This is a genomic window from Halostagnicola kamekurae, assembly GCF_900116205.1.
In the GTDB taxonomy this organism is placed as follows: Archaea; Halobacteriota; Halobacteria; order Halobacteriales; family Natrialbaceae; genus Halostagnicola; species Halostagnicola kamekurae.
The window spans coordinates 777,845-833,091 of the sequence record NZ_FOZS01000002.1 but is presented as its reverse complement, the minus strand read 5'-3'; the positions used below and the strand labels follow the sequence as shown (position 1 = coordinate 833,091).

General features: G+C 63.5%; 56 protein-coding genes, 3 tRNA genes and 1 other RNA gene (2 of these 60 running past the window's edge). 25 read left to right on the top strand and 35 right to left on the bottom strand.

All coding sequences use genetic code 11. The features are described from left to right. From BM348_RS12020 to BM348_RS12000, 5 genes are all read right to left on the bottom strand, one after another. A protein-coding gene (locus tag BM348_RS12020; RefSeq protein WP_092905045.1) for a succinate dehydrogenase/fumarate reductase iron-sulfur subunit crosses the window boundary here: on the bottom strand, positions 1-467 show its 5' portion. It extends 412 nt beyond the left edge of the window; the window shows 467 of its 879 coding nt (coding positions 1-467); its start codon is at positions 465-467; its stop codon lies off the left edge, out of view. Continuing rightward, entirely contained in the window at positions 464-835 is a 372-nt protein-coding gene (locus BM348_RS12015; RefSeq protein ID WP_050049961.1) for a succinate dehydrogenase, read from the bottom strand. The genes BM348_RS12020 and BM348_RS12015 overlap by 4 nt, the downstream gene beginning before the upstream one ends. Beyond that, positions 835-1,266 (bottom strand): succinate dehydrogenase, cytochrome b556 subunit, encoded by a 432-nt coding sequence (gene sdhC / locus BM348_RS12010; protein ID WP_092905044.1) that lies wholly within the window; start codon positions 1,264-1,266, stop codon positions 835-837. Before sdhC ends, BM348_RS12015 begins: the two co-directional genes overlap by 1 nt. A gap of 686 nt (positions 1,267-1,952) precedes the next feature. After that, positions 1,953-2,165, bottom strand: a complete 213-nt coding sequence (locus tag BM348_RS12005) for a hypothetical protein (protein WP_092905043.1) — start codon at positions 2,163-2,165, stop codon at positions 1,953-1,955. A 144-nt stretch (positions 2,166-2,309) separates the two neighbouring features. Then, positions 2,310-3,398: a succinylglutamate desuccinylase/aspartoacylase family protein gene (locus tag BM348_RS12000; RefSeq protein ID WP_092905042.1), complete on the bottom strand. Its 1,089-nt coding sequence runs from the start codon at positions 3,396-3,398 to the stop codon at positions 2,310-2,312. Positions 3,399-3,505: 107 nt separating this feature from the next. On the opposite strand from BM348_RS12000, the gene BM348_RS11995 reads away from it, so the two are divergent. The 4 genes from BM348_RS11995 (at position 3,506) to BM348_RS11980 (ending at position 10,196) form a co-directional block, all read left to right on the top strand. Beyond that, complete coding sequence (locus BM348_RS11995) at positions 3,506-4,258, top strand: GNAT family N-acetyltransferase (RefSeq protein ID WP_092905041.1); 753 nt, start codon at positions 3,506-3,508, stop codon at positions 4,256-4,258. A 279-nt stretch (positions 4,259-4,537) separates the two neighbouring features. After that, positions 4,538-6,007: an oligosaccharide flippase family protein gene (locus BM348_RS11990; RefSeq protein WP_092905040.1), complete on the top strand. Its 1,470-nt coding sequence runs from the start codon at positions 4,538-4,540 to the stop codon at positions 6,005-6,007. A gap of 169 nt (positions 6,008-6,176) precedes the next feature. Next, a complete protein-coding gene (locus BM348_RS11985) occupies positions 6,177-7,520 on the top strand; it encodes an ATP-grasp domain-containing protein (RefSeq protein ID WP_092905039.1) in 1,344 nt (447 codons plus the stop codon). 60 nt (positions 7,521-7,580) lie between these two features. After that, positions 7,581-10,196 (top strand): heavy metal translocating P-type ATPase, encoded by a 2,616-nt coding sequence (locus BM348_RS11980; protein WP_092905038.1) that lies wholly within the window; start codon positions 7,581-7,583, stop codon positions 10,194-10,196. Positions 10,197-10,255: 59 nt separating this feature from the next. Here the strand turns inward: BM348_RS11980 and BM348_RS11975 are convergent, their stop codons facing one another. Continuing rightward, positions 10,256-10,849: a DNA-3-methyladenine glycosylase family protein gene (locus BM348_RS11975; protein WP_092905037.1), complete on the bottom strand. Its 594-nt coding sequence runs from the start codon at positions 10,847-10,849 to the stop codon at positions 10,256-10,258. A gap of 190 nt (positions 10,850-11,039) precedes the next feature. Here BM348_RS11975 and BM348_RS11970 point away from each other — a divergent pair, with 190 nt between their 5' ends. Next, positions 11,040-12,122, top strand: a complete 1,083-nt coding sequence (locus BM348_RS11970; RefSeq protein ID WP_092905036.1) for an ABC transporter ATP-binding protein — start codon at positions 11,040-11,042, stop codon at positions 12,120-12,122. Then, positions 12,119-12,892, top strand: coding sequence for an ABC transporter permease (locus BM348_RS11965; protein WP_092905035.1), 774 nt, complete (start codon positions 12,119-12,121; stop codon positions 12,890-12,892). Before BM348_RS11970 ends, BM348_RS11965 begins: the two co-directional genes overlap by 4 nt. A 53-nt stretch (positions 12,893-12,945) precedes the next feature. Here BM348_RS11965 and BM348_RS11960 read toward each other — a convergent pair whose 3' ends face one another. The 7 genes from BM348_RS11960 to BM348_RS11930 form a co-directional block, all read right to left on the bottom strand. Further along, positions 12,946-13,554, bottom strand: a complete 609-nt coding sequence (locus BM348_RS11960; RefSeq protein ID WP_092905034.1) for a DUF420 domain-containing protein — start codon at positions 13,552-13,554, stop codon at positions 12,946-12,948. 88 nt (positions 13,555-13,642) lie between these two features. Beyond that, the gene (locus BM348_RS11955; RefSeq protein ID WP_092905033.1) at positions 13,643-13,915 is read right to left on the bottom strand and encodes a HalOD1 output domain-containing protein; all 273 of its coding nucleotides are present in this window, start codon (positions 13,913-13,915) and stop codon (positions 13,643-13,645) included. 208 nt (positions 13,916-14,123) lie between these two features. Beyond that, positions 14,124-16,838 carry a leucine--tRNA ligase gene (leuS, locus tag BM348_RS11950; RefSeq protein WP_092905032.1) on the bottom strand — a complete coding sequence of 905 codons (2,715 nt, stop codon included), beginning with the start codon at positions 16,836-16,838 and terminating at the stop codon, positions 14,124-14,126. An 87-nt stretch (positions 16,839-16,925) separates the two neighbouring features. Beyond that, complete coding sequence (locus tag BM348_RS11945; RefSeq protein WP_092905031.1) at positions 16,926-17,345, bottom strand: universal stress protein; 420 nt, start codon at positions 17,343-17,345, stop codon at positions 16,926-16,928. A gap of 121 nt (positions 17,346-17,466) precedes the next feature. After that, on the bottom strand, positions 17,467-18,618 hold the full coding sequence (locus BM348_RS11940) for an SPFH domain-containing protein (protein WP_092905030.1): 1,152 nt from the start codon (positions 18,616-18,618) through the stop codon (positions 17,467-17,469). Between the two features lie 159 nt (positions 18,619-18,777). After that, positions 18,778-20,277: a glycosyl hydrolase family 28-related protein gene (locus BM348_RS11935; RefSeq protein WP_092905029.1), complete on the bottom strand. Its 1,500-nt coding sequence runs from the start codon at positions 20,275-20,277 to the stop codon at positions 18,778-18,780. A 367-nt stretch (positions 20,278-20,644) separates the two neighbouring features. Then, positions 20,645-20,717: transfer RNA gene (locus BM348_RS11930), tRNA-Gln, on the bottom strand. Positions 20,718-21,142: 425 nt separating this feature from the next. Here BM348_RS11930 and BM348_RS11925 point away from each other — a divergent pair. Then, positions 21,143-22,321, top strand: coding sequence for a trans-sulfuration enzyme family protein (locus BM348_RS11925; protein WP_092905028.1), 1,179 nt, complete (start codon positions 21,143-21,145; stop codon positions 22,319-22,321). Between the two features lie 111 nt (positions 22,322-22,432). Here the strand turns inward: BM348_RS11925 and BM348_RS11920 are convergent, their stop codons facing one another. Beyond that, a complete protein-coding gene (locus BM348_RS11920) occupies positions 22,433-22,924 on the bottom strand; it encodes an MOSC domain-containing protein (protein WP_092905027.1) in 492 nt (163 codons plus the stop codon). Between the two features lie 363 nt (positions 22,925-23,287). Next, a tRNA-Arg gene (locus BM348_RS11915) sits at positions 23,288-23,362 on the bottom strand. A gap of 149 nt (positions 23,363-23,511) precedes the next feature. Between BM348_RS11915 and BM348_RS11910 the strand changes: the two genes are divergently transcribed. The 3 genes from BM348_RS11910 (at position 23,512) to BM348_RS11900 (ending at position 25,078) form a co-directional block, all read left to right on the top strand. Beyond that, complete coding sequence (locus BM348_RS11910; RefSeq protein WP_092905026.1) at positions 23,512-23,691, top strand: hypothetical protein; 180 nt, start codon at positions 23,512-23,514, stop codon at positions 23,689-23,691. A gap of 67 nt (positions 23,692-23,758) precedes the next feature. Beyond that, the gene (locus BM348_RS11905; RefSeq protein ID WP_092905025.1) at positions 23,759-24,610 is read left to right on the top strand and encodes a geranylgeranylglycerol-phosphate geranylgeranyltransferase; all 852 of its coding nucleotides are present in this window, start codon (positions 23,759-23,761) and stop codon (positions 24,608-24,610) included. Between the two features lie 57 nt (positions 24,611-24,667). Further along, on the top strand, positions 24,668-25,078 hold the full coding sequence (locus BM348_RS11900; protein ID WP_092905024.1) for a CoA-binding protein: 411 nt from the start codon (positions 24,668-24,670) through the stop codon (positions 25,076-25,078). A gap of 77 nt (positions 25,079-25,155) precedes the next feature. Here BM348_RS11900 and BM348_RS11895 read toward each other — a convergent pair whose 3' ends face one another. Continuing rightward, a complete protein-coding gene (locus BM348_RS11895) occupies positions 25,156-25,497 on the bottom strand; it encodes a DUF5798 family protein (RefSeq protein ID WP_092905023.1) in 342 nt (113 codons plus the stop codon). A gap of 115 nt (positions 25,498-25,612) precedes the next feature. Between BM348_RS11895 and BM348_RS11890 the strand changes: the two genes are divergently transcribed. The 3 genes from BM348_RS11890 (at position 25,613) to BM348_RS11880 (ending at position 28,500) form a co-directional block, all read left to right on the top strand. Beyond that, entirely contained in the window at positions 25,613-27,361 is a 1,749-nt protein-coding gene (locus tag BM348_RS11890) for a potassium channel family protein (protein ID WP_245779438.1), read from the top strand. A 68-nt stretch (positions 27,362-27,429) separates the two neighbouring features. After that, positions 27,430-27,741: signal recognition particle sRNA (gene ffs, locus BM348_RS11885), an RNA gene on the top strand. Positions 27,742-28,239: 498 nt separating this feature from the next. Beyond that, positions 28,240-28,500 carry a HalOD1 output domain-containing protein gene (locus tag BM348_RS11880; RefSeq protein WP_092905022.1) on the top strand — a complete coding sequence of 87 codons (261 nt, stop codon included), beginning with the start codon at positions 28,240-28,242 and terminating at the stop codon, positions 28,498-28,500. A 125-nt stretch (positions 28,501-28,625) separates the two neighbouring features. Here BM348_RS11880 and BM348_RS11875 read toward each other — a convergent pair whose 3' ends face one another. The 4 genes from BM348_RS11875 to BM348_RS11860 all read right to left on the bottom strand — a co-directional run bounded on the left by BM348_RS11875 (position 28,626) and on the right by BM348_RS11860 (position 31,514). Continuing rightward, positions 28,626-28,886, bottom strand: a complete 261-nt coding sequence (locus tag BM348_RS11875) for an ArsR family transcriptional regulator (RefSeq protein ID WP_139231187.1) — start codon at positions 28,884-28,886, stop codon at positions 28,626-28,628. Positions 28,887-28,915: 29 nt separating this feature from the next. After that, complete coding sequence (locus BM348_RS11870) at positions 28,916-29,170, bottom strand: hypothetical protein (RefSeq protein ID WP_092905020.1); 255 nt, start codon at positions 29,168-29,170, stop codon at positions 28,916-28,918. Positions 29,171-29,730: 560 nt separating this feature from the next. Further along, positions 29,731-30,708, bottom strand: coding sequence for a flap endonuclease-1 (gene fen / locus BM348_RS11865; protein ID WP_092905019.1), 978 nt, complete (start codon positions 30,706-30,708; stop codon positions 29,731-29,733). A 101-nt stretch (positions 30,709-30,809) separates the two neighbouring features. Next, on the bottom strand, positions 30,810-31,514 hold the full coding sequence (locus BM348_RS11860; RefSeq protein ID WP_092905018.1) for a GNAT family N-acetyltransferase: 705 nt from the start codon (positions 31,512-31,514) through the stop codon (positions 30,810-30,812). A 121-nt stretch (positions 31,515-31,635) separates the two neighbouring features. Here BM348_RS11860 and BM348_RS11855 point away from each other — a divergent pair, with 121 nt between their 5' ends. From BM348_RS11855 to BM348_RS11845, 3 genes are all read left to right on the top strand, one after another. Continuing rightward, entirely contained in the window at positions 31,636-32,187 is a 552-nt protein-coding gene (locus BM348_RS11855) for a hypothetical protein (RefSeq protein WP_092905017.1), read from the top strand. A 108-nt stretch (positions 32,188-32,295) separates the two neighbouring features. Beyond that, positions 32,296-32,658 carry a DUF7344 domain-containing protein gene (locus BM348_RS11850; protein ID WP_092905016.1) on the top strand — a complete coding sequence of 121 codons (363 nt, stop codon included), beginning with the start codon at positions 32,296-32,298 and terminating at the stop codon, positions 32,656-32,658. Positions 32,659-32,719: 61 nt separating this feature from the next. Continuing rightward, positions 32,720-33,433 carry a DICT sensory domain-containing protein gene (locus BM348_RS11845; protein ID WP_092905015.1) on the top strand — a complete coding sequence of 238 codons (714 nt, stop codon included), beginning with the start codon at positions 32,720-32,722 and terminating at the stop codon, positions 33,431-33,433. Positions 33,434-33,602: 169 nt separating this feature from the next. On the opposite strand, the gene BM348_RS11840 is transcribed toward BM348_RS11845, so the two are convergent. Together BM348_RS11840 and BM348_RS11835 are read right to left on the bottom strand one after the other, a co-directional pair. Next, positions 33,603-33,676 (bottom strand) — tRNA-Thr (locus tag BM348_RS11840). Positions 33,677-33,775: 99 nt separating this feature from the next. After that, positions 33,776-34,756 (bottom strand): class I SAM-dependent methyltransferase, encoded by a 981-nt coding sequence (locus tag BM348_RS11835; protein WP_092905014.1) that lies wholly within the window; start codon positions 34,754-34,756, stop codon positions 33,776-33,778. 127 nt (positions 34,757-34,883) lie between these two features. Between BM348_RS11835 and BM348_RS11830 the strand changes: the two genes are divergently transcribed. Together BM348_RS11830 and dph5 are read left to right on the top strand one after the other, a co-directional pair. Beyond that, a complete protein-coding gene (locus BM348_RS11830; RefSeq protein WP_092905013.1) occupies positions 34,884-35,333 on the top strand; it encodes a Rieske (2Fe-2S) protein in 450 nt (149 codons plus the stop codon). Between the two features lie 146 nt (positions 35,334-35,479). Beyond that, complete coding sequence (gene dph5, locus BM348_RS11825; RefSeq protein WP_092905012.1) at positions 35,480-36,292, top strand: diphthine synthase; 813 nt, start codon at positions 35,480-35,482, stop codon at positions 36,290-36,292. A 119-nt stretch (positions 36,293-36,411) separates the two neighbouring features. Here the strand turns inward: dph5 and BM348_RS11820 are convergent, their stop codons facing one another. From BM348_RS11820 to BM348_RS11785, 8 genes are all read right to left on the bottom strand, one after another. Beyond that, complete coding sequence (locus BM348_RS11820) at positions 36,412-37,392, bottom strand: isocitrate/isopropylmalate dehydrogenase family protein (RefSeq protein WP_092905011.1); 981 nt, start codon at positions 37,390-37,392, stop codon at positions 36,412-36,414. 158 nt (positions 37,393-37,550) lie between these two features. Further along, complete coding sequence (gene leuD / locus BM348_RS11815; RefSeq protein WP_092905010.1) at positions 37,551-38,180, bottom strand: 3-isopropylmalate dehydratase small subunit; 630 nt, start codon at positions 38,178-38,180, stop codon at positions 37,551-37,553. Then, positions 38,177-39,598: a 3-isopropylmalate dehydratase large subunit gene (leuC, locus tag BM348_RS11810; protein WP_092905009.1), complete on the bottom strand. Its 1,422-nt coding sequence runs from the start codon at positions 39,596-39,598 to the stop codon at positions 38,177-38,179. Before leuC ends, leuD begins: the two co-directional genes overlap by 4 nt. Further along, positions 39,595-39,933 carry a hypothetical protein gene (locus tag BM348_RS11805; protein ID WP_092905008.1) on the bottom strand — a complete coding sequence of 113 codons (339 nt, stop codon included), beginning with the start codon at positions 39,931-39,933 and terminating at the stop codon, positions 39,595-39,597. The genes leuC and BM348_RS11805 overlap by 4 nt, the downstream gene beginning before the upstream one ends. A gap of 38 nt (positions 39,934-39,971) precedes the next feature. Beyond that, a complete protein-coding gene (ilvC, locus tag BM348_RS11800; RefSeq protein ID WP_092905007.1) occupies positions 39,972-41,015 on the bottom strand; it encodes a ketol-acid reductoisomerase in 1,044 nt (347 codons plus the stop codon). Next, positions 41,008-41,664 carry an acetolactate synthase small subunit gene (ilvN, locus tag BM348_RS11795; RefSeq protein WP_092905006.1) on the bottom strand — a complete coding sequence of 219 codons (657 nt, stop codon included), beginning with the start codon at positions 41,662-41,664 and terminating at the stop codon, positions 41,008-41,010. The genes ilvC and ilvN overlap by 8 nt, the downstream gene beginning before the upstream one ends. Further along, positions 41,661-43,475, bottom strand: a complete 1,815-nt coding sequence (gene ilvB / locus BM348_RS11790) for a biosynthetic-type acetolactate synthase large subunit (RefSeq protein WP_092905005.1) — start codon at positions 43,473-43,475, stop codon at positions 41,661-41,663. The genes ilvN and ilvB overlap by 4 nt, the downstream gene beginning before the upstream one ends. Before the next feature lie 303 nt (positions 43,476-43,778). After that, positions 43,779-45,014, bottom strand: a complete 1,236-nt coding sequence (locus tag BM348_RS11785; protein WP_175507192.1) for a homocitrate synthase/isopropylmalate synthase family protein — start codon at positions 45,012-45,014, stop codon at positions 43,779-43,781. A 663-nt stretch (positions 45,015-45,677) separates the two neighbouring features. On the opposite strand from BM348_RS11785, the gene BM348_RS11780 reads away from it, so the two are divergent. The 3 genes from BM348_RS11780 to BM348_RS11770 all read left to right on the top strand — a co-directional run bounded on the left by BM348_RS11780 (position 45,678) and on the right by BM348_RS11770 (position 47,762). Continuing rightward, positions 45,678-46,133: a ferritin-like domain-containing protein gene (locus BM348_RS11780; RefSeq protein ID WP_092905003.1), complete on the top strand. Its 456-nt coding sequence runs from the start codon at positions 45,678-45,680 to the stop codon at positions 46,131-46,133. Positions 46,134-46,325: 192 nt separating this feature from the next. Continuing rightward, on the top strand, positions 46,326-46,619 hold the full coding sequence (locus tag BM348_RS11775; protein ID WP_092905002.1) for a DUF5779 family protein: 294 nt from the start codon (positions 46,326-46,328) through the stop codon (positions 46,617-46,619). A gap of 156 nt (positions 46,620-46,775) precedes the next feature. Next, complete coding sequence (locus tag BM348_RS11770) at positions 46,776-47,762, top strand: methyl-accepting chemotaxis protein (RefSeq protein ID WP_092905001.1); 987 nt, start codon at positions 46,776-46,778, stop codon at positions 47,760-47,762. A gap of 107 nt (positions 47,763-47,869) precedes the next feature. Here BM348_RS11770 and BM348_RS11765 read toward each other — a convergent pair whose 3' ends face one another. Continuing rightward, positions 47,870-48,616 (bottom strand): VOC family protein, encoded by a 747-nt coding sequence (locus BM348_RS11765; RefSeq protein ID WP_092905000.1) that lies wholly within the window; start codon positions 48,614-48,616, stop codon positions 47,870-47,872. 99 nt (positions 48,617-48,715) lie between these two features. Between BM348_RS11765 and BM348_RS11760 the strand changes: the two genes are divergently transcribed. Continuing rightward, entirely contained in the window at positions 48,716-49,399 is a 684-nt protein-coding gene (locus BM348_RS11760) for a hypothetical protein (protein WP_092904999.1), read from the top strand. Positions 49,400-49,469: 70 nt separating this feature from the next. Then, positions 49,470-49,907, top strand: a complete 438-nt coding sequence (locus tag BM348_RS11755) for a hypothetical protein (RefSeq protein ID WP_092904998.1) — start codon at positions 49,470-49,472, stop codon at positions 49,905-49,907. Positions 49,908-49,923: 16 nt separating this feature from the next. Here the strand turns inward: BM348_RS11755 and BM348_RS11750 are convergent, their stop codons facing one another. Beyond that, a complete protein-coding gene (locus tag BM348_RS11750) occupies positions 49,924-50,133 on the bottom strand; it encodes a ribbon-helix-helix domain-containing protein (RefSeq protein ID WP_092904997.1) in 210 nt (69 codons plus the stop codon). A gap of 167 nt (positions 50,134-50,300) precedes the next feature. Between BM348_RS11750 and BM348_RS11745 the strand changes: the two genes are divergently transcribed. Continuing rightward, a complete protein-coding gene (locus BM348_RS11745; protein WP_092904996.1) occupies positions 50,301-50,630 on the top strand; it encodes a DUF5789 family protein in 330 nt (109 codons plus the stop codon). Between the two features lie 23 nt (positions 50,631-50,653). Here the strand turns inward: BM348_RS11745 and aglJ are convergent, their stop codons facing one another. The 3 genes from aglJ to BM348_RS11730 all read right to left on the bottom strand — a co-directional run bounded on the left by aglJ (position 50,654) and on the right by BM348_RS11730 (position 54,379). Continuing rightward, on the bottom strand, positions 50,654-51,658 hold the full coding sequence (gene aglJ / locus BM348_RS11740) for an S-layer glycoprotein N-glycosyltransferase AglJ (protein WP_092905562.1): 1,005 nt from the start codon (positions 51,656-51,658) through the stop codon (positions 50,654-50,656). A gap of 147 nt (positions 51,659-51,805) precedes the next feature. Further along, positions 51,806-53,095 (bottom strand): UDP-glucose 6-dehydrogenase AglM, encoded by a 1,290-nt coding sequence (gene aglM / locus BM348_RS11735; protein ID WP_092904995.1) that lies wholly within the window; start codon positions 53,093-53,095, stop codon positions 51,806-51,808. A gap of 51 nt (positions 53,096-53,146) precedes the next feature. Further along, the gene (locus BM348_RS11730; RefSeq protein ID WP_092904994.1) at positions 53,147-54,379 is read right to left on the bottom strand and encodes an MFS transporter; all 1,233 of its coding nucleotides are present in this window, start codon (positions 54,377-54,379) and stop codon (positions 53,147-53,149) included. Between the two features lie 224 nt (positions 54,380-54,603). On the opposite strand from BM348_RS11730, the gene BM348_RS11725 reads away from it, so the two are divergent. Next, positions 54,604-55,247, top strand: partial view of a M14 family zinc carboxypeptidase gene (locus BM348_RS11725; RefSeq protein ID WP_092904993.1) — the beginning only. It continues 1,087 nt past the right edge of the window; the window shows 644 of its 1,731 coding nt (coding positions 1-644); the start codon lies at positions 54,604-54,606; the stop codon falls past the right edge of the window.

Sequence of the window (55,247 nt, the reverse complement as noted above, 5' to 3'; positions counted from 1 at the left end):
ATGTCGACGACCAGGTCCTTGACGACCTCCTGGTGGGGAAGCGGTTCGACGCGGATCGGCTGCTGGAGCGACGAGATCTGAGTTTTACAGCCCAGTCGCTGCGAGCCGTTGATGAAGAAGGCGTCCGATCCGCAGATCGCCTGCCGACAGGAGTGTCGGAAGGTAAGCGACGAGTCGAACTCGTCGCGCGCGAAGATCAACGCGTCGAGGACGGTCATCCCCTTCTCGAAGGGGACGTGGAACTCGTCGAATCGCGGCTCCTGTTTGCCGCTCACCTCGGGGTCGTACCGGAACACCTTCAGGTGAATCGACTCGCCCTCAACGTCGGATTCGTCGACCGATTCGGCTTCGGCCAGTCCCTGTTCTTTCTTCTCGAGTCGCTCCTGCTGGGGCGACTCGGCCCCTTTCATCTCGGGGTCCGCCGGTGCTTCCTGCGTGTCGGGTTGTTCTTGCTGTTGTGTGCTCATGAAATGCTCCCTCCCGCCATGACGATCGCGACGTAGATACCCTGTGCGACGAGTGCGAGCCCCGAGAGCGTGAGAATAGCCAGGACGACTTTCTTCGGGGTTCCGGAGAGTCCCTGGTTGACGAGCGCGTTGTAGATACCGTTAACGCCGTGGAACGCGGCCGTGATCAGGAACAGCACCATCGCGAGGAAGTACCCTGGGTTTTCCATTCGCGCCTGAGTCCCCGCGAAGGTGACTTCGGCGGCGTGTGTCACGAAGTGCAACTGGAAGAAGTGAAACGCCAGTACGACGACCAGAAACGCGGCGGTGATCCGCTGGAGGAGCCAGCCGGTCCCGCCGGGCGTGAACGAGGAATAACGCTCCGCCATCAGAAGCCCACCCCCGAGAGGAACGTCGGAACGCTCGCGACGGTGATCGCTCCCGTCAGAACCAGCGAAGCGTAGAAACTCTTGTTCTGGGACTCGAGGCCGATCCCGAGATCGACCATCAGCAGTCGCACGCCGTTTAAGATGTGAAAGACTGCGACCGCGAGGAGTCCGACCTCGAGGACGCGAACGATAAAGAGTCCCTCGAGGCCCTGAATCGTGCCCGTAAACACGTTCACCTCTTCACCGCCGACCATCATCATCTGTCCGTTCGCCGCACCGATTGCTGTGCTCAACACGGCGATGTGGGTAAACAGGTAGCCGATTAGCATCCACCCGGTGAATTTGTGGAAAATCCACGCCCACATCCCAGCCGAGAACTCCTTCCACCGGCCGAAGTCCTCGATGAGACCGCGATTGTAAGACTGACTCATACACTCATGTGGTGGGTTAGCCCGCGGGGGTATAGAAGTTACTTCTTGGATTCGAAGTCGAGCGACGAAACCGGAAAAATACAACTCACAGCGGAGTGAATCGGGGATGAACTGTTCTCGGAACCCGAATCTACAGGAACATTCACTCTATTGTATTGACACTTGTCCCGGTCTATTGGGGAGACGCCACGCTCGACGGTCTGGCGTAGACCACGTCCAGTAAGGGAGCATGTCGTAGAAAAGGCCGGGGGAGGCCTTTTCGACATATATCAGTTCGGGGTATGGGAACGTCGGTAACGAGTACCGTTCGGCAAAGATGCCTATCCCTCCCTGCCCCATTTCGTTGTTTAGAGAAGAACTATTTTAAAGTTCTTGCCAATTGCCGCTCAACTTCGCCGCGCCGACGATACCGACGAGCACCTAATCGGCGAGACGCCGAGTTTCACGCCGCTCAGTACGGAGTGTCGACCTTGCAAGCGAATTTTTCGCCGCATTCGGAGCACACCGCGGATTTCGAGAAGTCACTCGTGACCGACGGCGGCTTCTTTCGTGTTCGAAGTACAGTCCAATCGATGTCGACCGAGACGTCCTCAGAGCAGTGTGGACAATTCGCTTCCTGAGCCATACCGCCGAGTCACGTTCTACTGTTTTTCATGTTTTGGCCGACGTGTCAGCCGGTCTTAGTCTCAATTCTCGTCGATCCGTCTGGTTTCGACCCACGCACCGACACCGACCAACAGGAATACGGCGATCACCGAGACGTACAGAACGACTTCGACTCGGCCGGCGAGGTCCCGCTGGAGCGCCTCCACGATGGCCAGTTCCCAGCCGACGAGCAGTACGAGCAGTCCGGTGGCCGCGATCAGGAGAATCAGGAACCGGTCGCTTCGTTCGCTCATACCCGTGGTGTCGTGATCGCCGTCGATAAACGACCGACCTGCATACTCCGAGACGGTCGTCAGTTCCGAACGCGCTGGTTAGCAGTTTCGGGCGCCGTCGGAGTCGACAGTCGAGACCGACTGCGGTCGGATCGTCGCCGCGGGTCACTCGAGGTAGCGCAACAACGGGTCCACGTCGGTCCGCTCGCGCTCGAGGGCGGTTCGCGTTTCTGGCTCGAGTCCGACGAGGTGACAGAGCGGGTTGCCGGGATAGACGACCGGATTCTCGAGAACGCCGACGATCAGGCCGGTAAACGGCGCTTCGACCGAAACGATGTCCTCCTCTTCTTTGAACGGGTCGGTGATCGTACAGATCACGTCGCCTTCCTCGACGAGTTCGCCGCGGCCGTGTTTCATATCGACCATCCCGCCTGCGTCGGCGCGCAGCCAGGTCTTCTCGTCCGTGTCGTCGATCAGGATACGCCATCCCGGCCAGTGGACGGAGGAGTCTCGGTGGAGGCCGAACTCGGCGCAGACGCTCGCGACGCCGGTCAGCGCGCGGTCGATGAGCGATCGCTGGAAGCGGTGGGCCTCGCCCATCTCGATCGTGATCGTCGGAACGCCGGCGTCGGTCGCCTCGCGGCGCAGGGTTCCCGACGGCCCCTGTCCGTCGATGATGACGTTCGAACTGAACGCGTTCGCCAGGCGGACGATGTCGGTGTGGTCCATATCGGCCCGGACGTGGAGCATGTTCGTCCGCCCGCGCGTCGAGGTGTGAAAGTCCAGCCCGAGGTCACAGGGTTCGATGAAGTTGGTGAAGATCCGGTGGGCCATCCGGCGCGCGCTCGTCGATCCCTCCCTGCCCGGAAACGATCGGTTGAGGTCCCGGTCGTAAATCGGCAGGTACCGCTCCTGAGCGAGGAATCCGGGGACGTTCATGACAGGCAAACAGACCAGCGTCCCGTGTAACTCCGTGTGGTCCCAGTCGTGTGCGACCTCCCGGACGACCTCGATGCCGTTGAGTTCGTCGCCGTGGGCCGCAGCCGAGAGAAAGACCGTCGGTCCCGGGTACTGTCCGTTGACGACCGTTACGGGGATTCGGACGGGATCGCCCAGATACGTCTCGCTGATGCCGTATCTGATGTTGACGGACTCTCCGGGGTCGACGCGACCGCCGTTGTACGTGAAGACGTCGTTTTCGACTCCGTCGCCCGATTCGGTATCGGGTGGGTCGTCGGGACGAGTATCGGTCATGTTCTCCCTGTCGGGGCCAGATATAAAACGTATACTGCTGGCGGAACCAACCGGCGAACGTTCCCCCGATAGCATATGTTTTGTACGATGCCATGCTAGTATGAGGCATGGACTTTCGTGAGGCAACCGAAGAAGACGTCGACGAGATTCGCCGAGTCGCACGGGACTCGCTCGAGTCGCTGTACACGGACTTTCTATCGGAGGAAACGGTTTCTGGCGCTCTCGAGCAGTGGTACGGCGACTCCTTCGCCGAGGACGTTCGCGACGACCACACGCTGTTTCTCGTCGTCGAACGCGACGGCGAGATCGCGGGGTTCTCCCAGAGCGTGCTCGTGGGACAGCGGTACGGAACCGGACAGCTCCTCTGGTTGCACGTCCACCCCGACCACCGATCGAGCGGCGTGGGCGTCCGACTGTTGGTCCGCACGCGGGAGCGGCTGCTCGAGGAAGGCGCGGATCAGGTCCGGTGTTTCGTCCTCGCGGACAACGAGGGCGGCAACCGGTTCTACGAAGATCACGGCTTCGAACGGGCGGGACAGCGTGAGGTGGATATCGGCGACGAAACCTTTACCGAGAACATCTACGCCGAATCGGGCACCGAAGAGGACGAGGACTGGGAGGCGGTCGACCAACGCGAAATCGACGGCGAGAACGTGTACGTGAGCTACGGCGAAGCCGTTCGCGGCTCGAAATCCCCGTTTTACCCCGCCTACGGCACCGACGAACTCGAGGACCGCTACGGCTGGCTCTGTGGGAACTGCGACTCGATCGATAACGCGATGGACACCATGGGCCGCATCGAGTGTAACAGTTGCGGCAACCGGCGGAAGGCGACCCGCTGGGACGCGTCGTATCTGTAGCGTTCGATATCGCGAGCGCGCGTGATCATCGACCCCTAACGCGGTCGCCATTTCTAACGCGTGCGATCACCGAACGGTAGCGCGTTCGACCACCGAAGCGGTTAGTCCGAGAGGATAGTGTGGGCACGGGGACGTTCCGTAGCGAGGAGTGGTCAGTGTAGCGTGAAGTTTCCGGCTGTTGTTCGTCCATTACAATCCCCAGCAAGGCCGTTCGTGACGATATCGAGCGGCCACGGGCCGGCAGCCGGTCCGCTACGTCTCGCTCGGAGCACTTCGCACATGGATAGACAAGCGCACATCGTCCGCGGGTTCAAAGCGACGCTCGTCGCTCGAGCCGTCTACATGGTCTCGAGTTCGCTGTTGATGCTCGTCCTCGCCAGGTACTTGCTCGACCCGGCGGGGTACGGGGAACTGTACTGGGCGATCGGGATACTGGCGGTGGTACAGCTGTTCGCCGACGTCGGGCTGGGCAAGTCGGCCGCGCGGTACGTCGCCGAGTATCGGGAGGACGACCCCGGTCAGATTCCACATCTCCTGCGGAGCACCGTCACGGCGAAGCTGATCGTGATCGGAATCGTCGCCTACACGCTGTTGCTCTTTCACGAGCACATCGCGAACCTGCTGGGCGACCCCGGAGCCGCGCCGTTTCTGGCCGCCGGCGTGGTCTACATCACGGTCAACTCGTTCAACGTCTTCGCGCAGATCGTCTTCCAGGGGTACAACGAACTCGTCTACAGCGCCGCGATTCAGGCGATCAGCGGGGCGGCCCGGCTCGTGTTCGCCGTCCTGTTCGTTCTGGCGGGGCTGGGCGCTCTCGGCGCGTTCTTCGGCTACATCGTCGGCTACGCGATCGCCGCGGCCGTCGGACTCGTCTGGCTCTATCGGACCGTCTACCGGAAATACGAGGGGGTAGCGGAGTTCGAAGACGGCCTCTCTCGGCGCGTACTCGAGTACAGCGTCCCGCTGACGGCGACCCGGAGCGCGAACGTCGTCGACAAACAGATCGACATCGTCCTCGTCGGGTTCTTCCTCAATCCGGTCGCCGTCGCGTTCTACACGCTCGCGAAACAGCTTTCCGACTTCCTCCTCGCTCCCGCGGAGTCGCTCGGATTCACGATCTCGCCGAACTTCGGCGAGCAGAAGGTCGCCGGGCAACTCGAGGAGGCCCGGCGAATCTACGAGACGGCGTTGACGAACGCGATGTTGCTGTACGTTCCGGCGGCCGTTGGCCTCGCGCTGGTCGCCGAACCGCTCATGACGATGGTGTTCGGAGCCGAGTACGCGGGTGCCGTCCCGGTCGTGCAGGTGTTCTCGCTGTTTATCGTGTTACAGACGGTCACGAACCTCACGAGCGATAGCTTAGATTACCTCGGTCGCGCCCGCTCTCGCGCGATTGCGAAGGGCGCAACGTCGACCGCGAACCTCCTGCTCAACATCGCCCTGATCCCGACGATCGGCGTCGTCGGCGCGGCGGTCGCGACCGTCGCGACGCACACGGTGTACGTGCTGGTGAACCTGTATATCGTCCACAGCGAACTGTCCCTGCACCTCGAGTCACTCGCGCGCTCGTTCGGGCGCATTTGCGGGATTACCGGGGTGATGGCCGCCGCCGTGTTGCTGGTCACGCCGCTGATCTCGAACCTCGTCATGCTGGTCGGCGCGATCGCGGTGGGGGTCGTCACGTGGGGGACGCTCGCGGTCGCGAGTGGGCTGCTCGACCTCCGGCAGATTCAGTCGGTCGTCACGTGAACGCAGATAGCAGTTCTATGGCTGACCTGAACACCGATGTCAGATCACCGCGGAGGACGTAATCGCCGATACATGGTCGTTTGGTGGCGGCAATGGACGGTCTCGTTCACACGTACCATTGGCCGATAATTTTATAAACGTTTTTGCGGGTCGTCGGTGTTTGTCGACTATGACTACGGCAGATTCTGTAACGGTCGGTGTTCTCAGTCTTCACACGAGCAAAGAGACGAAGGCGATCCTCAACGCGGTCGAGGCGCTGGGCCACGACACCGAGTGGCTTCGCGAGGAGAACACGAGCGTGCGCGTGGCCGACGGATCGGTCGTCCTCGAGCCCGATATCGATATCATCGCGAACCGGATGCTCCTCTCGAATACGGAACAGCCCTGCGAGGAACTCGGTCTAATCAACACGTTCTCGCCGCTCGTTCCGATGCTCAACAGTCCCGAATCTGTGTTGACCGCGATTCACAAGCTCTCGACGGCGGGGACGCTGGCGGCAAACGGCGTTCGCGTTCCGAACGTGTTGCTCGCGCTGAGCAGCGACCGACTCAACGCCGCTCGCCACGAGTACGGCGAGCAGGCCGTCTACAAGACCGCGATCGGAACCCACGGCGGCGGCACGTGGAAGGTCGGTCCCGACGACATGGTCAACGCGAAGGTCGGCGATCGATACGCGTTCTTACAGGAGCTCATCGGCGAGGGCGAGGGGCCGGACCGCGACCTGCGCGTCTACGTCGTCGACGGCGAAATCGTCGGCGCGATGTACCGGTACGCGCCGGACAACGACTGGCGAACGAACGTCGCGCTCGGCGGAGCGGTCGAAGACGCGACGGACGACCTCCCCGACGTCGCGGCGGAGATGGCCCGAGACTCCGCGGCCGCCATCGGCCTCGATTACGCGGGCGTCGACCTCGTCGAGGGCGAGGACGGCTGGTACGTCCTCGAGGTGAACCCCACGGCCGGGTTCAAGGGGCTGTACGAGGCGACGGGCGTCAGCCCGGCCCCCTACATCGCGAAACTCGCGATCGAGCGCGCGGGCGGCGACGTCGACGCCGACCGGATCACGGAGCTCAGCCGAACGCTCGACGACACGGAGCCCTCGGCGCGGCCGCCGGAGCCGGCGACGACCAATGACGAACCGGCGACGATCGGCTACACCGAGGAAGTCGTTCTCTCGGGGACGAGCGGGTCGAAATCGGTGCTGGCGAAATCCGACACGGGAGCCACGCGAACGAGCATCGACACCGGCCTCGCCGCCGACATCGGCGCCGGGCCGATCAAGTCGGTCACTCGAGTCAAGTCGGGAAGCTCGAAGACCTCCAAGAGCCGGCCGGTGGTCGATATCGTCGTCGGCGTCGGCGGAAACCGGCACACGGTCACCGCCAGCGTCGAAGATCGAGGCCACATGGACTACCCCGTTCTCCTCGGCCGAGACATTCTCGAGAACTACCGCGTCGACGTGAGCAAGCGCATCGACCGGGACGCACCAGACACGCCCGAAGAAGAGGAGTAGTCGGCGTCGCGCGATCGAACACCGGCAGTATTTGTAGCTCCCCGGCCCAACGAACACCGTGTGAGCGACACTCGAGCCGACCGCGAGCGCTGTCGCTTCTGCGGAGCGACGCTGGCCGAGCCCACGGCCGGATCGGTCGACGGATCGGCCGCCGACTCTCGTCCCGACGGGTTCTGTTCGTCGGGGTGTCGCGGCGCGTACGATGACCTCGGCGCGCCCGGCGATCCCCCCGAATCGGGCGACCAATTTGAGTCGAGCGACCGATCCGAGTCGACCGACTCTCCTGAGTCGAGTGAGCCCGCCGAATCGAGTGGCCCCGACGAACGATCTGCGGGCGAACTCGTTCGAACGTTCTTCCGCGTCGACGGCATGCACTCGGCCTCGTGCGAATCGTTCCTCGAGGCCGTCGCCTCCGCGCAGGCGGGCGTCGAGGACGTCGCGGCGAGTTACGTGACCGAGACGGTGCGGGTCGATCACGATCCCGAGACGGTTTCGGAGACCGAGCTTCGGGACGCGCTGAGCGGGGTTGGGTACACGGCGTACCTCCGCTCGGACGCGACCGCGGAATCCGAAAGCGGCGCATCCGATACCGGAACCACTCGCCGGTCGCGCGAGATGACCGGGCTCAGAAAGCGCAGAAGCGAGGACATGCTCGAGATCCGGTACGTCGTCGGCATCGTCTTCGGAACCTTCCTGTTGGTTCCGTTCGTCGCGGTGTTGTACCCGGTTTATCTCTCCTCGATCAGCGACTGGTGGCTGTTGTCGCTGTACGCGGGATCGTTCGAGACGTTCGATAGCATGCTCTTCGTGCGCCTCTTTACCGTACTGACCGGCGTCGTCCTCTACCTGACCGGTATGCCCCTCCTGCGCGGTGCGTACGTCAGCCTGAAACTGCGCGAACCGAACACGCACGTACTCGCCGCGCTGACGATCGTCAGCGCCTACGTCTACGGCACGGCTTCCGTGTTACTGGGCGGGAACGAGGTCTACTACGACCTCACCATCGTCGTCGCGGCGACGGTGATGGCCGCCGTGTACTACGAGTCGACGGTCAAGCGCCGCGCGATGAACCGACTCACCGAGCTGACGATCTCGCAGGTCGACCGGGCCCGGCGTCTCGAGGACGACGGGCCAGACGAAGTCCCCGTCGACGCACTCGAGGCCGGCGACCGAGTGCTGGTTCGCCAGGGTGAGCGAATCCCCGTCGACGGCGTGCTCGTCGAGAGCGTGTGTACGGTCGACGAGTCGGTCGTCACCGGCGAATCGCTCCCGGTGTCGAAAGCGCCGGGCGACGCCGTGATCGGGGGTTCGGTCGTCACGAACGACGCCGCCGTCGTGCGAGTGGGCGAGGAAACCACGAGCAGCATCGACCGACTCACACGGGCGGTCTGGAACGTCCAGAGCGCCGCCCACGGCGTCCAGCGCCGGGCCGACGACCTCGCCGAGACGTTCGTTCCGCTGGTCGTCGCGGTCGCCGTCCTCGTCGGTGCGGCGCGTTTCGTCCTCGGCGACGGGCCGACGGGGGCCGTCATGGGTGCGCTCCTCGCCGTCATCGTCGCGAGCCCGTGGGCGATCGCGCTCGCGACGCCGCTTTCGGTCGCCTCGAGCATCGCCGACGCGATGGAACGCGGGATCGTCGTCTTCGACGAGACCGTCCTCGAGCGGCTTCGCGCCGTGGACGTGGTCGTCTTCGACAAGACCGGGACGCTCACGACCGGCGACATGACCGTTCTCGAGGCGGACGCGCCCGAAGACGTGCTGGCGGCCGCCGGACTGGTCGAACGACGCGCCTCCCATCCGGCGGCGACGGCGCTCGCGTCGGCGTTCGCCGCCGAAGACGAGGATTCCACGGCATTCTCCGGCGGGGGCGACGGTTCGACGTCGTCGCCCGAGCGACCGAACGGCGGCGACGGCCGCGATTCTGAGTCCGACGACCGACGGGTTCGAGAGTTCCAGACCCACGACGCGGGCGTCGAGGGGGTCGTCGACGGCCGGCGGGTACTCGTCGGTCACCCCGATCTGTTCAGCGAGCGGGGCTGGGAACTCGCAGAGGCGATCGAGTCTCGAGTCGCGGACGCCCGCGGGTTCGGCCGGCTCCCCGTCGTCGTCGGAGCCGACGGACGCGCGGTTGGCGTCGTCATCGTCGGCGACGAACCGCGATCGGAGTGGGACGAGACGGTCACGAAACTGCGCGACGACGGGATCGACGTGGTCGTACTGACCGGCGACGACGAACGCGCGACCGACTTCTTCGACCGGCACCCGGGCGTCGATCGGGTGCTCGCGGACGTGCCGCCGACCGGGAAGACCGCGACCATCCGCCGGCTGCAAGAAGACGGTCGCGTGGCGATGGTCGGCGACGGGACGAACGACGCGCCGGCGCTGGCCCGGTCCGACCTCGGCATCTCGATGGGAAGCGGCACGGCGCTCGCCTCCGACGCCTCCGATCTGGCGATCGTCGACGACGACCTCGCGTCGGTCGAACAGGCGTTCGCGCTCTCGAGCGCCGCGCGGCGACGGGTCAGGCAAAACCTCGGTCTGGCGTTCGTTTACAACGCGCTCGTGATCCCGCTCGCGCTGGTCGGCGCGCTGAACCCGTTCTTCGCGACCGCAGCCGTCGCGACGACGAGCCTGCTCATTCTGGCGAACTCCTCGCGGTCGCTGCTCGAGGAGTGACGTTTCGTGTGATGAAAGCCCTCTATCGCGTGAGAGGCGACGCCGCAGCTCCCGGATTCTCAGTCGTCGGATTCGTACTCGGCCCAGATATACCGCGTCGCGACCGACCGATACGGCCGCCAGCGCTCTGCGATCTCGCGCATCTCGTCACGCGAGAGCTCCTCGCCGTCGCCGTATAGCTGTTCGATCCCCCGACGAACGGCGAGGTCTCCCAGCGGGAGGATATCCGGCCGCTCGAGCACGAACAGCAGGAACATTCTCGCGGTCCACTCGCCGACTCCTTTGATCTCGGTGAGCTGAGCGCGGACTTCCGCTTCGGTGTGGTCTTCGAACCCTGATCGCGTGTAGTCGTTCTCCTGAAACGCTCGAGCGGCATTTTTCAGGTACTCGACTTTCATTCTCGAGAGCCCCGCCTCCCGGAGCGGGGATTCCTCGGCCTCGAGCACTCGAGTCGGCGTCAGTTCGCCGTCGAAGTGCTCGAAGACCCGCTCTCGAACCGCGGCAGCGCTCGCGGTCGAAAGCTGCTGGTTGATAATGGAGAGACACAGCCGCTCGTAGGCCGTCCAGTCCGATTCGACCGACAGGTCGTGTCGATCGACGAGATCCGCCATCACGGGGTCTTGGCGCAGCACCCGTTGTGCTTGCTCCATCATAGCTGGTGGCGAAACTCGAGGGTGCGAGCCCCCAAATACCTCGCGATGTCCGGGAGACGAGCGAAGCTGCTGACCGCTGGAAAGTACTGCCACTGACGAGCGAGCACATCGAGCATAACGAGTGGGCACACCGAACGTAACGAACGGCCGAATCGAACCCCTTACCCCGAACGGGTGGCTATCGCCACGCATGACTGCCGTAGTCGAGGCCTCGAGCCTTCGAAAGACGTACGGCGAGACCGTCGCCCTCGAGAACGTCTCGCTCTCGGTCGCGGACGGCGAGATATTCGCCCTCATCGGGCCGAACGGGGCCGGCAAGACGACGCTCGTTCGCTCGCTGACCGGCACGACGGTCCCGGACGCCGGAACGGCGCGGCTGTGGGAGCGCGCACCGACGGCCGTCGACGAGAGTCGGCTCGGGGTCCTCCCACAGGAGTTCTCCCCGCCGGATCGGCTCAGTGCGCGCGAACTGCTCGAGTACTACGCCGGGCTCTACGACGACGCGCGAGACCCCGAGGCCGTCCTCGAGGACGTCGGGCTCGCGGACGCGGGCGATACGTGGTACGAGAACCTCTCGGGCGGCCAGAAACGCCGCGTCTGCGTCGGCAGCGCGCTGGTAAACGACCCCGACGTGCTCTTTCTCGACGAGCCGACGACGGGTATCGACCCCGCTGGCAGGCGAACCGTCTGGCGACTGATCGAAGCCCTCGCGGCGGGGGGAACGACGGTCGTGCTGACCACCCACGACATGGCCGAGGCCGAGCGGTTGGCAGACCGGGTCGGGTTGCTCGCCGACGGCTCGCTCGTCGCGTCCGGGCCGCCGACGACACTGATCGAGGAGTACGGCGGCGCGAGTCGACTCACGATAGAAACGGCGGAACGGGTCTCGCCCGATCTCTTCGACGGGCTCGAGGGTCGTCAAACCGGAACCGATGCGGCTGAAATCGGTGCCGCCGAGACCGATGTGGCCGAGATCAGTGCTACCGAGATCGAAGCGGCCGAAATCGACGCTCGAGACGGCGCGCTCGTCTTCGAGGACGTTTCGCCGACCGCCATCGGAGCCGTCGTCGACGTGCTCGAGGGCGAGGGAATCGAGTACACCAGCCTCACCTGGTCCGAGCCGGACCTCGAGCGGGCGTACCTCGAACTCGCCGACGACGCGGAAGCGGCTCGGACGGCCCGCTCGGGATCGGTCGAGGGGCAACTCGAAGGGCAGGTGGCCAACGCCGAACTCGAGGGCGCTCGAGACCGGCCCGCGGAGGGGAACAGATGAGCCGACTCGGACGCGTTCGCGCCCAGACCAGCGCCGGGTGGCGGGCGTTCGTCAGGCGGCGCACGGCGGTCTTTTTCACCTTCTTCTTCCCGGTGATCCTGATCGTCATCTTCGGCGCGCTGATCCAGACCGATCCGACCGGTGGCGGGCTGTTCGCAGAGCCGGCGGCGTACTACGTCCCCGGCTATCTCGCCGTCGTCGTCCTTTTCACGCCGTTTTCGCGCCTCGGGAGCGAAGTCGCTCGCCACCGCGAGGGCAACCGCTTCGAAAAGCTCGCGACGACCCCGGTGACTCGCTCGGAGTGGCTGCTTGGACAGACACTCGTCAACGCCGCGATCATCGCGCTCGCGAGCCTGCTGATCCTCGTGCTCGTCGTCGTCCTGACGGGGGCACAAATCGCGTTCTCCCCGCTCGTCGTCGCGTACATCCTCGTGGGGGTCGTCTGCTTCTGTGCGATCGGATCCATGCTCGGCAGCTACACCGATTCCCAGGACGGCGCGGTTGCGGCGAGCAACGCCCTCGGACTGCCGCTGCTCTTTCTCTCGGAAACGTTCATCCCGCTCGAGCAGCTTCCCGGCTGGTTCGGCCCGCTGGTCAACCTCTCGCCGCTGACGTACTTCTCCCGCGGGGTGCGAGCCGCGACGTACCCCGACGCGGGGACCGCATCGGTGTTCGGGCTCGAGCCTGCACTCGCAAATCTCGGTATCCTCGCCGCGCTCGCGGTCGTCGCCTTCGCGTTCGGGGCGTACTCGATTCCGCGAACGGACTGACCGTTCAGCGTTCCAACTGGTCACCGTTCGACCGGACCGAAAAGAGATTTCGTTCAGAAGCCGATCGGAACGAGCATCGCCGCGAGTTCGTAGTCGTAGACGTGGTTGAGCAAGACGTAGGTGACGACGCCCAGCACGAGACTCAGAATCCAGGCGCTGGCGGCGATCCGACCGACGCGGGCGTGGGCGGTCTCTCGAAGTTCCGCGGGCGTGTGAGTAAGCCCGAGAACCAACGCGTACAGAACGACGGGGACGGCGACGATCGAGAGGATGATGTGGATCGCGAGCATGATCAGGTAGGCGTACGTGACGAGATCCGGTCCCTGAAACGACTTCTCGCCGCTGCCGCCGCCGACGCGAACGAGGTAGACCACCAGAAACAGCATGATCGAGACGAACGCGCTGCCCATCGCGGCGCGGTGTTTCTCGATCTCGCCGGCTTTGATCCAGTACCACCCGAGCACGAGCAACACCGTCGTCACTGCGTTGATGATCGCGGTCAGATGCGAGAGCGTGTTCACCTGCGAGAGGGTCAGATCAGGGTAGATGGGCAGATCGAGGACGAACGTCCCGATCACCAGCGCGTAACCGATAATCGAGAGGAGCACCGTCGTCTCGAGGGGACGTTCTCGGAGCCGTCGTCGCGCATCCGCGGTAGCCATGGCTGTGTCTTGGGATAGATCGCGTATTTGTCTTGCTTTTCCGGACGAGACTCGACCTCGAAGATTCTCGTCTCGGATCCGATCGAAATCAATCGAGCCGAACGGTTCCGTCAGTCTCGACCGTAACGTCATATCCGCAGTACGTAAACGTCACAGTCCCGCCGGGTCGGGGTCCGCCGTGGCTCCGGGGTGCAAAGAGCGCGTCGAGCGCTTCCGGATCGATCACGTCGTGTAACGGCTCGTACTCTGGCGGGCATAACTCCGCTGGCGGAACCCCCTCCGCAGTCGCGACCGCCTCCACGACTGCCTGACTCGTCGCTGTTCGAATCGAGGTATCGGCCGTATCTCCGCCGTTTGCCATCCTGTCAGATAGTTATTATCCGGTGAAATAAAACTGTCCTTCTATCGAACGTATTATCGAGATCTGACCTGTTTATCGACAAATACGCCGGGCAAATTTCAAATAGCTATCTGCTATCGGTATGAACCCACGCTCGGCCAAACGTGATTTTATAATTACACAATATCGGTCGGCGGCGTTCCGATTCTCCGTGTACCGCTCACGTGGGTTACTGAATGTTGATAGCTGGTTTGCCCGGTCTCGCCTTCTCCCCGAACTCGCTCGCTTCCGTCGCCCGTCGCACAGTCACGACCGCACCGAACTCATCTTCGAGCAACCACCGCGAGCGCTCGAGTACCTCGCGTTCGCGGTCCGCGTCGGCCAGCGGATCGAGTTCGCCGCGGCGTCGGTTCCGATCAGCGACGAACGCGTCGATAGCCGCCCGGTCGGCGTCGACGGCGTCGTCGGTCGCGAGTCTGTCGACTAACTCCGCCGTCTCATCTGCCGGGTCGGTCTCCGCGAGACGGTCGGCGAGGCGGTACTTCCAGTCTTCGGCGACGACGAGTTCGATCCGTTCGGGCGCCTCGATTTCGGCCACGTCGACGATGTCTCGAACGTCCTCGAGCGTCGTCTCGACGAGCCGGCGCGCTACGTGTGCGTCGTCGGTGTCGCGTTCGGGTTCGGGCCACGCTGCCTCGACGACGAGGCCGTCGCCGCGGAGCTTGTTCCAGAGTTCCTCCGCGAGGTGGGGTGCCATGGGCGCGATCAGCGCTGCGAGGGTCAACAGCCCCCGACGGTAGACCTCCTCCTGTGGCGTCTCGTAGCCGCGATACCGCCGCAGCAGTCGAGCCAATCCCTGGATCTCCGAGACCGCCCGGTGGAAGCGAAACCGCTCGTACTCGTCGGTCACCGTCGCGATCGTTCGGTCGATTTCCCGGTCGACGTACTCGTCGTGCTCGCGCCGCTCTAGTCGCGTGTCCGTCTCGTCGATGAACGCCGTCGCCATCCCGTACAGCGACTGCTGGAGGTCGTAGACCCCGCGCACGTCGTTCGCCGTCCACTCGAAGTCCTGCTCGGGGTGGGCCGCGGCGAGGACGAACAGCCGCGTCGTCTCCGCGCCGTACTCCTGGGGCGCGACGGTGTTGCCCTTCGAGGCGGACATCTTCTCGCCGTCGTAGAGTACCGTCCCCTGACTGATGAGCCGTTCGACCGGCTCCCGGATCTCGAGCAGCCCCAGATCGGCGAGCGCCCGTGTGAAAAATCGGATGTACAGCAGGTGCAAGATGGCGTGTTCGTCGCCGCCGACGTAGACGTCGATCGGCATCCACTCGTCGGCCAGCTCGGCGTCGAACGGAGCGTCGTCGATATCGGGCGAGAGAAAGCGCAGGAAGTACCACGACGAGTCGACGAATGTGTCCATCGTGTCCGTCTCGCGCCGGGCGGGGCCGCCGCAGTCAGGACACGTCGTCTCGACGAACGACTCCTGTGCCTCGAGCGGGTTTCCCGTCGTCCGGACGAACTCCGGCAGTTCGACCGGCAGCTCCTCGTCGGGAACCAGCACGTGGCCGCAGTCTTCACAGTGGACGACCGGAATCGGCGTCCCCCAGTAGCGCTGGCGCGAGATCAGCCAGTCCCGGAGCCGGTAGGTCACGTCCGCCTCGAACGCCTCGTGCTCGGCCGGAATCCGTTCGGCGGCAGCCGACGACGACAGCCCGTCGTACTCGCCGCTGCCCGCGAGGGTTCCGTCGCCGAGATGGGGTTCGGATTCGACGTCGACCGACTCGCCGTCCGGGACGATGACCCGCTCGATCGGAAGGTCGTGTTCTCGAGCGAACTCGTGGTCCCGCTCGTTGTGCGCCGGAACGCCCATGACGGCTCCCGTTCCCACGTCTTTCAGGACGTACCCGGCGACGTAGACCGGTAGCTCCGCTCCCGTCAGCGGGTGCACCGCGGTCAGATCCGTTCGCACGCCGTCGTAGCCGACCGACTCGGGCTCGCGCTCGCGGGCGTCGTCGACGTAGGCCGCGACCGTTTCGTCGGTGTCGGCGACCGCTCGAGCGAGTTCGTGACCCGGCGAGACCGCGAGATACGTCGCGCCGTAGACGGTCTCCGGGCGCGTGCTGAACACGTCGACGGACTCGAAGTCGGCGACCGCGTCACCGTCGGGGGCCGTCACCTCGAACGAGATACGGTGGCCCTCCTGTCTCCCGATCCAGTTTCGCTGGATCTGCCTGACGCCGTCTGGCCACCCCTCGAGCTCGTCGAGTCCGTCGTGTAACTCCTCCGCGTAGTCGGTGATCGTGAAGAACCACTGATCGAGTTCGCGGCGACCGACCGGCGTTTCACACCGCCAGCAGACTCTGGTCTGTGCGTCCCGACTCTCGCGGTCGCCGGCTCCGTCGACTCCGTCGCTCGCCTCGTGAGACCGCACCTCGACCTGCGCGTCGGCGAGGACGGTCTCACAATCGGGACACCAGTTGACCGAGGCCGCCTCGTACTCGACGAGGCCCTCCTCGTACAGTCGTTTGAACAGCCACTGGTTCCACCGGTAGTACTCGGGCTCGCATGTCGTTATCTCCCGAGACCAGTCGTAGCCAAAGCCCATGGTCTCGAGTTCCTCGCGCATCCGTCGGATACAGGCCTGCGTCCACGATTCCGGATCGCTCGCGCGGTCGTGGGCCGCGTTCTCGGCGGGCAGTCCGAAGGCGTCCCACCCCATCGGGTGGAGTACGTCGTCGCCGTTCATCCGCCGGTAGCGGGCGTACGCGTCCGTGATCGCGTAGTTGCGGACGTGGCCCATGTGGAGCGTCCCGGACGTGTACGGAAACATGCCGAGCACATATGTCGGATCGACGGCGTCCTCCGAAAGCTCGTACACGTCGTCGCGCTCCCAGATATACTGCCAGAACTCCTGTACCTGCGCGTGATCGTAGTGGCTGGTCATTATCGAAGGGTCCGTTGTCTCCACGTGGGTGTGCCGGCTATATCATTGTTCGCCACTGCATCTCCGAACGGCAGGCTCCGACCCGACTCACCGAACAACTGTCACCGGCACGGGCGACCGACGGACGACCTTCTCGGCGACGTTCCCGACGAACAACCGCTCCGAGAGCGTCCCGCTGTGCGCGCCGATGACGACCGTATCGAAGTCGTCGGCTCGCTCGAGGATCGCCCGAACCGGATGGCCGAGTTCGATGTCGGTCGCAAGTTCCGCGTCGTAGGTCGCCGCGGTTTCGCGCGCGTCCTCGAGGACGGCCCTCGCGTGGTCTTTCGCCGCCTCCTCGATGTCGTCAGAGAGGGCGATGCCAGACGCTTCGCCCCACATCGCGGATGGAACCCCGACGACGTGCAACGCGGTGATATCGGCGTCGGGATACGTCTCGAGGGCGTACTCGAGGGCGTAAGTCGCCATTTCGGAGCCGTCGACCGGAACGAGAACGCGAGCGATCATGCGAATCGCTCGGAACTACGTTTCGAGCGCAGAAAAATCATCAGTGAGATCGGTCGCAGCGGCGGTCCTCCACGCGACCGGTTGAGGTGCTATGCGACCGGAAGGGACCCCCCGGGAGCGGCTAATCGTCTGTATCGCCGTCGCCGCCGGCCGCTTCGGGTTCGGCGTTCGGTCCCCCGACCGTGCCTTTTCCTTCCTTGATCGCCCGGGCTTGCTGTTCCATCGCTTCGACGTCCATCTCGGCTTGCTCGTCGATCTCGCCGATGATCTCGGCGATGTCGTCGAGGCCGATCAGTTCGCGGGTCTCCTCGTCGAACTCGAGGCTGTCGAGTTCGGTGCCGTCGGACTCGACATCGCTTCCCGAGAGGTGTTTGCCGTAGCGGCCAACCATCGAGGTGAGTTCCTGGGGAAGCACGAACGTCGTCGACTCGCTCTGGCCGATCTCGGTCAACGTATCCATCCCTTTGTCGATAACCGCTCGCTCGCCCATCGATTCGGCCGAGCGGGCGCGCAGGACCGTCGAAATCGAGTCGCCCTGCGCTTCGAGGATCTGGCTCTGTTTTTCACCCTGCGCGCGGATGATATCGCTCTGTTTGTCACCTTCCGCTTTCTCGACGGCGCTGCGGCGTTCACCCTGCGCCTCGAGGATCATGGCGCGGCGTTTCCGCTCGGCGGAGGTCTGCTGCTCCATCGCGCCCTGAACCTCTCGAGACGGCGTTACTTCGCGGACTTCGACGCTCTCGACGCGGATCCCCCACTCGTCGGTCGGCTCGTCGAGTTCGGTCCGAATCCGCTCGTTGATGCGCTCTCGCCGACTGAGGGTATCGTCGAGTTCCATGTCACCTAGGACGGCACGGAGGGTAGTCTGGGCGAGGTTCGAGACGGCCCGCTTGTAGTCGTCGACCTCGAGGAACGCGCGCTTTGCGTCCATCACGCGGATGTAGACGACGGCGTCGGCGGTCACCGGCGAGTTGTCCCGCGTGATCGCCTCCTGGGTCGGCACGTCGAGCGTCTGGGTTCGCATATCGAACGAATACACTCGAGAGACGAACGGCGGAACGATGTTCAGGCCCGGCTCGAGGAGCTTGCGGTACTCCCCGAAGACCGTCAGCGCACCTCTGTCGTATGCGTCGACGATCTCGACCATCTGCCAGACGGTGACGATCGCCAGCACGAGGACGAGTCCGCCGGCGAGGGCGACCCCCGAAACGTCCTCGAATTGGAGCGGAACGGATCGAACGGCGACGAACTGCACGAGTTCGGGAGCGTACATATCCTAGATCAGGAGGGGCGCACGAATAACCCTTGGCCCGATATCACATCCCAAACGTTCGCAAAAGGGAACTCAAATACGCATCGGCCGAACCAAGTACTCGATCGTCGAACGGCCGCCGAAAGCGAGTTCACCGGGCCGGTCCACCCACTCGAGTTCTCAGGACGCGTTCCACGCTCGAGTCTCTCCCTCGACTTCGACCCGCGTCCCGACGTCGTCGAACGCGACGCCGCCGTAGGCCACGCTGCTGTCGGGGCCGACGTAGATTCCGACGGTCCCACAGTCCGCCGCTCGAGCGGTCGTGAGCGTCGCGTCGACGTTCTCCCGGAACCGAAACGCCTGATGGTCCGCTCCCGTCGCGGTCACGTTGCTCATCTTCAGGTCGTCCATGTCGTCGAAGATGATCGCGTTCGTGAACGGCCCGTCGACGGTGACGTTCGAGATCGCAGCGCCGTCGAACCCGGCGGCGTACAGTCCCGAGCCCGCGGCCCGACTGCCGTCTTCGGTTCTGATCGTCGTGTTACTGATCGTCAGCGCTCGTCGGCCGCTCTCGAGTTGGCCCAGCGTGATCCCCCTCGCGTTATCGATACACGACACGCCATCGATTTTCAGGTCTGAAACCACCTCGCCGGAGTCTGCTCTGATCGCCGTATACTGACAACCGGTGATGTAGCCGTCCGCGATCGTGATCGACTCGGTGCTCCCGTGGTGGAGCTGGACGCCGTACTCGGGGCCGTTTTCCGGTTCGATCGCGAAGTTCGTGAGGGTGCAGTTTCTCGTCGGCGTGTCGTCGTCCGCGACGAGACTGTACTCGCCGCCGTCCCACACGCCGTTCCAGGACGCCCCCGAGTACTGCGCGTCGAACTGCACAGGTGCGTCCGAGCCGCTCTCCCCGCCTCGAGTCGCCCAGTAGCCGTCGACGACGACGTTTTTCGACGAGACGACGTCGATGTGGTGGTTGTAGGTGTAATCACCGTATATGTTCTCTAGTCGAACGTTTTTCGCGTGTGCGGGCATGATCCCGGTCGTCTCCGGGGTGTCGATCCGAACGTTGCAAATCCCCCAGTTCGACGCGCCGTCGTATCCGCTCGCGTCGTATCCCCGATTGGAGATGAGCGCTCTCCCTTCCGCACCGTTGGGACGCACTCCCTCGAGCACGGTCGAGTGACCGGCACCTACGACGATCGTGTCGTCGCCCACCAGCGGGGTCCGCTCGAGGCGGTATCTGCCGGGCGGGAAGTAGACGATCCCGCCGCCGGCCTTGGCGACCGTCTTGAAGAGTTCGTGGACCGCCCGTCCAACTTCGGCCGTCCCGTCGCCCTCGATGCCGTGGGCCTCGACGTTCCAGACGGGGGTCTCCGCGGTGCGCGCGTGGACCGCGTCGACCGTCTCGAAGTGGCTCGTTCCCGGAACCGGCTGGTCGGCGCTCCCGCGACCGCCGAAGTGGACCCAGTCGCCGCTCGAGGCGTCCCAGCGCCAGGTGATCCGCTGGTCGGTCGCGTGGTAGAGTTCGTCGTCGTACTCGCCCTTCGCGGGGCGCTCGGCGATCGGACCCCGAACGATCGCCCGCCGATCGACCGCTTCGACCGTATCGGTGTGATCCCAGTCGTCGCCCTGCTCGAACGTGCCCAGTCCGAGACGAGGTGTCTGATCCGCCACGGTTACTCCGCTCCGTACCCCCGGCCGTACGCCGTGCCGTATCCGGAATGGGTTGTACACCCTGCGAGGGCAACGCAACTGCCGGATACTGTCGCGAGGACCTCCCGCCGCCGCAACGCAGAACCGTTCATAATTCAGTCCAGTCAGCTTATTTATAAGAGGGTTGTGGAACTGCCTCCCCGTTGGTTCTCCCGTAGTTACGTGGGGTATTTGGTTGACGACTCTCGAGCGGGTGCCCTCGCGAGATATCTCTCGAAAACGGCTCTGCGTGGAGAGTTTACGTATATACTGTAAGATGCAAACGGATCGGTACAGAGATCAACTCGTCAAACGGACGACTTGGCTCGAGAATTTGAAACGGGGATAATAGTCCCGGGCAGATTCGAACTGCCGTCCTGAGCTCCAAAGGCTCAGATGATTGGCCACTACACCACGGGACTTCGCTCGCAATTCTCGGTTAGCAACAGAACGGCTTATGAGTTATGTTTGTCCGTCACCGGATGGCGAAATCACTGTGAAGACGACAGCAACGATTACCCGCCAGACAGAGCGGTTTGTACTACCAGCGGTTCGCACTCCCACGGCGCGAGAGTTCGTTTGTGCGGTGCTCGACGATATCCTCTAATTCCACGTCGTGATGCCCGCCGCCGCGGGATTGTGAACGACGTCCGGGAACCTAACAAGGCGCTTCCCCTCGGAGCATACAACGGGTAGCAACCAACGACTCGCTGACCCACGCCCGAGTCGGGTTTGGGTTTCTGGCCACCCTCGCCGGGAACTTCACGCCTATCCCTCACGGCTGAAAACATTCCTCTGAATACCGCGCTAAACCGGGTTCGAGCGAGTCCCCCGGGGTGAACATCAGATGACACGTCACAATAGCCAATCCGACAAGGATCGATTCGCAACCATCGCAGTCGGCGCAGCCGAAACCCATCCTCACAGAAGTGGAACGAACGACGTCGTCCCGCCGATCCACCTCTCGAGTACGTTCGAGTGGGCCAGCGGACAGGACGCCAATGAACACGACTATTCGCGCGAGAGCAACCCGACGCGGGCAGCCCTCGAAGAGCAGTTAGCCCGCCTCGAAGGCGGCGAGCACGGGTTGGCGTTCGCCTCGGGAATGGCCGCCACAGCGACGACGATGCTGTCACTGGTTCCCCCGGGAGGCCACGTCGTCTCCTCGGACTCAATCTATAGCGGAACCGAAAAACTGCTCACGGAACACGTGGCCGGACATCTCGGCGTTGCCATCGACTTCGTCGACGCGCGTGACCCAGACAATGTCGCCGATGCGGTCACCGCGGACACCGACTTGATCTGGGCAGAAACACCGTCGAACCCCTTGATCAGGGTGTGTGATATCCAAACGATAGCCGACATCTCCGATGGTCACGATGTTCTGTTCGGCGTCGACAGCACCTTTGCGAGTCCGTACTACCAGGCCCCGCTCGAACTGGGTGCTGACCTCGTCGTTCACAGCACCACCAAGTATCTCAACGGACACTCCGACTCGATCGGCGGCGCCGTTGTCACCGACGATAGCGGGGTTTTCGAGCAATTGGCGTTCGCACAGCGGGTCGGGCTCGGGAATATGCTGTCGCCGTTCGACTGCTACCTCGTTGCGCGAGGCATCAAGACGCTGCCCGCGCGGATGGAACGCCACGAGAGAAACACGATGGAAGTCGCCAAGTTCCTCGAAAGCCACGATCGGGTCGCACGTGTCCGCTATCCGGGTCTTGAAAGCCATCCGCAACACGATCTCGCAAGTGAGCAGATGTCGGGGTACAGCGGGATGCTGTCCTTCGAGTTCGATGGTACACTCGTCGAACTCGAGGCATTCGTCGAGGGCCTCGAGGTATTCACGCCGGGAGCCAGTCTCGGCGGTATCGAGAGCCTCCTCGAGGTGCCGTCACTGATGATCCCCGACGAGTTCAGTCGTAGCGAGGATTCGGCTGAGATTCCCGAGACGTTGGTCCGGGTATCCGTTGGCCTCGAAGATGCCGATGACCTCTGTGAGGATCTCCGGACGGCGCTACCGTAGGCGCACGTCCCTCTTTCATCCTGACTCCAGATCCGCAAGCGAGTCGACTGTCCACCAGATGGAGCGGCTGTAAGCGGGAATACGAACCGTTTCTCAACGGGAGGGTGTGAATTATTCGAGCGGTTCAATGACGTCTCCGGGGCGAATCGTTCCATCTTCGAGAATGTCCGCTCGGAGCCCACCCCGGTGGGTGAGTGCCTGCAACACGCCGTCCTGAGTGATGCGCTGAAGATGATTACACGGTTCACACAGCCGATCTCCTCGACAGATGGCGTCACCGACACGGAATCGCTGTCCGACGAGATGATTGAGTGCGACATCGCGGGTTTCGATGTTTCGTCGGTGCTCTCCCAGAGCGAGTTCGATTCCCGCTTCGCGTTCAATCGCTGCTACAGCCTCTTGCTCGATCAACGTGAGGTCGTACCCATCGGGGCGGTCCTCGTCTGACTCCCACTCGACGAAGGTTCCCGTCTCGATCTCGCTAAAGTAGCGATCACCTCGGAGTCCCGCGCCGGAAACTGCTTCAACGTTGGTCCGTTCTTCCATCTCCGCTTCGGCTTCAGGTGCGATAAAAATCCGTTCGACAGAGCCACTCCCAGTCATGTGTACTATGCGCGTTTAGCACAGTATAATCACTCGGGTGTAGGTATTGTTGACGAAGTGACTCAGCGGTATGTCCGCAAATCATCTGAATGACTGATTCACTGATGGCCGAAGGAGTCACAGCACTGAACGTATACTTCGGGTTCAGCGTATGTGTGTTCTGACAGCGGTAAAGCCATCGAGCCGATCGGCTATCGTGTTCTCGTCTCCGATGAGTTTGGCCGTATGCGAATCTCGGTTGAGGAATTCGCATGGCGGGCCGGACCCGCCTACAAATACTGAAAGAACTCGTGCGCGCTTCGCGTGATGATGGCATAAACACCGCTATGCCGTCGGTTGGATGCGCGGTAAGTAAATTACGAGTGGGCGCTGCAGGATTTGAACCCGCGACGGTTTGGTCCGAAGCCAAGCACTCTGTCCAGACTGAGCTAAGCGCCCGTACCAGTTCGTTCCCGACGGCTCCGTATAAGTCACTCGATTTGAACCTGCCGGGGCTGTCGTTCGAGCCGGACCATCGGTCGTTCTCAGCCGATGAAAATATTCACACGGGTCATTAGGTCGGCGTTCGAAGACTGGATAGAGTCGTGATGACGAACGAACCCTCCATCCCAAATGCGGACGAGCCAGCGGGTGACGTCCTCGAGCTGGTGACCGACGACGACGAGACGTGGACCGCGATTCCGGGGCGTGTGACCGGCGACGAAACGCAGGGGCAGTGGATCACCGTCGCCCCGAACTTGCTCTGTGATCTCGAGGAGTGGCGATAGGGGCGACAGACGGGTGGAGCGAGTCCGTATCGGATGGTTTATCTCTCGGGGCTAACCACTCCGGCATATGACAGCGGCGGAGACCGCGCGGGGGTTACTCGAGTTGACGCGCCCGGTGAACGTGATCGCCGCGAGCGTCCTCACGTGTATCGGTGCGTTCGTCGCGGGCGGCCTGACGGAAGCCCCGGTCGCGGTGGGAAGCGCCGTCGCAGCGACGGGATTGGCCGTGGGTGCCGGAAACGCGATCAACGACTACTTCGACAGGGAAATCGATCGGATCAATCAGCCCGAGCGCGCGATCCCGCGCGGCGCTGTGAGCCCGAACGGGGCGCTCGCGTTCAGCGTCGTGCTCTTTCTCGCGGCGGTTGGACTGTCGCTTACACTCCCGACGCTCGCCATCGCGATCGCGGGGGTCAACCTGCTCGCTCTGATCGCGTACACGGAGGTGTTCAAGGGGCTGCCTGGAATCGGCAACGCGCTCGTCGCTTACCTCGTCGGGAGCACGTTCCTCTTCGGCGGCGCGGCGGTCGGCGAGCTCGAGGCGGCGAGCGTCCTCTGTTTGCTCGCCGCGGTCGCGACGCTGACGCGTGAGATCATCAAAGACGTTGAGGACGTCGACGGCGATCGGGCGGAGGGGCTCAACACGCTCCCGATCGCGATCGGTGAGCGCCGCGCATTGCTTGTCGCGCTCTTCCTGCTGGTGATCGGAGTGCTAGCGAGTCCGCTCCCGTATCTGCTCGAGTTCTTCGGGCTCGCGTACCTCGTCGTCGTGATCCCCGCCGATCTGGTGATGCTGTATGCGGGGATGCGAAGCTTCGACGATCCGACGGCTGGTCAGTCGGTGCTCAAATACGGGACGTTTCTCGCGGCGCTGGCGTTCATCGCGGGTCGCGTGGACGAGTTGCTCGGGATCCTGTGACGAGAGACGACCGGAACACCCCACAGACGTTTACAGACACGGATCCTACGAACCGCTATGCCAGTCGAGACTGACGAGGAACTTCGCACGATTCTCGAGAACGACTCGATCGCCGTGGTCGGCTGCTCGAGTTCGTCGGGTAAAGCCGCCCACGACGTGCCGGCGTATTTGCTCGAGCACGGGTACGACGTCCTCCCGGTCAATCCGTTCGCAGAGGAGATTTTCGACCGCCCCGCCGCGGATTCGCTGGATGACCTCGAGGAGTCGATCGACGTCGTCTGCGTGTTCCGACCGAGCGACGAGGTCGACGGGATCGTCGACGACGTGCTCGAGCGCGAAGACGTCGACGTCGTCTGGATGCAGCTGGGGATCAGCGACGACGACGCCGCGGCTCGGGTCGAAGACTCCGGCAGGCAAGCCGTCCAGGATCGGTGTATGAAAGTCGAACACCGGCGCCTCGTCGACTGACTCCGACGAAAACTGGAAGCCTGATCGACTGAACACCCTGCCAACTGAGCGTTCCGGGAGTGCAGCGGATCGATTCGTTACTGTTCGGTTGCGGTCGCGGATCCGTCGGACGACGCGGACGCCGCTTGCTCGGCATCCGTCCCGGAGTCGGCGTCCGTCTCGGAATCGGCCGCCGCGTTGTCGCCCGCAGCGTCGGCCAGGATCGCCTCGCCGTCGATCCCCTGCTCTTCGGCGATCGCGAGCAGCAATTCCCGCTGTTCGGTGAGCTGTCGATCTAACTCTTCGGTGGTGGCGTGGGTGTCATCGACTTCCTCCTCGAGGTTGATGATCCGCTGCTGAATTTGTTGGACCTGTTTGTACATCTTTTCGGCCATGTCCGAGATCGTCTGGACCTTCTTCGCAGTGCTTCCGAGTCCCATACCAACTCTTTCGGGCGTCCGCCTAGTAGGTCTTTTCCTCCGCGAGCGCGTCTCGACGAAAAATCTCGTCGGTGAGAGCCGGTGAGTACCCCGCGCGAGTTCACCGCCAAGAACGATGACCGTCCGCGGTGAAGACCGCTGCGGATCGAATGGATTCGACACGACGCGATACTGGCGACGAACCGGCGCAGGGTGGGTGAGCGTGCTCAGTTTGCGACGGCGGATCGAGCTCTACGTGGGGTCGCTACTGCTGTTGGTAATTCTCTACACCGTCGTGTACCGTTGGGGAATGGCCGCGTTCGAGGACGACCCGCGGAACTGGTATCGCGCGTTCGAGATCGTGGTTCAGTCGATGACGACCACCGGCTACGGACAGGACGCGCCCTGGGAATCGCTCCAGATGACGGCACTTATCGTCCTCATACAGCTAACCGGTATCGCGTACATCTTCGTCGCCTTCCCGGTGTTCGTCGTTCCGTGGGTCGCGGAGATAGCCGAACCCACGCCGCCGGAACGAATCGGGGATCTGCAGGATCACGTCATCATCGTCGGGTACACCGAACTCTCGCGGGTCCTCGTCGAGGAACTCAACTCGAGTCGAACGCCGTACGTGATCATCGAGCAATCCTCGAGTCGCGCGCTGGCGCTCGACGAGCGAGGATACGCGGTGCTCTACGGCGACCCGTCGTCCGAGGAGACGCTCGAGGCTGCACAGATCGAGACGGCGAGTACGATTCTGGTCGACGCGACGGAACACCAGTACATCCGGGTCGTGCTCGCGTGTGACGAACGCGACGTCGATGCGACGGTGCTCGCACTCGTCACCGATCCGTCCAGAGCGCAGTACCTTCGATACGCGGGCGCCGACGAGGTTCTCTCGCCGAAACACCGGCTCGGAAAGTCGCTCGGCGACAAGGTTCGAAACGTGATCGAGCTGTCCGAAGACATCCTCACGGACGAGGGGAGCAGATACCCCGCGGGCGAACTCGAGGTGGCCGAACTCCCGATCGGTCCCGACGGGCAACTGTACGACGAGACCCTCGACGCCGCTCGTCGCCTCGAGCGACACGGCGTCACGGTTCTCGGTGTCTGGGTTCGCGGTGATTTCCTCACGTCGCTCCCGCCGACGGTTCACGCCGACGAGAACACGACGCTGCTCGTCGTCGGCAACGAAGGTGATCTCGACGCCGTCGAACCGATCGTCGGCTCGAACAGGTACCGCTACGAAAGTGGTCGCGGGCCGGTCGTGATCGTCGGAGCGGGTATCGTCGGCCGAACCGCGATGGGGACGCTCGAGCGGGTCGGCATAGAGACGACCCTCGTCGATCGCGAGGACGGACAGTTCGTCGACGTCGTCGGTGACGCGACGACAGTCGAAACGCTCACTGCGGCCGACATCGCCGAGGCCAAGACGCTGTTGATCGCGCTCGACAACGACGACGACGCGATACTGGCGACGCTCGTCGCGCGGTCGCTCGCCGACGAACTGGAGATCATCGTCGCGAGCGATCGAGAAGCCAGCGTGAGCCGCCTCCGGACGGCCGGTGCCAACGACGTGCTCAGTCTCCCCAACGTCGTCGGTCGGATGATCTTGCTCAGGGTGTTCGACCGCGAAACGATGGTTCTGGGGGAACGAGTGTCGATAGCCCGCGTCGAAACGTCGGATATAGCGACCGAGACGTTCGGGCGCGACGAACTCGAGACGATCCGAGACCAGACCGGCTGTTCGGTCGTCGGGCTCGAGGTCGACGGCCACCTCAGAACCGACGTGCGGGATCGATCACTCGCGGGTAGCGATGCCGTCGTCATCGCCGGCTCGCAGACTGAAGTTGCGGACTTCCTCGAGCGCTACACCTCGGCGTGAACGTGGGCTCGAGGAGAGAAAGCGGATTCGGGGAACGAAAGGTCCTTAAGCCAACGGAGACTAGGTGAAAGTGGACTAGGTCGGGCAGTTAGGCCCTGCTCGATACCCGCACTATGGTCTTTAGCGGGGGCCGATCCCCACGGGCGTCCGGTCAGACCGACCGGGGCCCCGGGAGCCAACAGAGAAGCCTCGTCCGCCGGGGACAGCGGGCCACGCTGGCCGTCCGCAGGGACGTCCCACCGTGGCTAACCGGCGACAGCCCATCAGGCGCGGAAGCGAGCAGTGGACCGCCGGACACCTGTCGCTCGACGGGTCGCGGGGTGGAGGAGGCAACCGGGACTCCCCCGGCCGGAACGCCGGGCAACCGTGGCCGTCCACATTCATACGCTATTCACATGCCCTCGAGCGACGGCGCTGACTCGTTTTCAACCGGACGCGTTGGGTATCGGCCGATGGTACTCGTCAAGGGAACAACCCCCCACGCGAGGATCACATACAAGTATGACAGCTTCGAGCGGGCCGAACGGAGACCGGATCGAGACCGCCGGAAACAGTCCACAGCGTCGACATCGAACTCGAATCGGACGCGGAGAACCCCACGACGGTGGCATCAAACGCCGATGAGCCGCTGAATACGACCCGAACCACAGGATGGCGACACGTAAGACACTAGTGGGAGACGCGATTACGCGGCGGTGATACTCGCTAGATTATTTTCGTCGTACATATTTACGAAAATTGTCTGACAGGGATTTATACTATCGCCCGGTATAGACTGTGATCCCTGTCAGTGTTGAAGACGTTCAACTGAGGGGAACTGATCACATGACCGCATCAAGAGAGCACACTCCGATAACGCATCGCCGCCGGGCGCGCCAATGACGTTCTTCCAGTACGACCGAGACGAACACGGGTCGCTCGCCGTCGAAATCGTCACGACCGTCGCGGACTTATCCGACCGGTCGCCCGATTCGCTCGAGTCGATTCACACCGTGGTCGACTCGGATAGCCTCGAGTCGATATTCGAACCCCGTTCGCCGCGATCGCGGCGCGAGACCAATCACATCTGGTTCGCCTACGAGGGATTCGGGATCACCGTCTACGGAAACGGGTTCGTCATCGTTCGCCGATTGGAGTGACGGTCCACCGGACGACGTTTCATCGGACGACACGACTGCGTCGGGTACGGGACAGAATCACGGCCGTCGAAAGCGGAGCCGACGTCCATCGCGTCCGTCCTCGTTTCGGACGCCGTCTCCCGCCCTCAACTCGAGCGGCGTCGGGAGAGCGTACTCGCATCGAACTCGCCGGCGAGGTATGCCCGCCCGCGCGAGGAGACGTCGTACTTGAGGCCGTCGTACGAAACCAGTCCCGCATCGGTTAGGATCTCGAGTCGCTTCTGGAGGTACATCGGCCGGAAATCGAGCGCCGCGCTTCGGTCGGCCAGCGCCGAACGGAGTTCGAGTGCACGCTGTGGTCCGTGGTGGGCGAGATACTCGAGGATTCGATCGTCGTTCTTCGACATCCAGGAGGCGTGCGTTCGCAGCGGGATCGTCATCGTGTGATGAGGTGTTTGTCGGTCGTCGGTTCGTTCACCACTGGTTGGACGTGTTCGTCACACAGTTTGACCGCGGCGTCCGTTTCCTCGAGCGAGACCGACGAGACAACTTTCTCGCCGGACTGTTCGAGCGACGGGACCCATCGCGGAAGCGCGAAGTGTCCGTCCCGTTCGCAGAAGGCACACTGTCGCGGCTCGTTCCGAGAGACGTAGGAGAGACACTCCCCGTAGTGTTCTTTCTCGCAGTTCATACACAACCCCCCGATTTCGGCCCCACTGTATAGCTCGGCCACCAGTCGATTGTATCCAGCATCGTTGCCACATCGTACACAGTTCATGTTTCGATCGGTTGACGGAATGGTCAGAGATCAACGAGTAAGAACGGATTTCGTATAAATGTCTTCACCGTGATGAAACTGGATGGTAGTGACTGATAGTTTACCACGGATCGAAACCACTTACACCCGGATACAGTCATCCAATACGAACCGATGTTTCTGCTGGATCAAATCCAACTCTCGACACGTTTTATTTATTATCGTGACTTCCAGGACACGCCGAAATATCTCGTTACCGGACTGCTGTACGGCGGTTTTAGATTTTCTCTCCAGATGAAACGCCTGTCAAACACGACGACGGTGGCGCGTTTTTCTGATCCACAACCCCCGTTCGGTTCGACTGTGGCAGAAAAATTACATAACTCGCCGTCGACTCATAGTGTTTTCTCGAGGTCCGTTAGTAAAACTCGTTCCGTTGCTGTATTAGGTCCGATATCGCCGAACGAGGGGTTTGCTTCGCCTTCCGTATGGCCTCACATCCAGCGGTCTAACCCGGACTGGACTGCGCTCTCTTCGATCCGTTCGAAGCCGCGTTCGACTTCGCCGCCATCGACGCCCCACTCGTCGACGACGTACGCTCGAGCGGCCTCGAGGTCCGGCTCGAGAGTCGTTTCGAACTCGTAGTCGTCGGTGACGTTCGGGTCGCGAAACAGCTGGCGGACCCGGTCGCCGTACTCGATACTCTCTCCGCGCGCTTCGAGGACGCCCCACAGGTCGCCGTGGTCGCCGATCGCGTCGAGAGCCGTCTTCGGGCCGATCCCGTCGACGCCCTCGTTGAAGTCGGTCCCGATGAGAATCGCGACGTCGATTAACTGCTCGAGAGTCAGTTCGTGATGGTCGAGCGTCGCCTGGAGATCCATCAGCTCCGGGTCGCCCTTGCTGGTCAGTTGCCGAAGCGTCAGCGGCGCGCCGAACAACAGCGCGTCGTAGTCCTCGGAGCCCACGTAGTCGGCGTCGCCGCGGCGAACCATGTGGGCCGCCTGCGCTTCGCCTTCGGCCGGCGCTTCGACGACGGGAACGTCGAGCAGGTCGAAGAGTTCGCGACTCGTCTTCTGGATCGTCTCGGTGAGCCGCTGCGTTCGCGACTCGAGTTGGGCGATCGCGACCTGATCGCCCTCCTCGCGGGCGACCTCGAGTTGCTCCTCGTAGGTCTGGCGCTGATCCCGCCGCGATTCGATCTCGTCGGATTTGAGCTCCGAGGGGCCGCCGTCGAAGACCATCACCGGGACGATGTCGTTCTCGAAGAACTTCGGCACGCCCTGGACGATCCCGAGCAGGTTCGCGACCTCGACACCGTCGGTCGTCGTGTACTTCTCGCTCGAGGTCCACTTGACCGTCGTCGTCAGATACCGGTACAGCCAGTTGTGGGCGTCGACCGCGACGACGCCCTCGATATCGGTGAACGGAATGTCGTCGATGACGGCGATGTCCCGAAGCGCTGCGTTTCCCATTACCCTTTCTTGGGACGCGACGGTTAGAATCGTTGGGTTTCAGTTCCCCGAACAGCCGGTCTGGACGCTCGTTCTAACTGTCGGTTCAGTCGACTGCCGACTCAGTCGAGTCGCTCAGAGAGGAACTCCTCCTCGGGATCGGAGAGCTCGCGCTCGCGAAATCGCTCGAGTCCGTCCCGATACCGGGCGGCGTCTCTCCGCTCGCTTTCGTCGACTGGTGTCTCGTCTTCGATTCGCGTCTCGATACCCGACTCGTCGCTCGCCGACACCGACGTCGGACGATCCTCCGCTGGCGAGTGTTCGAGGACGAGTTCAGCCAATCCAGTCGTTTCGCCGGTAAACGCGAAGCCGGCCCGGTACAGCGCTTCGTACGCGAAGGGGTTGTTGACGGCGATTCGGACGCGAGCGTATCCACGGTCTGTCGCCCGATCGCGGACGAACGCGAGCAACTTCGGGCCGATCCCGTTTCCCCGACGGGGTTTTGCCACGGTCACGTACCGGATCCAGAGCGTCTCGGCGTCCGTTCGATCCTCGTTGAACGACGCCGCCGCGAGCACGTCGTCATCGTAGTCCGGGGCCCGGCCATCCGAATCCACCGCTCGAGCGACTGACTCTGAGGCTCGAGCGCGATCGTCCGTTTTCTCGCCGTCGTTTCCCGTCGCTCGAGCGTCGGTTCGACCGTCGTCCGCTCGAGCGACTGCCTTCCCCGTATTCGTCATCACGAACTTCCCGGCGTAGCTAAATCGCTCGTGATCCAGTCGTAGTTTCGGCCCGTCCGGCGGCCAGCCCAGTAGCTCGAGTTCCACGGTTGTCCCGACTCGAGCGCCGAGACACTAAGGTCCTCGTTTCGGCCAGGTAGTCCTCCGCCATCAGAGCCGGTCGGCCCGGACGAACCCTTTTGCATCAGTTCGTGGTATGGGAGGTGTCATGAGCACCGAACCGAACGAGGAATCCACGTACGGCATCGAGAGTCGAATCGGGTGGCCAGTCGCAGGCGTCCTTGGAGGAGCGATCGGCGCCGCGGCGTTCGGGCTCGTCATGTGGCTGTTCGATCCCGAGATCGTGCAGGTGTCGATCCCCGCCTTTTACGGTCTCGAAGCAGGCGGGGTCGTCGGCTGGGGAATCCACATCGTCCACGGCGCGATTCTGGGCGTCGTCTTCGGTTACATCATCACTCGGGAACTGGTGCTCGGAGTCCTCCGGACGGATCCCGAGACGGACGCGCTCTCGGAGGCCGGCGTCGCGCTGCGAATCGTCGGCGCGGGATTCGCCTTCGGGCTGACTGTCTGGGCGATTATTCCGGTGATCGTGTTGCCGGCGTTTGCGGGACCGGTCGGCGGCGAAGCCGCCTCCGAATTCCCGGGAACCGCCCTCCAGAGTCTTCTCGGTCACGTGTTGTTCGGCGTCGTTCTGGGTACCGTCTTCGCCGCGACGATGGACGTCTATCAGCGACCGGCCGAGTCGCCGCTCGAGGAGTGACGGCGATTCGTACCACGGTCGCGCCGACCGCACGACCGGACGGGAAAGCCGAACTTCTGCAAGCCAAAGAGTGAACACTATGCGAGGTGACACCACGTGACGAGAACGATGGACGACCAGACACGGGATTCCGACCGTTCTCCGCTCGACCCGGGCTGCGTCGATGCCGCGTTCGAGGCGCTCCAGAATAGAACCCGGCGATACGTCCTCTACTTTCTGCTCGAGCACGACCGCGTCTCCGTCCGCGACCTCGCCACTGTCGTGACCGGCTGGGTGAAAGCCGACTCCGGAGAAACGGGCGACAGGAGCGACCGGGACGGGACGTTTGCGGACCTGCAGCATCGACACGTGCCGCTGCTCGTCGAATCGGGCCTGATCGAGTACGAGGGGACGACCGTCTCGCCCTCGGCGCGTTTCGAAGCGATTCGGCCGTTCGTCGAACGTGCCTGCACCGAAGAAACGGGGTCGTGAGGATGTCTTTTCCCACTACATTCCGCTGGTCGGTGCGCAGATCCCACGCCGTTCGAGTTCGATGACGCTCGCTTCCTTCCTCGAGCGCGTCGAAGAGACGACTCGAACGGTCGAACTCTACGCCCCCGAACCGCTTCCGGAACTGGCCGAGCACTTCGAGCGGGGAACCACCACCGCCACGTACCGGTCGCTTCCAGCGGCCGCCAGTGGCGGCTTCCTCGTCGTTCTCGAGGACGGCGACTTTCGCGCGTCCGTCGACCTCGCCACGGCCCGCCAGTTCCTCGAGCCGCCGATCGCCCACCCCTGGGCGGAACAGTTCGTCGGGAGCGCGTACCGACAGTTGCTCGAGGTACTCGAGAACACCTCGATATCGGCGCTCACCCGTCGCCAACTTCTGGCGACCGCGCGCGACATCGAACATCGAGCCTGGCACGCCGGTCGCGGAACGCTTCGGGTCGGCTTTCAGGACTTCGCCGCCTACGAGGACCAACTTCCCGTCTACGACCGACTCGCTCGCGAGACGGCGCTCGATATCCACGTCTATGCTCGGGCCGACTGGACCGCACCGGTCGACTCGTCACCGACGATTCACGCCGAAACGACCGAGGAAATCGGCACGTTCTGGTTTCTGGTCTACGAGGATGGCGGGGAGTCGTTCGACTCGTCTGCGTTGCTCGCTCGAGAGGACGACGACGGCACCTACACCGGCTTCTGGAGTTCGGATCCGGAACTGGTCGCCGACCTCGATACGTACCTAGTCGAGACCTACGGCTGAGAAGCGCCCTCACCCGGACCGAGGTTGGGTCTTCTCGGACGGCCGAACGTCTGAACGACAGCTATCCACAGAAGCCAATTTGCGAGCCAAAATCATTGTTGTGTCTTCTCTCCTTCAAATCCCTCTCCCGGCTCGTGTGGCTCCTTGGATGGATGTATCGCAGAAGGGAAGCCGGTGGAGGGATTTGAACCCTCGACCTAATCCTTACGAAGGATTCGCTCTGCCAGTCTGAGCTACACCGGCGCGGTCGACATCACTACGTAGGTTCGAAACGGGCCATAAGGGTTGCGAATCGAGACCGCCCCGTTGGATGGTGAATTCGCGCGGCACCGGCGCGGAGGATCACCGCTCGAGGCGTACGTCGAGACAGACGTTGAGTTCGTGGGGCGCATAGGAACGGACTACCTGCTGCTGTTCGACAGTGACGGAGTACTCCGGCTCGGCGACCTCTCGAACCGATCGCTCCCCGGGGCCGAACGGATCGTCTTCGTGCTGGATGTCGTAGTAGTGGATCACGCACTCATCGCCCGCGACCTGGACTGCGGACTCGAGGAACTCATCGGCGCTGTGGGGGAGGTTCATTACGAGTCGGTCGGCCCAGTCCTCGTACTCCGGCGCGACGGCGCGGACGTCCCCGCAAATTCCGGTAATACGATCCTCGACGCCGTTCTTCCTGGCGTTTTCGCGCAGATACTCGATTGCCGTCTCGTTGATGTCGACGCCGACGCAAGTTGCACCGCATTTCGCGAACGGGACGACGAAGGGGCCGACGCCGGCGAACATGTCGAAAGCCTGCTCACCCGACGAGACCTGCTCTGCGACGCGGTGGCGTTCGGTCGCCAGCCGCGGCGAGAAGTACACCTCGGCGAGGTCGAGTTCGAAGGTCGCGCCGTACTCGCGGTGGACCGTCTCGGTCCCCTCGCCCTCGAGAACCTCCCAGTCGCGGGTCCGCGTCTCGCCTTTGACCTTCGAGGCTTTGTTGAGAACCGTCTCGAGGGGCAGTTCCGATTCGGCGATCGCACGCGCGATCTCCCTCGCTCGCTCGTCGTCGTCCTCGTCGAGCAGGGCAGCGGTTCCGAGCCGTTCGTAGGACGGCTCGAAGCCCAACAGGTCCGCCGGTCGCGTCTGTGTCTCCCGTTCGGGAACCGCTCGAGAAACGACGTCCAGATCCGCGGGAACCCCAGTAGTCTCGGTGACCGGAATATAGAGCACGCCATCCTCGACGGAAATCTCGTACTCGTCGTCGATCAGGTCCGCGTCCGCGAGCGTCTGGCGCGTCTGCTCACCCGCCTCGCTGGGCACGCGGACACACGGCACTTCCATACCGCAACTCGCCTCCGGGCTACCGTAACGGTGACGTTTCGCGCCTCGAGTGGAGACCGGACCCGCTTTTGGAACCGAACACTGCCGCTTCGCGAACTGTTTTGGAGCTGCCGTCGTAGCCGGCCGTATGGAACGACTCACGACCGCCGAGACGGTCCACGAGGAAGGGTCGTGGCTGTTTACGATTAGGGATCGACACGGCGAGAAAGAAGAGGTGATCCTCGTCCCCTGCGAAGACAGCGCCGAGGAGAACTCCTCAAGTGGTCAGTCTGGGGCTGACGACAGCGTCGAGGCGTGGATCAACCGCTGTACGCACGAAGCCCAGCGCTTCGATACGGGCCAGGGCGTCCCGATGCGAGACGGACAGATCATCTGCCCGCGCCACGGCTCGCTGTTCGATTCCTGTTCGGGCTACTGCGACAACGGCGAGGCGGCCGACACGACGCTGCCAGGGGTCGACATCACGGTCCACTCCGACGGGACGATATTTCTCACCGACGACGACGCGACGTTCGCCCACGAGGGCGGTATCGACGACGACGGCGGTCCGGACTCGACGTCGCACATCTCGCTGTGACCGCTCGATGGAGACTACTCGCCGATCGCTACTCGGTTCCGCTCATTGCTCGACCCCGATCGCTGCGTCGAACGCGAGCGCCACCAGTCTTCGAGGGCGGACACGCGACTCGAAACCTTCTCCCTTCAGCCGCGAGAACACCGATCATGCTCAGCTTCATCGGTCTCGGTCTCTACGACGAGCGCTCGATCACCGTCGAGGGGCGGGCGGCGCTTCGGGACGCCGACCGCGTCTTCGCGGAGTTTTACACCAGCGCGCTCCTGGGCGCGACCGTCGAGGACCTCGAGGACTACCACGACGTCTCGATCGACGTCCGCGACCGCGCGGGCGTCGAGCAACGCCCCGAGGAGATACTCGAGGCCGCCGAAACCGAATCGGTCGCCTTCCTGACCGCGGGCGATACGATGATCTCGACGACCCACGTCGATCTCCGGCTGCGCGCACACGATCGGGGAATCGAGACGCGGGTTATCCACGGCGTAACGGCCCAGACGGCCACGAGCGCCCTGACCGGGCTCCAGAACTATCGTTTCGGAACCGCGACCACGCTGCCGTTTCCCTACGCCCACGGGGCCGACGGCCTCCCGGCGAGCGTCACGAACACGATCGACGCGAACCGCGAAGCGGGTAGCCACACCGTCGTCTACCTGGACATCAAAGTCGACAACGAGGCCGCACTCGAGCGCGTCGACACCGACGAGGCGGTAGCCGAGTACATGACCGCCGATATCGGTGCCGAGTTGCTCGCCGAAGAGTATCCCGACCTCGTCGGCGTCGCCGTGGCTCGAGCGGGAAGCCCCGATCCGCTCGTCGAGGCCGGAACGATGACCGAGCTCGCGACTCGCGAGTTCGGCGACCCGCTTCACCTCCTCGTGATCCCGGGCGAGTGTCACCTGCTCGAGGCCGACGCGCTGGTCGAACTCGCCGGTGCGGATCGCGACGCGTTGGATATCGTCTGAATCGCTGCGTTCTCGAACCGTTCGGTGAGGGGGACCTCGAGCGAACCGAAACCTGTCCTCACGCGCGAACCTTCTCGAGAAGTTCTCGGAACTTAGAAGAAAAACTGCTGGACGCGGACTTACAGGGTATCGATGATCGCCGCCGTCACGTCCTCCGTCGAGGCGTCGCCGCCGAGGTCGGCCGTTCGCGGGCCGTTCTCGAGGGTCGTCTCGACCGCGTTCTGAACCCTCTCAGCCTCCTCGTCGTGGCCGAGGTACTCGAGCAACATTGCGGCTGAGATGATCGTCGCGGCCGGGTTCGCGATTCCCTCGCCCGCGATGTCCGGTGCGGTTCCGTGAACGGGTTCGAATAGCCCGCGCTCCGGGCCGACGTTGGCCGAGGGGAGCAATCCGAGGCCGCCGACTAGCCCCGCGGCCAGATCCGAGAGCACGTCGCCCGCGAGGTTCGGACAGACGACGACGTCGAACTGCTCAGGATCGAGACAGACCTTCGTCGCGAACGCGTCCATCAGCACCTCGTCGGTCTCGACGCCATGCTCGTCGGCGACCGACTGAATCGTGTCCCGGAAGACGCCGTCGGTCTCGCGCATGACGTTCGCCTTGTGGGCGATCGTAAAGCCGTCGTGGTCGCCGTCTTCAACGTACTCGCAGGCGAACTCGCCGAGGTCTCTCGAGGCCGACTGCGTGACGACCCGCGTCAGCGTCGCGACGTCCTCCGAGAGCCGATCCTCGTGGCCGGCGTAGACGCCTTCGGTGTTTTCCCGGAGGAAAACCAGATCCGTCTCCGGGCGCACGGCGTCAATTCCGGGGTAGGCTTTCGCCGGGCGGATGTTCACGAACGAGTCGACCGCATCCCGAAGCGGGAGAATTACGTCCGCGGCCGTCTCGCCGGCCGCGCCGAACAGCGTCGCGTCCGCCGAGGCCGCGAGTTCGTACGTTTCCTCGGGCAGCGCTTCGCCCGTGACCTCCTTGACGCGGTCGCCCGCGTCCGCCTCGCGGAATTCGAAGTCGATCTCGAGGGCCTCGAGCACCTCGACTGCCGCAGGAGTTACTTCCTGGCCAATTCCGTCGCCGGGGATGACAGCGATCTCGTGAGTCATGCTTTTCCATCTCGAGAGGACCGAAATGAGCGTGTCGATACCGCGATGGCTGCGGAATCGAGACGACGGTATCCAGAGCACGTCGCTGCTGGACGCGGGCGCCGCTCGAGACGGAACCGAGCGGCCGAAAAATCAGCGATGAACTCGAAACGCCGGCTCTACGACGAGATGGCCGAATCGTCGACGTAGGGCAGTTCCTCCGCCTTCTTCTGGACTTCACCGGCGTTCGACTTCATCAGCGCCGTCGTGTCCCAGATGCCGTCGACCAGCGCCTTCCGCTGGGCGTCGTCGACGGTGACGTCGATCGTCTCGTCACCGTAGGTTACCGTCTCCGCTTCGACGTCGACTTCGATCTCTCCGTCGGGGTTATCGTCGACCCAGGCCTGCAGCTCCTGGATCGTCTCGGTGTCCGCGGTGACGGTCGGAATGCCGAGCGCCAGACAGTTGCCCGCGAAAATCTCGGCGAAGCTCTCGCCGATGATCGCGTCGATCCCCCAGCGCATCAGCGCCTGGGGCGCGTGCTCTCTCGAGGAGCCACAGCCGAAGTTGCTGTTTACGACCATCACCGACGAGTCCTGGTAGCGCTGCTCGTTGAACGGGTGATCTTTCTGGTTGTCGTCCTCGTCGAAGCGCAGGTCGAAGAACGCGAACTCGCCCAGTCCGTCGAAGGTGACGACCTTCATGAACCGCGCGGGGATGATCTGGTCGGTGTCGATGTCGTTGCCCTGAATCGGGACGCCGGATCCGGAGGCGTACTTGACCTCCGGAATTTCGACATCGTCGCTCATGCGGTCGACACCTCCTTCAATTCGCGCACGTCAGTGACCTCGCCGGTGATCGCCGCCGCGGCGACCATCCGCGGGTTCATGAGGACGGTGCGCCCGTCCTTGCTTCCCTGCCGGCCGACGAAGTTCCGGTTCGAAGAGGAGGCACAGGCCTCGTCACCCTCGAGTTGGTCTTCGTTCATGCCCAGACACATCGAACAGCCGGCGTTTCGCCACTCGAAGCCGGCTTCCTCGTAGATGTCCTTGAGGCCCTCTTTCTCCGCCGTTTCCTGGACGCGCTGACTGCCGGGGACGACGAGCGCGCGAACGTCGTCGTCGACCTGTCGACCCTCGACGATCTCGGCACCGCGTCGGAGGTCGGGCAGTCGGGCGTTGGTACACGAGCCGAGGAAGGCGACGTCGATGTCGTAGCCTTCCATCGTCTCGCCGGGTTCGACTCGCATGTGTTCCTGGGCGCGTCGCGCGGTGTCTTCCTTGTCTGCGGGGAGGTCCTCCGGTGCCGGGATCGGATCGGTAACGCCGATTCCCTGGCCGGGGGTCGTCCCCCAGGTGACGACCGGCTCGAGCTCCGAGCCGTCGATGGTGACGACGTCGTCGTACTCGGCGTCGTCGTCGCTCGCGATCGAGTCCCAGTAGGGTTTCAGCTCTTCGAACTTCTCGGGATTCTCCTGGAAGTAGTCGGTCTCCTCGAGCCACTCGTAGGTGGTCTCGTCGGGGTTTACGTAGCCCGCTCGAGCGCCGCCCTCGATGGACATGTTACAGATCGACATCCGACCTTCCATGCCGAGACTCTCGATGGCTTCGCCGGCGTACTCGTAGACGTAGCCGACGCCGCCTTCGGTGCCCAGCCGGCTGATGATCTCGAGGATGACATCTTTGGCCTCCACGCCGTCGTCGAGCTCGCCGGTGATCTCGATCTTTCGAACCTTCTGTTTCTCCATCGCGATGGTCCCCGTCGCGAGGACGTCGCGGATCTGCGAGGTCCCGATACCGAACGCCAGCGCGCCGAACGCGCCGTGGGTGCTCGTATGGGAGTCCCCGCAGACGATGGTCTTGCCGGGCTGGGTGAGTCCCTGCTCCGGCCCGATGACGTGGACGATCCCCTGATCGCCCGTCGTCGGGTCCGAAAACTCGATGCCCGCCTCGCGGACGTTCTGCTCGAGTTCGGACATCATCTCCTCGGCCGAGTCCTCGGCGTAGGGCCGAGACTGATCGGCTGTCGGAACGATGTGATCGACCGTCGCGTGAGTCAGTTCGGGGTAGGCGACCTCGAGGTCGCGTTCCTCGAGCATGCCGAACGCCTGCGGACTGGTGACCTCGTGAATGAGATGCAGTCCGACGAACAGTTGATCCTGCCCGGTCGGAAGCGTCGTAACTTTGTGCCGATCCCACACCTTGTCGTAGAGTGTTCCCTCGCTCATCTGTCGTCCTCGATCCCGTCGGTTCGTACGCGCCCCCGTTCGAAGACCCGATTCGTTCGGTTCGTCTCCGTCGCTTCGGTCGGTGGCGTGTGACTGACGGTTCGCATCGTCCGCTCGTCCGTCGCCGCTCGCTCCGGTCGGTCGTCTGTCGATTCGACGGCGTCTGCCTCGCCGCCATCGGCAGCGACGACGGGGCCGCGACTGAACAGCTGTCCAGTCGATTCGTCGGTGTAGGGGTTGGTGTGGCTGATTTCAGCCATACTCTCCCCTGAACCCGACGCCGACTCCGCCGACGTACCGGTATCGGGTGCCGTCGGTTCTGTCTCTCGTGTCATCTGTATTCGTTCGTTCTCGAGCTGTGTTCGTTCGTCGATCAGTCCGCCTGAACGCGCGTTTTCTCGTCCTCGTCTTCTCCCTCGCCTTCCCACGCGAAGAGGGCGCGAAGCCGCTCGCCGACCTCCTCGATCTCGTGGTCCTTCTCGGCCTGGTTCAGCTGCGTGTATACCGGCCGGTTGGCCTGATTCTCCGCGACCCACTCGGTCGCGAACTCGCCGTTTTGGACCTGCTCGAGCACTTCGTCCATGTTGGCGCGAACGTTGTCGTCGATGATCTCGTCGCCGCGGGTGAGCCCGCCGTACTCGGCGGTGTCCGAAACCGAGTCCCACATCGCGCCGAGGCCGCCCTCGTACATCAGGTCGACGATGAGTTTCATCTCGTTCATGCACTCGAAGTAGGCCATCTCCTCGCTGTAGCCGGCGTCGACGAGCGTCTCGTAGCCGACCTTGATCAGCTCGGCGATCCCGCCACAGAGGACGGCCTGCTCGCCGAAGAGGTCGGTTTCGGTCTCTTCGCGGAACGTCGTTTCGACGACGCCCGCTCGAGCGCAACCGATCCCCTTCGCGTACGCGAGCGCGCGTTCCTTCGCGTCGCCGGTCGTGTCCTGATAGACCGCGAGCAGTCCGGGGGTTCCCTCGCCGCGCTCGTAGTTGCGCCGCACCAGGTGGCCCGGCGATTTGGGCGCGATCATCGTCACGTCGACGTGTTCGGGCGGCCGGATCTGGTTGTAGTGGATGTTAAAGCCGTGAGCGAACTGGAGCGTGTCGCCCTCTTCGAGGTGCGGTTCGATCTCCTCGTAGACGGCCGGCTGGACCGTATCGGGGACCAGCACGGACACGATGTCGGCCTGCTTCGCCGCCTCGGCGGCGGTCGCGACCTCGAGTCCTTCCGCGCGTGCCGGCTCTCTCGAGGAGGAGTTCTCGCGAAGGCCGACGATCACGTCGACGCCGCTCTCGTGGAGGTTCAGCGCGTGGGCGTGACCCTGGCTGCCGTAGCCGAGTACGGCGACGGTGGAATTTGCGAGGTGCGATTCATCTACGTCTTCTTCGTAGTGGATTTCGGTGGTGAATTCGTCAGTCATCGTCTGCGTGTGGTTGTTGCGGGTTCGTTTGCTGTGCCGATTCCTCCGGCGGCGTCTCGCGAGCGGTATCGGTCGTCCCCCGCGCCAACGCCGTCGTTCCGGTTCGGGAGATCTCGCGGATCCCGAACTGGCTGAACGCCTCGATCGCCGCGTCGATCTTCTGATCGCTACCGGTGATCTCGACGGTCGCCGTCTCGGGCGAGGCGTCGACGGTCGTGGCGCCGTACATCTCCGCGACTGCGGCGACCTGATCGGGACGCATCGCGTTGACCTTCACGAGCGCGAGTTCGCGCCGCATCGCGTCCGGCTCGAGTTCGCGAACCGAGACGACCGGAACGAGCTTCCGGAGTTGTTTCTTGATCTGTTCGATGCCGGGGTCGGGTTCCTCAACGACGAGGGTGATCCGCGCTCGGTCCTCGTCGTCGGTGGGGCCGACGGTCAGGCTCTCGATGTTGAACTGCCGTCTCGAGAACAGCCCCGAGACGTCCGAGAGCACGCCGGGTTCGTGCTCGACGAGCGCCGAGATCACGGTTCGGCGCGGTTCGTGTTCGGCCTCCACTTCGGGATCGACGCGGATCCCCTGTGCGGTCCGCCGTCCCGTCGGCGTCGGGCGTTCCTCGGGGGCCGGGCCGTCGAGTCCGCCGGTCATAGCTGGTCCTCCGCCAGCGCGAACTGGCCGTTGTCGCCGCCGCTTGGCACCATCGGGTAGACGTTCGCCTGCGGATCGATATGCGCGTCGATAACGGACGGCCCGTCGTAGGAAAGCGCCTCCTCGATGGTGTCTGGGACCTCGTCGTACTCGTCGATCCGGAACCCTCTCGCGCCGAAGGCCTCGGCGAGTTTGTCGAACTCGGGCATCCAATTGTACTCGGAAGCGGAGTGACGACCCTCGAAGAAGGCGTCCTGCCACTGTCGAACCATGCCGATGTACTCGTTGTTGAGCACGACGACGGTGATGTCGAGGTTCTCCCGAACCGCGACAGAGAGGCCCTGCAGCGTCATCAGGAACGAGCCGTCGCCGTCGATGCAGACGACCTCCTGGTCGTCGTCGGCGGCGATGCGCGCGCCGATCGCCGAGGGCAGGCCGTAGCCCATCGCGCCCAGCCCGTGACTCGAGACCCACGTGCGCGGCTCGGTGAACGTCCAGTACTGGCAGGCCCACATCTGGTGTTGGCCGACGCCGGTGGTCACGACCGCTCGATCGCTGGTCGCCTCGTCTAGGGCTTCGACGACGAACTCCGGCTGGATCGGCCTGTCTTCGGGAGCGTCGTAGGCCATCGAGTAGTCGGACTTCCACTGCTGACACTGGGCCCGCCACTTCGTCGCCTGTGGCGAGGACTCCATCTCCTCGGCCAGTTGCGTGACGACCGTCTCGGCGTCGCCGATCAGCGGATAGTCTGCATGGATGTTCTTCGAGATCTCCGCCGGATCGATGTCGACGTGGATCAGTTCGGCGTCGGGCGCGAACGTCTCGATGCCGCCGGTCAGGCGGTCGTCGAAGCGCGTTCCGATGCCGATTAAGGTGTCACAGTGGGTGATCGCCATGTTGGCGTAGCCGGTGCCGTGCATGCCGGCCATCTCCATCGACAGTTCGTGATCCTCCGGGAACGAACCGATGCCGGGCATCGTCGTGATGACCGGGATCTCGTGTTCGATCGCGAACTCGCGGCAGGCCTCGCTGGCCTCGCCCTTGATGACGCCGCCGCCGAGTAGCAGGGCGGGTTTGCTCGAGTTCTCGATCCGTCGCGCGGCCTGTTCGACGATTTCGGGATCGGCGCGCTCCTGAACCTCGTAGGTGTCCGGAACCGTCGGTTCGTCGGGCTCGCAGTCGGTGTCCGCGTTCGAGACGTCCTTCGGGAGGTCGACCAGTGTCGGTCCCGGTCGGCCCTCGCGTGCGAGCGCGAACGCTTCGCTCACGTCCGAGCCGACCGTGTCCGGATCGCTCGCGAACGTGTTGTCCTTGGTCACCGGCGTCGTGACGCCGGTCGTATCGGTCTCCTGAAACGCGTCGTTGCCGACGAAATCTCGCGCGACCTGTCCGGTTAGCGCGAGCATCGGATCCGAATCCATGTCGGCGTCCGCGATCCCCGTGACGAGGTTCGTCGCCCCCGGCCCCGAGGTCGCCAGGCAGATGCCCGGTTCGCCCGAGACGATGCCGTAGGCGTCGGCCGCGTGGGCGGCCCCCTGTTCGTGGGCCATCGTCACGTGGTAGATGTCCGAATCGTACAGCGCGTCGTAGACGGGCATGATCGCGCCGCCTTGCACGCCGAATGCGTACTCGACGCCCGCGTTCTCGAGGGCCCGGATGACCGACTGCGCGCCCGTCGTGACGGGCGCTTTCTCGGTTTCTCCGTCCGCCGTTGGCGTCGACGCGTCCGACGCCGTCGATTCGTCCGCGTGCTGTTCCCCTGGTTCGTCCGTGTCGGTCGGTGACGTGACCGAGGTCGCGCGTTCGCTCATTGGAATCCTCCCGCCGTTTGGTGGCGATCAGTTGTCATGTGCTGTGGTATCTGCTGGCTGACTGGTGGCTGGTGATCGATGCGAGGCCGGAACGAGAAGGAGGTGTGTGAGGGGCTAGACGGCCCCTACAATAGCGAACGGAGCGAACACGCCGGTCTCGGCCGCGTCGGCCGACCGCTGTGGGCGTGATCTCATTACCTCGAGTATTGCACCTTCGACTATCATAACTCTTGTGCGTTTCACTCGAGTCGGTCTGGTGGCGTAGCCGGTGCTCGAGAACGCTTGCAAACGGGGAGAACATCCCTAGGCGCGCACCTCCTCTCTTTCCTGTGTGCGCTCGACGTCGGCCTCCTCGGCGAAGCGCTCTAAGTCGCTGACGGTGACGCGGCGCTTTTCGGCGCCGTAGTCTTTGACCCGTCGGGTGACCGCGCGAACCTGCTCGTCGGTGGGATCGAACCCGCGTTCGTGCAGGCGCTCGCGGACGGAGTGCGTGCCGGTGTGTTTGCCCATGACCAGTTTGCGTTCGGCTCCGACCATCTCGGGGGTCATGACGCCCGGTTCGAACGTGTCGGAGTTTTCGATCACGCCCGCGGCGTGGATGCCGCTCTCGTGAGAGAAGGCGTTGTCGCCGACGACGGGCTTGTTGCCCGGCGTCTCCATGCCGCTTTTGTCCTCGACGATGTCGGAGAGCTCCGTGATCCGCGTAGTGTCGATACCGGTATCGACCTGGTAGAGGGATTCGACGGACATGACGAACTCCTCGTAGGCGGCGTTGCCCGCCCGCTCGCCGATGGAGTTGACCGATACCTGGGCCTGATCGGCGCCGGCTTCGATGCCGGCGATCGCGTTCGCGGTCGCCAACCCGAAGTCGTCGTGGGTGTGGACGTCGACGCGCGCGTCGGTGTGTGCACATACCTTCTCGATCATCGCCTGGAATCGGCCGGGCGTGGCGACGCCGCAGGTGTCGGGGATGTTGATCCAGTCGGTTCCCGCCTCGGTGACCGCTTCGATCACGTCTATCAGGAACGCCTCGTCGGTTCTCGTCGCGTCCATCGGGGAGAACATACAGGTTGCTCCCGCGTCGACGACGCGCTCGACCGACTCGACTGCGTTCTGTACGACCTGGTCTCGTGTGGCGTGCATCGAATCTTCGATCTGGACGTCGCTCGTGCTCACGAAGACGTGAACCATCTCGACGCCGGAATCTAACGCCGCTTCGATATCCGCATCGACGACGCGGGCTAACCCGCAGGTCGTCGTGTTGGTTGCCGAAGCAATATCCCGGACTGCCTCGAACTCCGCGTCGGAGTTGACGGGGAACCCAGCTTCGATTACGTGGGTGCCCATCTCGTCCAAGATCGAGGCGATCTGGCGCTTGTCGTCGTAAGAGAACGACGTTCCAGGGGACTGTTCGCCATCCCGGAGCGTCGTATCGAAGACTCGAGCAGTTTCGATTTCTTCAGTGGAATCTAACGTGCCCTGGAAGAACTCGACCGCCCTGACTGGTATCAGAGCCGTTGTCTGGTGAAGACATTGTATCCAATTCGACGTGCGACGACGTATATAAAACTACCGCTGTCACTCCTTCTCCGCCGTCTGCCCCAAACGATCAATTCCGAAATTCGTCAAAAATCGCGGGACATCAACGACCTAATATGCATCACTACGTCCTTAGATCATACCGAACTTCTGTGCTGACTCTGGCGTCCCATCCTCGAGAACGGGGTAAATTACGGCGAGTGAACGCCGAATCGATCACGCCGCCGCTCGCGCGCGGTCCCGGAATTAACGTTCGGCCAATAACGCCCGTCTCGACGGGGAGAAATCGAACGATAGTACGCTTTCTCCCGGATACAGTTTCGAACCTATCTCTTGAGAGATTATTACACTATCTATTCTGCCTATGTTATCGATCGCGTCCGTTCCGGTGAGTTCCGCACCGCTCGACGCGCTGCGATTCGCAGGATCACTCGAGTTTCCCTCGAGTGCGAGAACCTGGGGAACGACTCGAGGGCCGACCACCGCCTCGTTTGTTTCGAGGAGCCCCACTGCCGAATCCGGCTCGCCGAGCGGTTGTGGATGATTCGTATCACGTGGGGCCGTTTCCGCTCGTCGCCTCACGGCCGGTGGGTACGCGCGACTGGTTCGTGGGTCCGCGAGCGTGTCAGCATTTTAGTGTCGCTCGTGGTAGCCCCCTCCGCAATGTCATCCGACGAAGTCACAGCCCTGCTCACGGACGCGTACCTCGACGAACTCGAGACGGTGATGAACTACCTGACCAACGCCATCGTGCTCGACGGCGTCCACGCCGAGGAGGTCAAAGCCAGCCTCGAGGAGGACGTCGACGAGGAACTCGAGCACGCACGACTGCTCGGCCAGCGGCTCAAGCAACTCGATCAGTCGCCGCCCGGCTCCGAGCAGTTCGAGGCCCAGCAGTCGTCGCTCCAGCCGCCGGCGGACACGACGAACGTCCAGTCGGTCATCGACGGCGTACTCGAGGCCGAAGACGACGCCATCGAGACGTATCGGTCGCTGCTCGAGGCGGCCCAGTCTGCCAACGACCCGGTGACAGAAGACGTCGCCGTGACGATTCTGTCCGACGAGGAAGCCCACCGATCGGAGTTCCGCGGGTTCGAGAAGGAGTTCCCGATGGACTGAGACCGGTTCGGTAGTGGACTCGCCGTTTTCACCATCGACGTGGCGTTTCCATAACCGACGCGTCGTTTCGATTGTGAGCGATCGCCGTCGCCGATTTCGGCACCCGCCACAGCTTTACGGAGCGTACCGTTCGCTCGCCGAGAGACTTTCGGCGGGGGAACGTTTTTCTCGTCGCGCTTCGACCCAGACCACATGAGCGATTTCGATCTCGACCTGATGGCGGTCGAGGACCACATGGACGAGGAGTTCGACCTCGAGGGAAGCATCGTCCTGGGCGTACTCGACGGCACGACCGACCCCGAGACCTGGGTCGAAGCGATTTCGAACGGTAACGTGCTCGTACTCCGCGGCGAGGGCAACATCAACGAACTCGCCTCGGGGTTCGCGCGAAACGTCAAGGAGTCGGGCGGAAATCTGGTTCACTTCCGCGGATTCTTGATCGTGACCCCGCCCGGAATCGACGTCGACACGAGCCGGCTCGAGTGAGCACCGCCAGCGTCTTTTTCTCCGATGAGAGGGGTCCCGATCACCGGATACCATTCGTGTCCCAGACCCGAAATATGTAATCCAATCACTATCTGAAGGGTTATTTTGGTAATCCGCCAGAACGTACTTATTACGTCGAACGCTCTACGTAGTTGAATGTCGTTCGACACACACGACGATACCCCCGACGCAGGTGATCTTACCGAAGATTTAGATACCGACATCGACGCGGTCGATGAAACGGACATCGATTCGAACATCGAACACGAAGCCGCGACGGAGATCGAATCCGCGATCGGTCGATTGAACCGGAGTACGGCCGAAATCGGCGATCGACTCGAGGAGATTCACGACGAGGCGACGGCACAGTACGATGCGAACATGGAGGTCGCAAGCGAGGCGTCGAACCTCTCGGCGTCGGTCGAGGAAATCGCCTCCTCCTCCGAGGAGGTCGCAGCCGCGAGCGAGAAGGCCCAGGACCTCGCCGAGACCGGCCAGGAGTCCGCGGCTGAGCTCTCGAAGGCCATGGAAGACATTCGAGCTGCCGCGGACGTGGTAACAGAAGACGTCACGGCGATCCGGCGAAGCGTCGAGGAGATCGACAAGGTGGTCGAAGTCATCAACGACATCGCCGACCAGACGAATATCCTGGCGATCAACGCTTCGATCGAGGCCGCGGGTGCAGACGCAAGCGGCGACCGATTCGGCGTCGTCGCCTCGGAGGTGAAGTCGCTGGCTGAGGACTCACAGCGCCGCGCCACCGAAATCGAGGGAATGATCGATGACGTCCAGGCGAACACGGGGACGGCCGTCGAGAACCTCGGTTCGAACAACGAACGCATCGAAGAGGGTATCGAGTCGGTCGAGACGGCCATCGATGTCCTCGAGGAGATTCACGAAACCGTCGACGAAGTTTCGGAGGGAATCGCCCAGGTCGCGGACGCGACCGACCAGCAGGCGGCGAGCACGGAGGAAGTCGCGAGCATGGCCGAGCGCACGGTCGAGAGCGCCGAACGGATCGTCGACGAGACCCGAGAGATTGCCGACGAGGTGCAAACGCAGTCGTCACAGATCTCGGATATCGCACAGACCTTCGAGCGGCTAGAGGACGACCTCGGACCGAACGCCGGCCCGACCGTCTAGATCGACTCTTCTCGAGAGTGTTCTCACATCCTTCAGTTTCTTCGAGTTACCGCGTTCACTTAGTGCGATCCAGACCTTCGAAGCTACCACGTCCCTTCGAACGAATCTCACGCGTCCGCACTCGAGACGAACGTGAGGTGGTGCCCATCTGGGTCACGAACGACAGTCGTCTCCGGGTTTCCGCCGTCGAGTGACTCGAGAGTGTCATTGGCCGACTCGAGGCTGTCACCTGACCGCTGGAGAGGATCGACGCGGTCGGCAATCGCCGTCGCCGCGGCGGTCGGATCCGTGGCGTAGAATCCGAGATCGACGTGGACGCCGCCGCGGGCGTCCGCGATGCCGAGGTGCGGTTCCCACAGTTCGAGGGCGACCGGGCCGTCCATTCGGACCCGCGGTCGCCGGTCGCCGCGATCGACGGTCTCGAACCCCAACTCGGCGTACAGCGACTCCGCGCGCTCGAGCGATTCGACCTCGAGGACGACTTCGAAGATGCCGTCGACGCCCGGACCGTCGACGGCCGATTGGCCGAGTTCGACGCAGTTGCCGTCCGGATCGTCGAGGTACAGGGACTTCGACGACCCGAATTCGGCCTCCTCGAGGTCGTGGTCGTCAGCGAGTCGATCCCACCAGTCGTCGTAGGCGTTGGCGGGAATGGACAGCGCGTAGTGGGTGTGAAGCCCGCCGCGCGGAGTCGTCGTGGGCCGACGAATCAGGAGGTCGCTTTCGCCGGCTTCGAACGCGAGTTCGTCTTCGCGCTCGCGCCGGAGGGTCATCGAGAGGGTCCCCTCATAGAACTCCCGCGCGCGAGCGAGCGATTTCGCCTCGAGTCCGAGCCAGGCGAGGCCGGTCAACATGGGCGTTCCTACGCGCGCCAGTCGCATAGTGGCGTCGCCGCTCTCCGGGAGGGTTCCGCATCTCGTTCATTTAACTGCACGCCGGCCGTACGGGACGGTATGACATCCCGTGTCGACGAACGAGCGGCCGACTTCGAGGTCATCGACCGGTTCGACGGCGGCATCGGGTGGATCGCCCACCCCGACGAGCGAATGCGCCGCGCGAGCCACGCCCTCGAGATCGACGGCGAGGTCTGGGTCATCGATCCCGTCGACGCCGACGGAGTCGACGAGTTGCTCGCGGAGTTCGGCACAGTCGCCGGCGTAGTCACGCTGCTCGATCGCCACAAACGCGACGCGACAGCAGTGGCGAACCGACACGACGTCGAGGTCTACCTCCCCGACTGGTTCGACGGTGTCGCCGAGGATCTCGACGCGCCGATCGTTCGGTTCGGTGCCGAACTCGCGGATACCGGCCTCGAGGCCCACGTGGTGCGAAAGAGTCGGTTCTGGCAAGAAGTCGCGCTGTACGATCCCGCGGACGGGACGCTGATCGTCCCGGAGTCGGTCGGCGGTTCGTCGTACTTTCTGGCCCGCGGCGAACGCCTCGGCGTCCACCCGGCGCTTCGGGCGATTCCCCCGCGCGAGCAACTCGGTGGGTTCGAACCGGATCGGGTACTCGTCGGACACGGATCGGGCGTACTCGAGGACGCAGGCGAAGCGCTCGCGGACGCGCTCGCGGGCTCGCGACGACGAATGCCGTGGCTGTACGGTCGGATAGTCGGAGAACAGCTCCCGATATGAGTCGAATTTTCGAACGATATCCGATTCGGCCGGGGATACAGCTAATTAGCCGCCGCCCGTAGCTGCCCGCGTGGTCTACATCACGCGCGGACTGGTCGACATCCTGCTGGATCTCGCCCGCGACGCTGATCCGAACGGCGTGTCGACCGGCGTGTCGGTCACGCCAGCCGGCGAGCTTCGCGGCGGTGAGGGATTACCGCCCGAGACGCCCGTGTTCACCGACTTCGTGTTACCGCACGTCGGCGATTCCGTCAACGCCGTCTTCGGCGTCGACCTCTCGACGCCGGCCCGACAGTCGCAGGGGCGGTTCAACTCGCATCCGGTTCGCGAACTCGCGGTGACAAGACGGGACGACCTCGCACAGATCATCTTCGTGGCGGTGCCGCCCTGGACCGACGCCGACGATTCGTTCGGCGCGTTCACTCGCCGCGGCGAGCGCCTGCCACTCGAGATCATCGATGCAGAGCCGCCAGCCGAATCGCTCTCGAGTGAGTCGGTTCTCGACTGAGCCGTTTTGGCGGTTCTCACTCGAGGTAGCCGAGCCCTTTGAGCTGCTCGGTGATCTCCTCGAATTCGGCCTCGGTGAGTTGGTCGGCCTGCTGGTGCTGGATGACGATACTTCGCAGCAGGAACCGAACGAGGTCGCTGGTGCTCTGGAAGCTGGTGCCCTCGATCGTTTCGTCGACGCGGTCTGCCAGTTCCTTCGGGATCGAGACGGTGGTGTACTCGGTCATGTCTGAACCCTTCGCCGGAAGCCCCAAAGACGTGTCGCCGCGGTGCGGCGACACCGCGAAAATCCCGTAGTTGGTCGTCGGCCGAACTCGAGACGGGCCGTCTCGCTGGTGCTAATGGGACGACAGTATCCACACCCATTTTTATCCCCGCCTGCCAAGAGGGGTGTATGGGAGTCCGGCCACCATCGAACAACGACGATAACGACCCGGAATCCGTGGAGTTCGGTATCGCTGCTGTCGATGCGCGGCTGCGGCAATCCGACCTCTCGTTTCCGGCGACGGAAGACGGCGTCGCGGCTGCACTTGGCCACGAACAGATCCCCTACGACGTCCAGGGGAACGAGGTCGCACTCGGTGTCATTCTCGAGGACGTCGAACAGTCTCACTTCGAGTCGCGCCAGCAACTGCTCAACGCGTTGCATCCGGTCTTCGAGACCTACCGGCAGGAGCACTCGGGCGGGGTCGTCCAGCAGATGCGATCACTGCTCCCGTTTTGAGGGGGTATATCTGGGCCTCGCTTTCAGTCTTCTCGGTTCGCCTCGCGCGTGATCTGCTCTAGGTGATTTCGCTGTTCGCGGTGGAGCGTGACGATCATATCCGAGAGCACGCCGAACATGAGCAGCTGCACGCCGAGTAAGATGCCGGCGGCCGAAACCATTGCGAGGATTTCGTGGCCGATTCCGTACCAGAGCCACTCTATGAGGACGTACACTGCGAGCAGCCCACCGGACACGATCCCGCCAGCACCCAGGCTTCCGAAGTAAAACAGCGGATTGCTCGTCTTCGCGAGCGAATACAGTGCGAGGATGATCGTGCCACCATCGCGAACGGGATGGAGGTTCGTCTCCGAATCCTCCGGGCGGGCGCTGTAACTGACCGGAACGACCGCTGTCTCGACGTTGTGTTTGACACACTCGACGGCAAGTTCGGTCTCGATCGTAAAGCCGTCCGAGTCGAGCGAGAAACGCTCGAACGAATCGACGGTAAACGCTCGGTAGCCCGAGAGGATATCCTCGTACTCCGCGCCGTGGATGAACGCGAACGCCCGGTTTATCATCCGGTTTCCGAACCCGTTCAGCGCCTTCATGGCGTCGTCGTCCATGTCGGCGAATCGGTTCCCGATGACGTGATCGTACCCATCCGCCAGCGGCTCGAGCATCCGGTCGGCGTCTGCCGGGTCGTACGTGCCGTCGCCGTCGAGCATCAGTACGTACGGTACGTCGACGTGTGCGACGGCTTCGCGCAGGGCCTGTCCCTTCCCGGATCCGGTCTGGACGTGGACGCGAGCACCTCGTTCGCTCGCGATCTCGCGGGTGGCGTCGTCCGAATCTCCGTCGGCGACGAGCACGTTCGTGTAGCCGTGTGCCCGAAACCCGTCGATCACGTCGCCGACAGTCGCGGCTTCGTTGAGCGTCGGGATGAGGATACAGACCTCCTCGGGCGAGATATCGCGGTCTCGTTCATTCATGGCTCCCACCTCGTCGCCGCGAGCGACCGGATCCGCGCGAGCGCCATCGTTTGCCATCGCCATCACGTCCCTGCCGGGAGCGCAAAAGCGTACTGGTCGGCCGCTGAACGCTTCCCGAGCGGTGTACGAACGCGTGGGGCGCTCGAGACCGATCGCGGGTCGACGCCAACCGCCAGCGTCGGGGAACGCGTTCGAGCGACACGACTACCAGGTCAGGCCGTCGTAGACCTCGAGTTCGTCCGCGTCGATGTCGATCCGTCGACCGTCGACGACGACCCGCCGAGCCATGCCGTCGAACGAGAGGTCGTCGAACCCGTCCCAGTCCGTCGCGAGGACGGCGCCGTCCGCTCCCTCGAGCGCCGATTCGGCGGTGTCGGCGTACTCGAGGTCCGGATACCGCTCTCGCACGTTGTCCATCGCGACCGGGTCGTAGGCGACGACGGCCGCACCGGCGGCGCGGAGGTGATCGATGACGTCGAGCGACCTGGACTTGCGGATGTCGTCCGTGTTCGGTTTGAACGACAGCCCGAGGACGGCGATCCGCGCACCCTCGAGGGGGACGTGCTCTGCGAGCGCGTCGACGAGTCGACGCGGCTGTCGGTCGTTGACGGCGACGACGGCGTCGAGCAGTTCGGGTTCGTATCCCTGTTCGCGCGCGCCCGCCCGAAGCGCGTTGACATCCTTGGGGAAACAGGAGCCGCCCCAGCCCAGACCCGAGCGCATGAACCGCTTGGAGATCCGGTCGTCGAGACCGACCGCCTCGAGGACCTCGTAGGCGTCCGCGCCGTACTCCTTCGCGACGTTTCCGAGTTCGTTGACCAGCGAGATCTTCGAGGCGAGGAAGGCGTTGTTCGCGTACTTGATGAGCTCTGCCTCGCGGATATCCGTCTCGACCAGGTCGGTCTCCTCGCGCTCGAGGATCGGCGCGTAGACCTCCCGAAGCGTCGCCGTGGCGGCGTCATTGGCAGTTCCGAACACGACCTTGTCCGGCTCGAGGAAGTCGGTGACGGCGGTACTCATACGGAGGAATTCGGGGTTCATCGCGAAGGAGATTCGCTCATCAGCGCCCGAATCGGCCGCGTCGACGACGGTGGGCGCGACGACCTCCTCGGTGGTACCCGGGAGGACCGTGCTCTTGACGACGACGAGGTGGTCGTCGGATTTCTCGGCGAGCGCCTCGCCGAGCGATTCGGCGCCGGCCTCCATGACGGCCAGATCGAGGCTGCCGTCGTCGGCCTGGGGCGTCGGGAGACAGAGGAAGGTCACGTCGGTTTCACGGACCGCGTCGTAGTCGGTCGTCGCTCGGAGTCGCGAGCCGGCGTGTTCCGCGATTCGCTCCTGTAACCCCGGTTCGTGGATCGGCGCGGTGCCGGCGTTGATCGACTCGACGATATCCTCGTCGATTTCGACGTTGATTACGTCGTGACCGACGTCCGCGAGACAGGCGGCGATCGTCGTCCCGACGTAGCCGCTTCCGATGATAGAGATCTGCATGCGTGTGCGAACGACCGGTGAACGTTAGTCACTTTTGGGTTCACCGGACTGTCACTCTCCCGCCTGTGCTCGAGGCATCAACACCGTCAGGAGCGTGCTCAGTCCGACGATCCCCGCCAGGAGCACGTACCCCTCGTCGAAATAGCCGTTCTCGGCGACGAAACCGAAGAGCACGGGTCCCGTCGCGCCCAACATCGCGGCGCTCGAGCGGACGAGCCCCAGCCCAGTCCCCTGTATGTCCGCCGGAATCGCTTCGGCGAGGTACGACTGCGTGATCGCGCCCGATCCGAGCATCGTGCTGACGAGAACGGTCACGCCGGCCAGCGTCCAGAACCCCTCGACCGTTGGCAGAAGGGCGAGTCCGGCGATCGAACCGGCCAAGACGATGGGCAGGGACTTACGGAGGCCGATCGTATCGTACGCCACGCCGGCGGCTGGTTTGGCGACGACGCCGACCGCGAAAAACAGCCCGAACAGCGTGCCCGCGGCCGTCTTCGAGAGCCCTTTCTGATCGACCAGATACGTGGGATAGAACGCCGAAAACGTTTGCAAGACGAAGATGAACAGGAACAGGATCACCCCGACGACGAGGAACTTCCGCTGGAGCAGTTCTCCCAGGAGGTACAGGACGTAATCGACGTAGCTGGCGTACTCGTGCGAGGCCTCCTCGTCGTTCTGACTCTCGAACTGGCGGTTGGGCAGCGTCACCCAAATGACGCCCGCGGTGAGACACAAGACGGGGAGGACGAACCCGAGACCGAGGTGCCAAGCGAAGCCGACCGCGAGGACGCTCGCGATCGGAGGAAGAATCGTCTGTCCGATGTCTCCCGACGCCATAGTCACGCCGAGTGCGCGCCCGATTCGATCCGGATAGAGCCTCGAGAGGATCGTGATTCGCGCAATCGGGTACTGCGAGAGCCCGAGACCGACAGCGCCGGTCGCGGCGAAGAGCGCGAGTGCTGTCGGCGCGAGGAGGACGAGACCGACGCCCGCGACGACGAGCGAGACGCTTGCGGTCAGCATCGTTCGTTCTCCGAATCGGTCGGCGAGAACGCCACCCGGCAACTGGCCGATCGCATAGCAGAGCCAGACGACGGTGACGAGCAATCCGGCGGTCGTATGCGTCAGTCCGAACTCGTCGCTAAAATCCGGGAGCAACACCGGGTAGATCATTCGAGTTCCGTTTAGCAGTCCCCATCCGAGCGCGATGGCGATCAACGATTTGCCGGTGCCTCCCGCCCAGAGCTCGCTCGCTTCACGACGGATCGATAGCAGACGACTCATCGAGTTCAGTTACTAGACGTTCCCGCTCGGCGATGAAACCGCTTCCGCTCCGGCACCGCCCCACTCCCCCCTCTCGAATCGGTGGTGTCGCGCTTTCACCGTGTATAACTCACGGAGATGGTAGAAAAATCTCCTGCCACCGGAGATAATATTCTAGATATATAGTTTATCATAATGTGAAAAAGATACGGGTTTTAACCCGTCTATGGGTGTCCCTCTCATACATGCGACGACGAACTGCACTCGCATGGCTCGGTACGGCAGCGGTCGGCGGATCGCTCGCGTCAACGATCGGTGAAGCGTCGCCCGAGGACATGACGTTCGGCCGGTCGTGGCCCGACGACGAGGAGTCGCTCGAGGCGTTTCACGACTACGAGGAGTTGATGGACGAGCTTCGTTGGCTCGAGGAACGGACGCTCGGCTCGATCTCGATTCGTTCCATCGGCACGTCCAATCAGGGACGTTCGATTCCGATGGCCAGCGCCGGAAAAGGCGACATCGACGTACTGCTCTGTAGCCAGCAACACGGTCACGAGCCGACCGGAACCGAAACGCTCCTCAGACTGTTGAAACGGCTCTCCGCGGAGTACGGCCACGGCGGTCCGCTGCTCCAGGCGCTCGAGGAAGTGACCGTTCACGCCGTCGTGCGGGCCAACCCCGACGGGGGCGAGCCCGACGTGTTTACACGGTTCAACGTCGACGAGGACGCGCCGTTTCGCGATCCCGACGAGGGACTCTACACCGCCTACTCGCAGGCGGGGATCGGCTGGGATATAAATCGGTACCACTGGTTCGACTGGACCGAAAGCGAACTGTATCAGAATCGTCCCGAGGAGTACCCGGAGAACCCGGTTCCCGAGGCGCAGGC

What these genes read in the sequence shown, in the direction of transcription:
- BM348_RS12015 (WP_050049961.1), bottom strand. Translation starts at nt 835, where the DNA reads ATGGCGGAGCGTTATTCCTCGTTCACGCCCGGCGGGACCGGCTGGCTC.
- sdhC (WP_092905044.1), bottom strand. Translation starts at nt 1,266, where the DNA reads ATGAGTCAGTCTTACAATCGCGGTCTCATCGAGGACTTCGGCCGGTGG.
- BM348_RS12005 (WP_092905043.1), bottom strand. Translation starts at nt 2,165, where the DNA reads ATGAGCGAACGAAGCGACCGGTTCCTGATTCTCCTGATCGCGGCCACC.
- BM348_RS12000 (WP_092905042.1), bottom strand. Translation starts at nt 3,398, where the DNA reads ATGACCGATACTCGTCCCGACGACCCACCCGATACCGAATCGGGCGAC.
- BM348_RS11995 (WP_092905041.1), top strand. Translation starts at nt 3,506, where the DNA reads ATGGACTTTCGTGAGGCAACCGAAGAAGACGTCGACGAGATTCGCCGA.
- BM348_RS11990 (WP_092905040.1), top strand. Translation starts at nt 4,538, where the DNA reads ATGGATAGACAAGCGCACATCGTCCGCGGGTTCAAAGCGACGCTCGTC.
- BM348_RS11985 (WP_092905039.1), top strand. Translation starts at nt 6,177, where the DNA reads ATGACTACGGCAGATTCTGTAACGGTCGGTGTTCTCAGTCTTCACACG.
- BM348_RS11975 (WP_092905037.1), bottom strand. Translation starts at nt 10,849, where the DNA reads ATGATGGAGCAAGCACAACGGGTGCTGCGCCAAGACCCCGTGATGGCG.
- BM348_RS11970 (WP_092905036.1), top strand. Translation starts at nt 11,040, where the DNA reads ATGACTGCCGTAGTCGAGGCCTCGAGCCTTCGAAAGACGTACGGCGAG.
- BM348_RS11965 (WP_092905035.1), top strand. Translation starts at nt 12,119, where the DNA reads ATGAGCCGACTCGGACGCGTTCGCGCCCAGACCAGCGCCGGGTGGCGG.
- BM348_RS11960 (WP_092905034.1), bottom strand. Translation starts at nt 13,554, where the DNA reads ATGGCTACCGCGGATGCGCGACGACGGCTCCGAGAACGTCCCCTCGAG.
- BM348_RS11955 (WP_092905033.1), bottom strand. Translation starts at nt 13,915, where the DNA reads ATGGCAAACGGCGGAGATACGGCCGATACCTCGATTCGAACAGCGACG.
- leuS (WP_092905032.1), bottom strand. Translation starts at nt 16,838, where the DNA reads ATGACCAGCCACTACGATCACGCGCAGGTACAGGAGTTCTGGCAGTAT.
- BM348_RS11945 (WP_092905031.1), bottom strand. Translation starts at nt 17,345, where the DNA reads ATGATCGCTCGCGTTCTCGTTCCGGTCGACGGCTCCGAAATGGCGACT.
- BM348_RS11940 (WP_092905030.1), bottom strand. Translation starts at nt 18,618, where the DNA reads ATGTACGCTCCCGAACTCGTGCAGTTCGTCGCCGTTCGATCCGTTCCG.
- BM348_RS11925 (WP_092905028.1), top strand. Translation starts at nt 21,143, where the DNA reads ATGACACGTCACAATAGCCAATCCGACAAGGATCGATTCGCAACCATC.
- BM348_RS11920 (WP_092905027.1), bottom strand. Translation starts at nt 22,924, where the DNA reads ATGACTGGGAGTGGCTCTGTCGAACGGATTTTTATCGCACCTGAAGCC.
- BM348_RS11910 (WP_092905026.1), top strand. Translation starts at nt 23,512, where the DNA reads ATGACGAACGAACCCTCCATCCCAAATGCGGACGAGCCAGCGGGTGAC.
- BM348_RS11905 (WP_092905025.1), top strand. Translation starts at nt 23,759, where the DNA reads ATGACAGCGGCGGAGACCGCGCGGGGGTTACTCGAGTTGACGCGCCCG.
- BM348_RS11900 (WP_092905024.1), top strand. Translation starts at nt 24,668, where the DNA reads ATGCCAGTCGAGACTGACGAGGAACTTCGCACGATTCTCGAGAACGAC.
- BM348_RS11895 (WP_092905023.1), bottom strand. Translation starts at nt 25,497, where the DNA reads ATGGGACTCGGAAGCACTGCGAAGAAGGTCCAGACGATCTCGGACATG.
- BM348_RS11890 (WP_245779438.1), top strand. Translation starts at nt 25,613, where the DNA reads ATGACCGTCCGCGGTGAAGACCGCTGCGGATCGAATGGATTCGACACG.
- BM348_RS11880 (WP_092905022.1), top strand. Translation starts at nt 28,240, where the DNA reads ATGACGTTCTTCCAGTACGACCGAGACGAACACGGGTCGCTCGCCGTC.
- BM348_RS11875 (WP_139231187.1), bottom strand. Translation starts at nt 28,886, where the DNA reads ATGTCGAAGAACGACGATCGAATCCTCGAGTATCTCGCCCACCACGGA.
- BM348_RS11870 (WP_092905020.1), bottom strand. Translation starts at nt 29,170, where the DNA reads ATGAACTGCGAGAAAGAACACTACGGGGAGTGTCTCTCCTACGTCTCT.
- fen (WP_092905019.1), bottom strand. Translation starts at nt 30,708, where the DNA reads ATGGGAAACGCAGCGCTTCGGGACATCGCCGTCATCGACGACATTCCG.
- BM348_RS11855 (WP_092905017.1), top strand. Translation starts at nt 31,636, where the DNA reads ATGAGCACCGAACCGAACGAGGAATCCACGTACGGCATCGAGAGTCGA.
- BM348_RS11850 (WP_092905016.1), top strand. Translation starts at nt 32,296, where the DNA reads ATGGACGACCAGACACGGGATTCCGACCGTTCTCCGCTCGACCCGGGC.
- BM348_RS11845 (WP_092905015.1), top strand. Translation starts at nt 32,720, where the DNA reads ATGACGCTCGCTTCCTTCCTCGAGCGCGTCGAAGAGACGACTCGAACG.
- BM348_RS11835 (WP_092905014.1), bottom strand. Translation starts at nt 34,756, where the DNA reads ATGGAAGTGCCGTGTGTCCGCGTGCCCAGCGAGGCGGGTGAGCAGACG.
- BM348_RS11830 (WP_092905013.1), top strand. Translation starts at nt 34,884, where the DNA reads ATGGAACGACTCACGACCGCCGAGACGGTCCACGAGGAAGGGTCGTGG.
- dph5 (WP_092905012.1), top strand. Translation starts at nt 35,480, where the DNA reads ATGCTCAGCTTCATCGGTCTCGGTCTCTACGACGAGCGCTCGATCACC.
- BM348_RS11820 (WP_092905011.1), bottom strand. Translation starts at nt 37,392, where the DNA reads ATGACTCACGAGATCGCTGTCATCCCCGGCGACGGAATTGGCCAGGAA.
- leuD (WP_092905010.1), bottom strand. Translation starts at nt 38,180, where the DNA reads ATGAGCGACGATGTCGAAATTCCGGAGGTCAAGTACGCCTCCGGATCC.
- leuC (WP_092905009.1), bottom strand. Translation starts at nt 39,598, where the DNA reads ATGAGCGAGGGAACACTCTACGACAAGGTGTGGGATCGGCACAAAGTT.
- BM348_RS11805 (WP_092905008.1), bottom strand. Translation starts at nt 39,933, where the DNA reads ATGACACGAGAGACAGAACCGACGGCACCCGATACCGGTACGTCGGCG.
- ilvC (WP_092905007.1), bottom strand. Translation starts at nt 41,015, where the DNA reads ATGACTGACGAATTCACCACCGAAATCCACTACGAAGAAGACGTAGAT.
- ilvN (WP_092905006.1), bottom strand. Translation starts at nt 41,664, where the DNA reads ATGACCGGCGGACTCGACGGCCCGGCCCCCGAGGAACGCCCGACGCCG.
- ilvB (WP_092905005.1), bottom strand. Translation starts at nt 43,475, where the DNA reads ATGAGCGAACGCGCGACCTCGGTCACGTCACCGACCGACACGGACGAA.
- BM348_RS11780 (WP_092905003.1), top strand. Translation starts at nt 45,678, where the DNA reads ATGTCATCCGACGAAGTCACAGCCCTGCTCACGGACGCGTACCTCGAC.
- BM348_RS11775 (WP_092905002.1), top strand. Translation starts at nt 46,326, where the DNA reads ATGAGCGATTTCGATCTCGACCTGATGGCGGTCGAGGACCACATGGAC.
- BM348_RS11770 (WP_092905001.1), top strand. Translation starts at nt 46,776, where the DNA reads ATGTCGTTCGACACACACGACGATACCCCCGACGCAGGTGATCTTACC.
- BM348_RS11765 (WP_092905000.1), bottom strand. Translation starts at nt 48,616, where the DNA reads ATGTTGACCGGCCTCGCCTGGCTCGGACTCGAGGCGAAATCGCTCGCT.
- BM348_RS11760 (WP_092904999.1), top strand. Translation starts at nt 48,716, where the DNA reads ATGACATCCCGTGTCGACGAACGAGCGGCCGACTTCGAGGTCATCGAC.
- BM348_RS11750 (WP_092904997.1), bottom strand. Translation starts at nt 50,133, where the DNA reads ATGACCGAGTACACCACCGTCTCGATCCCGAAGGAACTGGCAGACCGC.
- BM348_RS11745 (WP_092904996.1), top strand. Translation starts at nt 50,301, where the DNA reads ATGGGAGTCCGGCCACCATCGAACAACGACGATAACGACCCGGAATCC.
- aglJ (WP_092905562.1), bottom strand. Translation starts at nt 51,658, where the DNA reads ATGGCAAACGATGGCGCTCGCGCGGATCCGGTCGCTCGCGGCGACGAG.
- aglM (WP_092904995.1), bottom strand. Translation starts at nt 53,095, where the DNA reads ATGCAGATCTCTATCATCGGAAGCGGCTACGTCGGGACGACGATCGCC.
- BM348_RS11730 (WP_092904994.1), bottom strand. Translation starts at nt 54,379, where the DNA reads ATGAGTCGTCTGCTATCGATCCGTCGTGAAGCGAGCGAGCTCTGGGCG.